The sequence below is a fragment of the Aeromonas sp. sif0611 genome (assembly GCF_019218845.1).
In the GTDB taxonomy this organism is placed as follows: Bacteria; Pseudomonadota; Gammaproteobacteria; order Enterobacterales; family Aeromonadaceae; genus Aeromonas; species Aeromonas media.
In genome coordinates this window covers 172281-228070 of the sequence record NZ_JAHUWU010000003.1, presented here as the reverse complement: position 1 = coordinate 228070, position 55790 = coordinate 172281, and the positions used below count along the sequence as shown (strand labels likewise).

At 62.2% G+C, this 55790-nt stretch carries 58 protein-coding genes, 2 tRNA genes and 1 other annotated feature (1 of these 61 only partly in view); of the genes, 19 read left to right on the top strand and 41 right to left on the bottom strand.

Translation table 11 applies throughout. From position 1 onward, the window contains the following. The 9 genes from KW824_RS10265 to KW824_RS10225 all read right to left on the bottom strand — a co-directional run. On the bottom strand, nucleotides 1–25 hold the 5' end (the start) of the coding sequence (locus tag KW824_RS10265; protein WP_218409724.1) for a glutathione synthase. The gene continues 1412 nt to the left of window position 1, outside the view; 25 of the gene's 1437 nt are visible here — the first part of the coding sequence; it begins with the start codon at nucleotides 23–25; its stop codon lies off the left edge, out of view. A gap of 113 nt (nucleotides 26–138) precedes the next feature. Further along, complete coding sequence (locus KW824_RS10260; RefSeq protein WP_200877891.1) at nucleotides 139–687, bottom strand: sigma-70 family RNA polymerase sigma factor; 549 nt, start codon at nucleotides 685–687, stop codon at nucleotides 139–141. Next, a complete protein-coding gene (arsC, locus tag KW824_RS10255) occupies nucleotides 684–1115 on the bottom strand; it encodes a glutaredoxin-dependent arsenate reductase (protein WP_218409723.1) in 432 nt (143 codons plus the stop codon). Before arsC ends, KW824_RS10260 begins: the two co-directional genes overlap by 4 nt. Next, on the bottom strand, nucleotides 1112–2188 hold the full coding sequence (gene arsB / locus KW824_RS10250; protein ID WP_218409722.1) for an ACR3 family arsenite efflux transporter: 1077 nt from the start codon (nucleotides 2186–2188) through the stop codon (nucleotides 1112–1114). Before arsB ends, arsC begins: the two co-directional genes overlap by 4 nt. Next, complete coding sequence (gene arsJ / locus KW824_RS10245) at nucleotides 2188–3429, bottom strand: organoarsenical effux MFS transporter ArsJ (protein ID WP_218409721.1); 1242 nt, start codon at nucleotides 3427–3429, stop codon at nucleotides 2188–2190. The genes arsB and arsJ overlap by 1 nt, the downstream gene beginning before the upstream one ends. A 7-nt stretch (nucleotides 3430–3436) precedes the next feature. Further along, nucleotides 3437–4453, bottom strand: a complete 1017-nt coding sequence (locus KW824_RS10240; RefSeq protein WP_218409720.1) for an ArsJ-associated glyceraldehyde-3-phosphate dehydrogenase — start codon at nucleotides 4451–4453, stop codon at nucleotides 3437–3439. Nucleotides 4454–4463: 10 nt separating this feature from the next. After that, the gene (locus tag KW824_RS10235) at nucleotides 4464–4961 is read right to left on the bottom strand and encodes a tyrosine-protein phosphatase (protein WP_256351341.1); all 498 of its coding nucleotides are present in this window, start codon (nucleotides 4959–4961) and stop codon (nucleotides 4464–4466) included. Nucleotides 4962–5036: 75 nt separating this feature from the next. After that, nucleotides 5037–5405 (bottom strand): helix-turn-helix transcriptional regulator, encoded by a 369-nt coding sequence (locus KW824_RS10230; RefSeq protein WP_005332532.1) that lies wholly within the window; start codon nucleotides 5403–5405, stop codon nucleotides 5037–5039. 348 nt (nucleotides 5406–5753) lie between these two features. Then, nucleotides 5754–5841, bottom strand: a tRNA-Ser gene (locus KW824_RS10225). Nucleotides 5842–6039: 198 nt separating this feature from the next. Between KW824_RS10225 and KW824_RS10220 the strand changes: the two genes are divergently transcribed. Continuing rightward, nucleotides 6040–6789, top strand: a complete 750-nt coding sequence (locus tag KW824_RS10220; protein ID WP_218409718.1) for a DsbA family protein — start codon at nucleotides 6040–6042, stop codon at nucleotides 6787–6789. Nucleotides 6790–6861: 72 nt separating this feature from the next. Here KW824_RS10220 and galE read toward each other — a convergent pair whose 3' ends face one another. From galE to KW824_RS10120, 20 genes are all read right to left on the bottom strand, one after another. Then, nucleotides 6862–7875: a UDP-glucose 4-epimerase GalE gene (gene galE / locus KW824_RS10215; RefSeq protein ID WP_218409717.1), complete on the bottom strand. Its 1014-nt coding sequence runs from the start codon at nucleotides 7873–7875 to the stop codon at nucleotides 6862–6864. A gap of 85 nt (nucleotides 7876–7960) precedes the next feature. Next, nucleotides 7961–8968 carry a hybrid-cluster NAD(P)-dependent oxidoreductase gene (locus KW824_RS10210; RefSeq protein WP_218409716.1) on the bottom strand — a complete coding sequence of 336 codons (1008 nt, stop codon included), beginning with the start codon at nucleotides 8966–8968 and terminating at the stop codon, nucleotides 7961–7963. A gap of 92 nt (nucleotides 8969–9060) precedes the next feature. Further along, complete coding sequence (gene hcp, locus KW824_RS10205; RefSeq protein ID WP_041206287.1) at nucleotides 9061–10710, bottom strand: hydroxylamine reductase; 1650 nt, start codon at nucleotides 10708–10710, stop codon at nucleotides 9061–9063. 246 nt (nucleotides 10711–10956) lie between these two features. Further along, nucleotides 10957–11424 (bottom strand): Dps family protein, encoded by a 468-nt coding sequence (locus KW824_RS10200; protein ID WP_011705037.1) that lies wholly within the window; start codon nucleotides 11422–11424, stop codon nucleotides 10957–10959. Nucleotides 11425–11554: 130 nt separating this feature from the next. After that, a complete protein-coding gene (locus KW824_RS10195; protein WP_042650333.1) occupies nucleotides 11555–12097 on the bottom strand; it encodes a DUF3833 domain-containing protein in 543 nt (180 codons plus the stop codon). Nucleotides 12098–12111: 14 nt separating this feature from the next. Further along, on the bottom strand, nucleotides 12112–12654 hold the full coding sequence (locus KW824_RS10190) for a chalcone isomerase family protein (RefSeq protein WP_043130875.1): 543 nt from the start codon (nucleotides 12652–12654) through the stop codon (nucleotides 12112–12114). Beyond that, nucleotides 12611–12829 carry a TIGR02450 family Trp-rich protein gene (locus KW824_RS10185; protein ID WP_005332522.1) on the bottom strand — a complete coding sequence of 73 codons (219 nt, stop codon included), beginning with the start codon at nucleotides 12827–12829 and terminating at the stop codon, nucleotides 12611–12613. The genes KW824_RS10190 and KW824_RS10185 overlap by 44 nt, the downstream gene beginning before the upstream one ends. Then, nucleotides 12826–13305, bottom strand: coding sequence for a DUF2878 domain-containing protein (locus tag KW824_RS10180; protein WP_043130873.1), 480 nt, complete (start codon nucleotides 13303–13305; stop codon nucleotides 12826–12828). Before KW824_RS10180 ends, KW824_RS10185 begins: the two co-directional genes overlap by 4 nt. 2 nt (nucleotides 13306–13307) lie before the next feature. Then, nucleotides 13308–14564: a cyclopropane-fatty-acyl-phospholipid synthase family protein gene (locus tag KW824_RS10175; RefSeq protein ID WP_218409715.1), complete on the bottom strand. Its 1257-nt coding sequence runs from the start codon at nucleotides 14562–14564 to the stop codon at nucleotides 13308–13310. Between the two features lie 109 nt (nucleotides 14565–14673). Continuing rightward, nucleotides 14674–15420, bottom strand: coding sequence for a DUF1365 domain-containing protein (locus KW824_RS10170; protein WP_218409714.1), 747 nt, complete (start codon nucleotides 15418–15420; stop codon nucleotides 14674–14676). Beyond that, the gene (locus KW824_RS10165) at nucleotides 15417–16676 is read right to left on the bottom strand and encodes an NAD(P)/FAD-dependent oxidoreductase (protein WP_218409713.1); all 1260 of its coding nucleotides are present in this window, start codon (nucleotides 16674–16676) and stop codon (nucleotides 15417–15419) included. Before KW824_RS10165 ends, KW824_RS10170 begins: the two co-directional genes overlap by 4 nt. Further along, a complete protein-coding gene (locus KW824_RS10160; RefSeq protein WP_218409712.1) occupies nucleotides 16673–17407 on the bottom strand; it encodes an SDR family NAD(P)-dependent oxidoreductase in 735 nt (244 codons plus the stop codon). The genes KW824_RS10165 and KW824_RS10160 overlap by 4 nt, the downstream gene beginning before the upstream one ends. Next, nucleotides 17404–17832: a nuclear transport factor 2 family protein gene (locus KW824_RS10155; protein ID WP_042650340.1), complete on the bottom strand. Its 429-nt coding sequence runs from the start codon at nucleotides 17830–17832 to the stop codon at nucleotides 17404–17406. Before KW824_RS10155 ends, KW824_RS10160 begins: the two co-directional genes overlap by 4 nt. A gap of 1 nt (nucleotide 17833) precedes the next feature. Next, the gene (gene phrB / locus KW824_RS10150) at nucleotides 17834–19258 is read right to left on the bottom strand and encodes a deoxyribodipyrimidine photo-lyase (RefSeq protein ID WP_218409711.1); all 1425 of its coding nucleotides are present in this window, start codon (nucleotides 19256–19258) and stop codon (nucleotides 17834–17836) included. After that, on the bottom strand, nucleotides 19255–20142 hold the full coding sequence (locus KW824_RS10145) for a MerR family transcriptional regulator (protein ID WP_218409710.1): 888 nt from the start codon (nucleotides 20140–20142) through the stop codon (nucleotides 19255–19257). The genes phrB and KW824_RS10145 overlap by 4 nt, the downstream gene beginning before the upstream one ends. A gap of 198 nt (nucleotides 20143–20340) precedes the next feature. Continuing rightward, nucleotides 20341–21285: a DUF523 and DUF1722 domain-containing protein gene (locus tag KW824_RS10140; protein WP_218409709.1), complete on the bottom strand. Its 945-nt coding sequence runs from the start codon at nucleotides 21283–21285 to the stop codon at nucleotides 20341–20343. A gap of 173 nt (nucleotides 21286–21458) precedes the next feature. Further along, nucleotides 21459–22088, bottom strand: coding sequence for an outer membrane beta-barrel protein (locus KW824_RS10135; protein WP_005332506.1), 630 nt, complete (start codon nucleotides 22086–22088; stop codon nucleotides 21459–21461). 182 nt (nucleotides 22089–22270) lie between these two features. Next, nucleotides 22271–22825 (bottom strand): DUF3157 family protein, encoded by a 555-nt coding sequence (locus KW824_RS10130; protein WP_041206294.1) that lies wholly within the window; start codon nucleotides 22823–22825, stop codon nucleotides 22271–22273. Nucleotides 22826–22920: 95 nt separating this feature from the next. After that, nucleotides 22921–23751, bottom strand: coding sequence for a hypothetical protein (locus KW824_RS10125; protein ID WP_042650346.1), 831 nt, complete (start codon nucleotides 23749–23751; stop codon nucleotides 22921–22923). Nucleotides 23752–23899: 148 nt separating this feature from the next. Beyond that, nucleotides 23900–24499, bottom strand: coding sequence for an HAD family phosphatase (locus KW824_RS10120; protein ID WP_043130833.1), 600 nt, complete (start codon nucleotides 24497–24499; stop codon nucleotides 23900–23902). Between the two features lie 164 nt (nucleotides 24500–24663). Beyond that, nucleotides 24664–24786, top strand: a sequence feature (Phe leader region). Nucleotides 24787–24824: 38 nt separating this feature from the next. Here KW824_RS10120 and pheA point away from each other — a divergent pair. Further along, complete coding sequence (pheA, locus tag KW824_RS10115) at nucleotides 24825–25997, top strand: prephenate dehydratase (protein WP_025328009.1); 1173 nt, start codon at nucleotides 24825–24827, stop codon at nucleotides 25995–25997. A 155-nt stretch (nucleotides 25998–26152) separates the two neighbouring features. On the opposite strand, the gene KW824_RS10110 is transcribed toward pheA, so the two are convergent. Together KW824_RS10110 and KW824_RS10105 are read right to left on the bottom strand one after the other, a co-directional pair. Further along, complete coding sequence (locus KW824_RS10110; RefSeq protein WP_042650348.1) at nucleotides 26153–26578, bottom strand: LPP20 family lipoprotein; 426 nt, start codon at nucleotides 26576–26578, stop codon at nucleotides 26153–26155. 20 nt (nucleotides 26579–26598) lie between these two features. Next, the gene (locus KW824_RS10105; RefSeq protein ID WP_218409708.1) at nucleotides 26599–27219 is read right to left on the bottom strand and encodes a FlgO family outer membrane protein; all 621 of its coding nucleotides are present in this window, start codon (nucleotides 27217–27219) and stop codon (nucleotides 26599–26601) included. Between the two features lie 285 nt (nucleotides 27220–27504). Here KW824_RS10105 and KW824_RS10100 point away from each other — a divergent pair, with 285 nt between their 5' ends. Beyond that, on the top strand, nucleotides 27505–28659 hold the full coding sequence (locus tag KW824_RS10100; protein WP_005332493.1) for a flagellar assembly protein FlgT: 1155 nt from the start codon (nucleotides 27505–27507) through the stop codon (nucleotides 28657–28659). Between the two features lie 50 nt (nucleotides 28660–28709). After that, nucleotides 28710–28786: transfer RNA gene (locus tag KW824_RS10095), tRNA-Arg, on the top strand. A gap of 126 nt (nucleotides 28787–28912) precedes the next feature. Here KW824_RS10095 and KW824_RS10090 read toward each other — a convergent pair. The 7 genes from KW824_RS10090 to KW824_RS10060 all read right to left on the bottom strand — a co-directional run bounded on the left by KW824_RS10090 (nucleotide 28913) and on the right by KW824_RS10060 (nucleotide 37038). After that, entirely contained in the window at nucleotides 28913–30196 is a 1284-nt protein-coding gene (locus tag KW824_RS10090; protein WP_218409707.1) for a carbohydrate porin, read from the bottom strand. Nucleotides 30197–30603: 407 nt separating this feature from the next. Next, nucleotides 30604–31566 carry a family 43 glycosylhydrolase gene (locus tag KW824_RS10085; protein ID WP_218409706.1) on the bottom strand — a complete coding sequence of 321 codons (963 nt, stop codon included), beginning with the start codon at nucleotides 31564–31566 and terminating at the stop codon, nucleotides 30604–30606. A gap of 86 nt (nucleotides 31567–31652) precedes the next feature. Continuing rightward, on the bottom strand, nucleotides 31653–32753 hold the full coding sequence (locus tag KW824_RS10080; RefSeq protein ID WP_218409705.1) for an ABC transporter ATP-binding protein: 1101 nt from the start codon (nucleotides 32751–32753) through the stop codon (nucleotides 31653–31655). A gap of 72 nt (nucleotides 32754–32825) precedes the next feature. Beyond that, nucleotides 32826–33653 carry a carbohydrate ABC transporter permease gene (locus tag KW824_RS10075; RefSeq protein ID WP_041206300.1) on the bottom strand — a complete coding sequence of 276 codons (828 nt, stop codon included), beginning with the start codon at nucleotides 33651–33653 and terminating at the stop codon, nucleotides 32826–32828. Between the two features lies 1 nt (nucleotide 33654). Then, entirely contained in the window at nucleotides 33655–34545 is an 891-nt protein-coding gene (locus tag KW824_RS10070; protein ID WP_050504416.1) for a carbohydrate ABC transporter permease, read from the bottom strand. Between the two features lie 66 nt (nucleotides 34546–34611). Continuing rightward, nucleotides 34612–35895: an extracellular solute-binding protein gene (locus KW824_RS10065; protein WP_218409704.1), complete on the bottom strand. Its 1284-nt coding sequence runs from the start codon at nucleotides 35893–35895 to the stop codon at nucleotides 34612–34614. Between the two features lie 66 nt (nucleotides 35896–35961). Further along, nucleotides 35962–37038 carry a cellulase family glycosylhydrolase gene (locus KW824_RS10060; protein WP_218409703.1) on the bottom strand — a complete coding sequence of 359 codons (1077 nt, stop codon included), beginning with the start codon at nucleotides 37036–37038 and terminating at the stop codon, nucleotides 35962–35964. A 302-nt stretch (nucleotides 37039–37340) separates the two neighbouring features. On the opposite strand from KW824_RS10060, the gene KW824_RS21235 reads away from it, so the two are divergent. From KW824_RS21235 to ppk2, 3 genes are read left to right on the top strand one after another with little or no spacing between them, the layout of a single operon-like run. After that, complete coding sequence (locus KW824_RS21235; protein ID WP_081805763.1) at nucleotides 37341–37508, top strand: LacI family DNA-binding transcriptional regulator; 168 nt, start codon at nucleotides 37341–37343, stop codon at nucleotides 37506–37508. 12 nt (nucleotides 37509–37520) lie between these two features. Further along, nucleotides 37521–37883, top strand: a complete 363-nt coding sequence (locus KW824_RS21230) for a substrate-binding domain-containing protein (protein WP_182788973.1) — start codon at nucleotides 37521–37523, stop codon at nucleotides 37881–37883. Between the two features lie 42 nt (nucleotides 37884–37925). Then, on the top strand, nucleotides 37926–38750 hold the full coding sequence (gene ppk2, locus KW824_RS10045) for a polyphosphate kinase 2 (RefSeq protein ID WP_005328671.1): 825 nt from the start codon (nucleotides 37926–37928) through the stop codon (nucleotides 38748–38750). 341 nt (nucleotides 38751–39091) lie between these two features. Here the strand turns inward: ppk2 and KW824_RS10040 are convergent, their stop codons facing one another. Next, nucleotides 39092–40732, bottom strand: a complete 1641-nt coding sequence (locus tag KW824_RS10040) for a SulP family inorganic anion transporter (protein WP_081934583.1) — start codon at nucleotides 40730–40732, stop codon at nucleotides 39092–39094. Between the two features lie 249 nt (nucleotides 40733–40981). Between KW824_RS10040 and KW824_RS10035 the strand changes: the two genes are divergently transcribed. Continuing rightward, nucleotides 40982–42043 carry a PQQ-dependent sugar dehydrogenase gene (locus tag KW824_RS10035; protein ID WP_182786161.1) on the top strand — a complete coding sequence of 354 codons (1062 nt, stop codon included), beginning with the start codon at nucleotides 40982–40984 and terminating at the stop codon, nucleotides 42041–42043. Between the two features lie 16 nt (nucleotides 42044–42059). Further along, nucleotides 42060–42215, top strand: a complete 156-nt coding sequence (locus KW824_RS10030; RefSeq protein WP_139750889.1) for an entericidin A/B family lipoprotein — start codon at nucleotides 42060–42062, stop codon at nucleotides 42213–42215. 19 nt (nucleotides 42216–42234) lie between these two features. Here KW824_RS10030 and KW824_RS10025 read toward each other — a convergent pair whose 3' ends face one another. Then, nucleotides 42235–43023 carry a DeoR/GlpR family DNA-binding transcription regulator gene (locus tag KW824_RS10025; protein ID WP_218409702.1) on the bottom strand — a complete coding sequence of 263 codons (789 nt, stop codon included), beginning with the start codon at nucleotides 43021–43023 and terminating at the stop codon, nucleotides 42235–42237. A 255-nt stretch (nucleotides 43024–43278) separates the two neighbouring features. Here KW824_RS10025 and ltnD point away from each other — a divergent pair, with 255 nt between their 5' ends. The 10 genes from ltnD (at nucleotide 43279) to KW824_RS09975 (ending at nucleotide 55318) form a co-directional block, all read left to right on the top strand. Then, complete coding sequence (gene ltnD, locus KW824_RS10020; RefSeq protein WP_218409701.1) at nucleotides 43279–44187, top strand: L-threonate dehydrogenase; 909 nt, start codon at nucleotides 43279–43281, stop codon at nucleotides 44185–44187. Next, on the top strand, nucleotides 44184–45437 hold the full coding sequence (gene otnK / locus KW824_RS10015; protein WP_218409700.1) for a 3-oxo-tetronate kinase: 1254 nt from the start codon (nucleotides 44184–44186) through the stop codon (nucleotides 45435–45437). The genes ltnD and otnK overlap by 4 nt, the downstream gene beginning before the upstream one ends. Beyond that, entirely contained in the window at nucleotides 45430–46062 is a 633-nt protein-coding gene (locus tag KW824_RS10010) for an aldolase (protein ID WP_005328654.1), read from the top strand. Before otnK ends, KW824_RS10010 begins: the two co-directional genes overlap by 8 nt. Nucleotides 46063–46123: 61 nt before the next feature. Beyond that, nucleotides 46124–46897 (top strand): 2-oxo-tetronate isomerase, encoded by a 774-nt coding sequence (gene otnI / locus KW824_RS10005; RefSeq protein WP_218409699.1) that lies wholly within the window; start codon nucleotides 46124–46126, stop codon nucleotides 46895–46897. A gap of 40 nt (nucleotides 46898–46937) precedes the next feature. Beyond that, the gene (gene denD, locus KW824_RS10000) at nucleotides 46938–47888 is read left to right on the top strand and encodes a D-erythronate dehydrogenase (RefSeq protein WP_218409698.1); all 951 of its coding nucleotides are present in this window, start codon (nucleotides 46938–46940) and stop codon (nucleotides 47886–47888) included. Further along, a complete protein-coding gene (locus tag KW824_RS09995; protein WP_005328642.1) occupies nucleotides 47885–49390 on the top strand; it encodes a GntP family permease in 1506 nt (501 codons plus the stop codon). The genes denD and KW824_RS09995 overlap by 4 nt, the downstream gene beginning before the upstream one ends. 86 nt (nucleotides 49391–49476) lie before the next feature. Beyond that, nucleotides 49477–50367, top strand: coding sequence for a DMT family transporter (locus KW824_RS09990; protein WP_218409697.1), 891 nt, complete (start codon nucleotides 49477–49479; stop codon nucleotides 50365–50367). Nucleotides 50368–50426: 59 nt separating this feature from the next. After that, on the top strand, nucleotides 50427–52358 hold the full coding sequence (locus KW824_RS09985) for a methyl-accepting chemotaxis protein (RefSeq protein ID WP_218409696.1): 1932 nt from the start codon (nucleotides 50427–50429) through the stop codon (nucleotides 52356–52358). Nucleotides 52359–52971: 613 nt separating this feature from the next. Beyond that, nucleotides 52972–54372: an OprD family outer membrane porin gene (locus tag KW824_RS09980; protein ID WP_218409695.1), complete on the top strand. Its 1401-nt coding sequence runs from the start codon at nucleotides 52972–52974 to the stop codon at nucleotides 54370–54372. Nucleotides 54373–54487: 115 nt separating this feature from the next. Next, nucleotides 54488–55318 carry an SDR family oxidoreductase gene (locus KW824_RS09975; RefSeq protein ID WP_043132046.1) on the top strand — a complete coding sequence of 277 codons (831 nt, stop codon included), beginning with the start codon at nucleotides 54488–54490 and terminating at the stop codon, nucleotides 55316–55318. A gap of 116 nt (nucleotides 55319–55434) precedes the next feature. Here KW824_RS09975 and KW824_RS09970 read toward each other — a convergent pair whose 3' ends face one another. Then, on the bottom strand, nucleotides 55435–55767 hold the full coding sequence (locus KW824_RS09970) for a DUF1904 family protein (protein ID WP_218409694.1): 333 nt from the start codon (nucleotides 55765–55767) through the stop codon (nucleotides 55435–55437). Between the last annotated feature and the right edge of the window lie 23 nt (nucleotides 55768–55790).

The following is a 55790-nucleotide window of genomic DNA, read 5'->3' as shown; positions in this document are numbered from 1 at the left end:
CTTTCTGGATATCAAGAGAACTCATCATATGTTCCTGATTGTTGACTCACTACCCTCAAAACCGGGTTGCAGCACGCATATCCCATGGCGATCGGTCTATCTCCATCAGCAACAGCGTGTCTGGAGGTTCTGGGGGATTCACTTCACCACCGGGGTGAAGCAACAGACTCGACCGGTCTCATCCAGCCTGACCTGACAGTCCAGAGAGAGCTGCTGACGCAAGCGTTCCCTGGCCCGCAGCAAACGGGACTTGGTGGCAGCCTGGGTCAAACCATGCCTGACAGCAAAGTCCGCCTGCTTCATCCCCTCCAGATCACAGTGTCTCAGGATCTCCCTGTCACTCTGCGCCATTCTCTCCAGCACCCTCGGCAGACAGGAAGCAAGCGAATCCACCGCATCGAGCTCACCTTGCGCCATCGCCAAATCGTCGTGCAGTGGCAACCAGGTGCGCTGCCTGCGGCTGTTATCGATCACCAGATGTCTGGCGACTTCAAACAGCCAGGCCCTGGCATTCTCGATGGCGCAGAACTTGCTCTGCTGGCGGATTGCCCGCAAGAAGGTCTCTTGCAGCAGATCATCGGCATCCATCGGGCTGCCAGATTGCTTGAGCAGCCACCCATAGAGCTCATGTTCATGCTGTTGCCATGCCGTCATCAGACAAGGTGGCGCACCGGTTGGTTGGGTCACTTGATGCGTTTTCCTTGTGCATCCACCACCGGCTCCCCATCCTCCTTGCTGAAGGCCCCTTGCTGAAGGCTCGGCAGGATGTCCAGCACCACTTCTGATGGGCGGCAAAGCTTGGTGCCAAGCGGCGTCACCACGATGGGCCGGTTGATCAGGATGGGATGCGCCAGCATGGCGTCGATCACCTCATCATCGCTGAACCTCTCTTCGGCCAGTCCTAACTCTTCAAAAGGCGGCACATTCTTGCGCAGCAGGTCCCGCACCGGCATGCCCATGGCGGCAATCAGGGCAACCAGGGTCTCGCGGCTCGGAGGTGTCTCCAGATAGTGGATAATGGCCGGCTCAACGCCCGAGTTGCGGATCAGCGCCAGCGTGTTGCGAGAGGTGCCACACGCCGGGTTGTGGTAGATGGTGATAGAGGTGTCACTCATGCCTGCGCCTCCGCTTTGCCATAGTGGCGCTTCATGCGCAGGGCCACGTTGACCAGAGCGATCAGCACGGGCACTTCAACCAGTGGGCCGATGACGCCGGCGAAGGCCTGATCCGAACTCAGCCCGAACACGGCGATGGAGACCGCGATGGCCAGCTCGAAGTTGTTGCCGGTGGCGGTAAAGGCGATGGAGGCGTTCTTGTCATAGGGAATACCCAGCTTCTTGCCCACCAGGAAGCTGGTGAAGAACATCAGCACGAAATAGACCACCAGGGGCACAGCGACCCGCAACACATCCATGGGCAGCTCGACAATCATCTCCCCCTTGAGGCTGAACATCAGCACTATGGTGGCCAGCAGGGCGATCAGCGTGATGGGAGAAATAGCCGGAATGAAGCGCTCGGTGTACCACTTCTCCCCTTTTGCCTTGACCAGATAGTGACGGCTCAAGAAGCCTGCCAGGAAGGGAATGCCGAGATAAATCAACACGCTCTGCGCGATATCCAGCATGGTGATGTCCACTGCGAAGCCCTGCAGGCCGAACAGCGGCGGCAGCACGGTAATGAACAGCCAGGCCAGGAAGCTGTAGGTGAGGATCTGAAACGCGCTGTTGAGGGCCACCAGGCCCGCACCGTACTCCTTGCTGCCACCGCCGAGATCGTTCCACACCAGCACCATGGCGATGCAGCGCGCCAGGCCGATCAGGATGAGACCCACCATGTAACCCGGTTGATCATGCAAAAACACCAGGGCAATCACGAACATCAATATGGGGCCAACCAACCAGTTCATCACCAGGGAGAGGGTGATGGCTCGGCGGTCGCGAGTCATGGTGCCCATGGTGGCGTAATTCACCTTGGCGAGCGGCGGATACATCATCAGGATGAGGCCGATGGCGAGCGGCACGTTGGTGGTGCCAACCGACATCGCCTCATTCCACTGGGCCACCTGGGGGAACAGATAGCCAATCCCCACCCCGATGCCCATGGCGACGAAGATCCAGAGGGTGAGGTTGCGATCGAGAAAACTCATTTTTTTGCTGACGGGCAGGTCAGAGCAGGCGGTTGTACTCATCAAGAGACTCCGTGAGAGTGGGATGAAACGGGCGGCTGATGGCGGGGCAAACCGAGGGAGATCAGCGCCGCCAGCAGAATGAAGAGGGTGGAGAGCCAGAGGCAGGCCTCGAGACCATGGAGCTGGAACACCAGCCCGGAGAGCAGGGTGCCGAGCAGGCGGCCCAGGGCATTGGCCATGTAGTAGAAGCCCACATCAAGCGATACTCCATCGGCTCCTGCATAGCTGACGATGAGGTAGCTGTGCAGGGAGGAGTTGATGGCAAACAGGGCGCCAAACACCATCAAGCCGCCCACCAGGCTGATGGCCGGATGCAGATCGACATGCAGCGCCAGGGCAATCAGGGCCGGGATCAGTGCCAATACCAGCGCCCAGCCCATGGCCACCTTGCCATCGGGCACCCGCCCCTCGCGTTTGCCGGTAAAGCGGGGGGCCTGGGTCTGCACCACGCCGTAGGCGATGATCCAAAGCGCAAGGAAGCTCCCCACATAGCCATTATCCCAGCCAAGGTTGGAGGCGAGGTAGACAGGCAGCGCCACCACAAACCAGACATCGCGAGCACAGAACAGGAACAGACGGGCGGCGGAGAGGTAATTGATGGCCCGGCTCTTGGAGAAGATCTCCCTGAACTTGGGCTTGTTCCTGGCCTTGCCCAGATCCCGTTTCAGGGTCAGCATGCTGATGCACCAGACCAGTGCCAACGCCAGTGCCATGACCAACACGGCCCCCTGAAACCCGATCAGGGTCAGCAGGGCGCCACCGAGGAAGAAGCCCATCCCTTTCAGGGCATTCTTCGAACCGGTCAGCAGTGCTACCCACTGGTAGAGCTGACCCTGCGCCTCCCCCGGCACCAGCAACTTGATGGAGCTCTTGGCGCTCATCTTGTTGAGATCCTTGGCAATCCCGGAGAGCGCCTGGGCCCCCATCACCCAGGGCACCGTCAGCCAGAGCGACGGTGCCAGCAACATGCCGAGCGCCAGCACCTGGAGGGCCAAGCCTATGTTCATGGTGCGGTTGAGCCCGAGACGAGCCCCGAGCCAACCCCCCACCAGATTGGTCACCACCCCGAAGATCTCGTAGAAGAGGAACAGGGAGGCGATGGCCAAGGGGCTGTAACCCAGCCCGTGGAAGTAGAGCACCACCAGCATGCGCAGGGCGCCATCGGTCAGGGTAAAGGCCCAGTAGTTGCCGGTCACCAGCAGATACTGGCGGATCTCTGGGGAGAGGCGGGTCAGTGCCATGGCCGGGTTATCCTTGCGCCTTGTCCATTTGACCGACCATGCGCATCAGCTCGGCGGTGCGGTTGGCATAGCCCCACTCGTTGTCATACCAGGCGTAGATCTTCACCTGGGTGCCGCCCACCACCATGGTGGAGAGTGCATCTATGGTGCAGGAGCGCGGATCTGTCTTGTAATCCACCGACACCAGGGGGCGCTCCTCATATCCCATGATCCCCTTGAGCTCATTCTCGGCCGCGGCCTTGAGCAAGCCATTGACCTCGGCTTCGGTAGTGGGGCGGTTTACCTCGAACACGCAGTCGGTGAGGGAGGCGTTGGCGAGCGGCACCCGCACCGCATGACCATTCAGCTTGCCCTTGAGCTCGGGGAAGATGTGGGTGATGGCGGTGGCAGAGCCCGTGGTGGTGGGGATCAGGCTCAGGCCGCAGGCGCGGGCACGGCGCAGATCAGCATGGGGCGCATCCAGAATGGTCTGGGTGTTGGTGATGTCGTGAATGGTGGTCATGGAGCCGTGCTTGATGCCGAGCTGCTCGTGGATCACCTTCACCACGGGCACCAGGCAGTTGGTGGTACAGGAGGCCGCCGTCACTATGGGGTGCTGCGCCTTGTCATAAAGATGGTGGTTGATCCCCATCACCACATTGAGCACCCCCTCCTCCTTGACCGGTGCGGTGACCACGACCCGCTTCACCCCTTGCGCCAGATAGGCACCCAGCAGCGCCTTGGTTTTCATCTTGCCGGAGGCCTCGATCACCACGTCACAACCAGACCAGTCAGTCTGACCGATCTCCTTGTTGCGAGTACAGGGGATGCGATGATTGCCGATCACCATCTGGTCCCCATCGCTGCTGGCTTCATGATGCCAGCGGCCATGGACGGAATCGAAGGTGATGAGGTGTGCCAGCGAAGCGGCATCGCCGGCCGGGTCATTGATGCGCACAAACTCCACATCCGCCCAGTCAAAGGCGGCGCGAAATGAGAGACGGCCCATACGGCCAAACCCGTTGATACCCACTTTGATAGTCATGCTGTTTTCCTTAACCGACGAATGCATGGTGGCTGTTGAGGTAGTTGAGGTGCGCTGCCAATGTCAGCGCCTTGGGGCGCAGCCCTTGCACCATCGACTTGACCTGAGTGGGGGCGTAGCCTGCCTCCAGCAGCAGGATGGCCGCCATCAGCCCGGTACGTCCCGAGCCGCCACGGCAATGAATGGCCAGGGTCTGACCTGCCGCCAGACGCGCCAGCAGCTCCGCCTTGTGGTTGGCAAAGGCGGTGGCAAAGGGTGTTTCGGGGGCGCAATCGTCCTCAACCGGCAGCTGGAACCAGGCCAGCCCCAAGGCCTCACACTCGGCGGGCAAGGCATCGGCCTTGAACCGCGCCAGCTCGGCCCCCGGCATCAGGGTGATCACGGCATCCGCTCCGGCGGCTTGCAGGGTCTTGAGGGAGTCCAGCAAGGAAGCCTCCTTGGTGCCAGGACAGGGGGTGAAGATAAGGCGGGCGCCATTATCCAGGTTCAGGATGTCAAAGGGGTGCATGATAAACAGCAGCTCCATGTCTCGTCAGGATGAGGGTGAAAGCGGGACTCGCCTCTCGGCGATGCCGGGCAGGCGTCAGTAGGTCTCGTCGCAGCAGGACGAGCGAGGCTGACCACTGACGGTCTGGGGACGACCATCCACCAGACCGCAAGCCTCCGGATGACCTGCACAGCACTCCTCGGTGAGGTAGCCGATAAGGCTCAGCATCAGGGGAATGTTGGCACGATAGCGCAAAAAGCGTCCCTCCTGCTCCACCGAGAGCAAGCCCGCATGCAGCATGGCCTTGAGGTGAAACGAGAGAGTGTTCGGGGCAATGTCGAGCTCGCTGGCCAGCTGGCCGGCCACCTGCCCTTCCAGTCCGGCCTTGACCAGCAGACGCCATACATCGAGACGAATGCCTGATGCGAGGGACTCGAATACCTTAGTGGCGATCTCTTTGTTCATGGAACTTCCCCTTAATGCATTTCATGATTTCAACTATACAAGAAACATTGAAATGATCAACATGGCTACAGCTCGCAGCCAATCCCTTCAATCCCTCTTGTCATTCACGCAGCACTCTTCGCGGAAAAACGCGATGCTCTCATCCAGCCCCTCGTATTGAGAGAGGCACAGGAGTGCGCGGCTTTTAAGGCTCTGTTTGAAACTCTTCTATATGGTAGCTAGGGGTCAATACGGAATGGCGTGGGGGATGGGATGGGATGGGATGGGATGGGATGGGATGGGATGGGATGAATTAAAATCCACAGATACAAAAAAGCCCACCTCAATCAATGAGATGGGCCGTATAGATGGCGGAGGAGGTGGGATTTGAACCCACGGATGGTCGCCCATCGCCGGTTTTCAAGACCGGTGCATTCAGCCGCTCTGCCACCCCTCCGCAGCAGTGCGACGCATATTACCCATGACGATCCCCCTTGTAAATCCCCACCCTGTTCGTTTGCCGATTTATTGGGCTAAATGGCCAACAAACCCCGCAAACGCCACCCCAACCGTGCTTTTTCCACCGGATGGCTTGACTTGAAAACAGACTCACCCACTATAGTGACCACTACGGTATTCCCAGCAAGATGGACTTATGAAAATCACACATGCCCTGTTCGCCGCCCTGACCGGCGCGACCCTGCTTGCGGCGCCTGTGCAGGCGAGCGAGCTGACCAAGAGCGATGTCGAGCAGATCGTGCGCGACTATCTGGTCAAGAATCCGGAAATATTGGTCGATATGTCCAATGCCCTGCGTGCCAAACAGGAGAGCCAGCAGGCCGAGAATGACAAGACGCTGATCGAGGCCCATGCCAAGCAGCTCTTCGCCAACAAGGATCCCGAGAGTGGTAACCCCAAGGGCAGCCTGACCGTGGTCGAGTTCTTCGACTACAACTGCGGCTACTGCAAGCGTGCTCATCCCCTCGTCCAACAGTTGCTCGATGAAGACAAGGACATCCGCTACATCTACAAGCAGTTCCCCATCCTGAGCGAGACTTCCTACTACGCCGCCCGCGCGGCGTTGGCGGTGCAGCTCGGCCAGCCCGACAAGTTCCAGGCCTTCCACGACAAGCTGTACGCCCATCAAGGGTCGCTGGCCGACGAGGCCCAGGTGCAAGCCATCGCCAAGTCCGCCGGGGTGGACTGGAGCAAAGTCGAGGCCAAGATCAAGGATGGCAGCATCGATCAGAACCTTGGTACCAACCGTGCCCTGGCCGAGGCCATGAGCATCTCGGGGACCCCGGGGTTCATCATCGGCGACCAGATCCTGCGCGGTGCGCCACGGGATCTGGCGAGCCTGAAGGCCATCGTCAAGGATGTGCGGGCTGGCAAGAGCATTCAGTAACCCGCTCTTCGCCCACAAAAAAACGCCCCGGCATGCGATGCCGGGGCGTTTTGCTATTCAGGCTTCACACCCTCAGGCCTGATAGCCGTTCGGGTTGTGGCTTTGCCAGCGCCAGGTGTCGACCATCATCTGCTCCAGACCCCGCTCGGCCTGCCAGCCCAGCTCGTCCCGGGCCAGGGTGGGTTCGGCCCAGCATTCGGCGATGTCGCCGGGGCGACGGGGCTTGATCTGGTAGGGAATGGGGCGGCCGCTGGCGGTTTCGAATGCCTTGACCATCTCCAGTACCGAGTAGCCCTGACCGGTGCCCAGGTTGTAGGTGAAGACCCCGGTGTCGCCCTCGATGCGTGCCAGCGCCTTGAGGTGACCGATGGCGAGATCCACCACGTGGATGTAGTCGCGCACGCCGGTGCCGTCCGGCGTCGGGTAGTCGTTGCCAAACACCCCCAGCTCCTTGAGCTTGCCAACACCGACCTGGCTGATGTAGGGCAGCAGATTGTTGGGAATGCCGTTGGGATCTTCGCCAATGAGGCCACTCTCGTGGGCACCGACCGGGTTGAAGTAGCGCAGCAACACGATGGCCCAGCGGGGATCGGACTTGGCAAGATCCCGCAGAATCTCTTCCACCATCAGCTTGGAGCGACCATAGGGGTTGGTGGCGCCGGTGGGGAAATCTTCCCGCAAGGGCACCGAAGCAGGATCGCCATAGACGGTCGCCGAGGAGCTGAACACCAGGCGGAACACGCCAGCTTTTGCCATCTCCTCGCACAGCACCAGGGTACCGGTCACGTTGTTCTGGTAGTAGGTGAGCGGGATCTCGGCGGACTCCCCGACCGCCTTGAGGCCGGCGAAGTGGATCACGGATTCGATCCTGTACTCGGCAAACAGCCGCTGCAGGCATGCCCTGTCCAGAATGTCCCCCTTGACGAAGGTGACCGGCTTGCCGGTGATCCGTTCGACCCGCTTGAGAGATTCGGGGGAAGAGTTGGAGAGGTTGTCCAGTACTACCACCTGCTGCCCGGTACCCAGCAGCTCAACCAAGGTGTGGGAGCCGATATAGCCGGCACCGCCCGTGACCAGAATTGTCATTTTTTATCCCGTGCTTTGCTGAAACTGGGTCAGAGTCTACCCGCACGACCCGCTCGGGAAAAGCTCGGGATACCAATGACGCCCCTCAGTAATCGACGCTGACATCCCCTCTGATGGTGCAGGAGCAGGCCAGCGCGACGCCGCTCTCCAGATCCTGCGCACTCAGCGTCATCACGCTCTGACGCTCGATCTCCCCTTCCGTGGTGCAGCGGCAGGCCCCGCACACACCGGCGCGGCAGGCGGCCACCATGGTTTCTCCCGCCCCCTCCAGCGCAGCCAGCAGGGTCTGGCCCGGCAGTATCTTCACCTTCTTGCCGCTCTTTTTGAGGGTCAGCCAGAAGTGGTCGCTGCCGACCGCAACTGGCGCCGTGCTCGATGTTCCAGCAGGCAGGCCGAACGACTCCTGATGCAATTGCTCCGCCGGCAGCCCCAGCTCCGCCAGCATGGTGCAGACCGCCGCCATGTAGGGGGCCGGGCCGCACAGATAGACGTGGCGAGCAAGCAGGTCTGGCGCCAACTCACTCAGCATGGCGGGCGTGAGGCGTCCCACCCAGGGATAAACCGCCGGCGCCTGTTCCAATACCAGCGCATGGCGCACGCCCGCATGGGCCTCGGCCAGTGCGGCCAGGTCGCTTGCGAAGATCACATCCTCCGGCGAGCGGGCGCTGTGGATGAAGCGGATATCTGCGTTCGGCCGTTTGGCCAGCTCGTCTCGCAGCATGGCCCACATAGGGGTGATGCCGGAGCCGGCGCTGAGCAGCAGCGGCCGCTCGCAGGGGAGCACCGCCAGATTGAAGTCGCCGAAGGGGCCGTCAACCCGGATCTCGTCCCCCAGTTGCAAGGTTTGGTGCAGATGATGGGAGACCAGCCCCACGTCCTTGATGGTGACTTGCCAGAAAGGATCCTGCGGGCTGGAAGAGAGGGTATAGGCGCGGCACTGGGGCTTGCCGTCAATCTCGGTGTGCAGGGTCACACACTGGCCGGCCAGCACGGCAGGCAGAGTGCCCTCGGTGGCAACAAACTGCCAACTTGTCACGTCGTGAGTGTCCGCACGACGGCCAATGCAGCGCAAGGTAAGAGAGGTGGAGATCATCGCAAGGCTCCTCTTTTTGAAAGACATCTTTGTGAAAAAAAGGCGAGCCGGGGGCTCGCCAAAGGCTTACAACATCTTGGGTTGAACCCGGATCAGGCCGCCAGGATCTCGGCGAGATCCGCCTCTGCGGTCGTGGTTCCCTTGAGACCGAACTGCTCCTCCAGCACCTTGAGCAGGGCCGGAGTGAGGAAGGCCGGAGCGGTCGGGCCGGTGCGAATGTCCTTCACGCCGAGTGCCAGCAGGGTGAGCAGGATGACGATGGCTTTTTGCTCGAACCAGGAGAGCACCAGGGTCAGCGGCAGATCGTTGACACCGCACTCGAACGCTTCGGAAAGCGCCAATGCCAGTTGAATGGCGGAGTAGGCGTCGTTGCACTGGCCCACGTCCAGCAGACGCGGGATGCCGCCGATATCGCCAAAGTCGAGCTTGTTGAACTTGTATTTGCCGCAGCCCAGGGTGAGCAGCAGGCTATCCTGCGGGATCGCCTTGGCGAACTCGGTGTAGTAGGCGCGCTCGGCACGGTCGCCGTCACAGCCCCCCACCAGGAAGAAGTGGCTGATCTCGCCAGCCTTGACCTTGTCGATCACCGCAGGGGCCGCCTGCATCAGGGCGTTGCGAGCAAAGCCGATGGTGATGAAATGCTCGAGCTCAACGTGCTTGAAGCCTTCCAGCGCCTGGGCCTTGGCGATAACGGCAGAGAAGTCCTCTCCTTCCAGATGGGTCACCCCAGGCCAGCCGACGATGGAGCGAGTGAAGATGCGATCCGAGTAGTTGCCCACGTTCGGGTCGATGATGCAGTTGGAGGTCATCACCACGGCGCCCGGGAAGTTCGCAAATTCCTTCTGCTGGTTCTGCCACGCGGAACCGTAGTTGCCCACCAGGTGCGGATACTGCTTGAAGAAGGGATAGGCCAGGGCCGGCAGCATCTCACCGTGGGTGTAGACGTTGATGCCGGTGCCTGCGGTCTGTTCCAGGATCAGCTTGAGATCCACCATGTCGTGGCCGGAGACCAGGATGCACTTGCCCGGCACCGGGGTGACGCGCACCTGAGTCGGTTCCGGGTGGCCGAAGGCCGTGGTTTCACCGAGATCCAGCATCTCCATGATCTTGAAGTTGAGCAGGCCGATGTCCATGGCGCACTTGAACAGGGGATCCAGATCGCTCGGATCCGTGCCGAGCCAGCTCATGATGCGGTGGAATTCGGCGGCCACGGCGCTGTCTTGCTGGTCCAGTACCCGGGCGTGCTCCATGTAGGCGGCTGCCCCCTTGAGCCCGTAGAGGCAGAGCAGGCGCAGCCCCATGATGTCTTCATTGACTTCGCTCTTGCCGCGGTTGACCGCGGTCTGGGGCGCATGGGCCAGCTGTTCCAGCAGCTCGACACCCGGCTCGAAGCGTGCGGCGGCAGGCAGCTCGGCAAGCTGCACCGCCAGCGCGGCCAGACGATCGGCCAGTTGCTGCCGATAGGCCAGCGCCTGGTTGACATAGTCGACGATGCGCGCGGAGTCAAAGTTGACGTTGGTGAGGGTGGCGAAGAAGGCCTTGGGCACGAAGGCATCGATCTCGTCATCGACGATGTCGTGCTCACGGGCCGCCAGCGCCCAGGCACTGAGGCCTTGCAGCGTATAAATCAGCACATCCTGCAGATCCGAGGTCTCGGCCGTCTTGCCGCACATACCTTGTGCATACGCGCAGCCATTGCCTGCGGGGGTACGAATTGTCTGTTCACATTGCACACAAAACATCATGCCTCTCCTAATTGGACATTTCAGTTGCTTGTTTTGTGGCGATTCTATTCCCCCGACTCAAAACTTAATAGGCATTCAATTTACCAATTAAGGTTTCATTGATGCAGATCAAAAACAAAAAAGCCGCCCAAACAGGGCGGCAAGCGGGTGGATAACATCAAAGACAACTCAGGTTTGCAACAACAAGGGACAACGGAACGGTCGGACCGGCGCCTGGTCAGGGGCATCCGGCCCTGCACTCTATCAGGCCAGGTAGGCGCGCAGCATCCAGACCAGTTTTTCCTGCTGCTGCACATAGTCGGAGAGGATGGAAGCGGTACCCTCGTCACCGGCGTCGGCGGCTTGTCCCAGGATACGGCGCTGAGCCACCAGCAGCTCGCGGAAACTCTCCAGCAGGGACTCGACACAGGCGCGACCGTCGTGCAGCCCCTTCTGCTCGGGGATGGCGGAGACCTTGAGGTAGTCGCTGAAGCTGTGCAGGGGCACCCCATCCAGGGTGAGGATGCGCTCGGCAAGGGCATCGACTTTCAACAGCAGATCGTTGTAGATCTCCTCGAATTTCAGGTGAAGTTCGAAGAACTGGTTGCCGCGGATGTTCCAGTGGAAGCCACGGACGTTCATGTAGAGGATCTGGTAGCTGGCCAGCAACTTGTTCAACTCGGCGGCCAGGGCTTGTGATTGAACGGTATCAAGACCAATGGGGCTCTTCATCATTCACCTCCAGGTGGTAAACATTATCGGGAACGGAGTCAGCATATCCCCGCATAGACTCAAAGGACAATTGCTTCTGCCTTGTCCATTGATAGCGGATGGCTATCGTCAGCAGGAAAAACACTCGCTCTCATCGCTCAAGCCGCTCGATATAGAGGATCACCTCGCCGAGGTGAATGCCGAACTTGCTGATCGCGGCGCGATTGATCAGGCGATCTTCATCCAGCAGATACATCCAGTCATCGAAGCTCACCCGTACCACCTCCCCATCCGGCAGGGCCAGATCGAGTTGATAGCGCCAGTTCAGGGCAAAGCCTGCCGTCTTGCCTACCGCCTCCCCCACCACGTCCGAGGCGGTGCCGCGCCAGTGGCCATCCGCTCCCTTGCTCAAAAACCAGGTGCGGGTCTGCTGGCGGCCGTCATCGAAATAGAACTGCTCGAACAACTCCCCCTTGCCCTCTCGCCAGCGCCCCTGCATCTCGACCCGAAAGCGACTGGTCACTTCGCCGCTACGGTCCGTCACCAGGCCATGAGCCACCAGCTTGCCATTGAAGAAACGGGCGAGATCCCAGTTCGGGCCCTGCCCTCTATAGTCATCGAGGCTGGCGCCACAACCAGTCAGCAACAGCAGTGGCCACAGCAGCAGAAGGCGCCATGTGCGATGGAAGGTCATGAGGAACTCCAGTATCAGGGTTGGCCGCGCAGGCGGCGGGTAAGGGCGGGATCGCGACTGTTGTCGGCGAGCCAGATGGCCAGAAAGGCGGCTGAAAACTGCGGATCGGCGAGGGAGCCGAGGGGCTTGTCCTGCCACCAGAAGTGGCCGGCTCCTGCACTGTCCACATAGAAGGTGAGTCTGTCCCCAGCCCCGACATCGGGCCAGAGGACGGCGAGCCGGCCGAGCCAGCGCTGGCGATCTCCCTCGCTGCCAAGGCCAAGGCGCTGCCACTCGGCGGCGGTGGCACTGAGCAAATCCTCTTTCTCTATGGCTCTGGCATAGGTCAGGGTGAGGGCCTGCGGATAGCGACCGGGCTCGTAGCGACCGCTCGCACTGTAGAGGGTGGCGTCATAGAGCTTGAACCAGAGCCAGCTCATCTCCCCCTGCCCGACCGGGCGCAGTTGTTGCCAGGGGGCAGAAGAGGCCTGTACCGCAATGGCAAACAGCAGCGTCAGCGCCACAAGCAAGGTGCTAATTCCACCCCATGTGCCAATGGGCGGGGTCTTCCAGTTCATGCCAGTCCATCTCCTGTTCCTGCAGGGTATTGATATCCTGCATCACCACGCTCGCCAGTTGACCCTGGGCATCGCGTTGGCATGCAACCACCAGATAGAAACGCTCTGCCAGCTCGCACTGGCCATCCCTGGTCCACTTGGAAAACAACAAGGCGTCGGTCGAAAAGGTGTTCATCTCGGCTCACCCTCCAGCGTCACCGTTACCCACAGCAGTACGGGTAACCACCCCATCCAGATCACCGCCAGCAGCGCCGTGCTGATCCAGATGCCCCAGGGTAAGTGTACGGCCCCCATGGCAGCACCCGCCACATAGGAGCTCGCCCCCCCCACCATGCCAAACAGCGCCTGCTGCCAGCGGGGCAAGGGCCGAAGCCAGCGCAGACCGTGGGAGAGGGTCAGGGCAAAACCGCACCAGAGCAGCAACAGCCAGAGCGGGAAACCGGCCGGAAACTGGAACAGGCCGAGCCGCCAGAGCAGGATGTCGAGCAGACAGCCTGCGAGCGCAACGGGAATGAGCCGCCAGTCTTGCCGGCGACGAGGAGAGAAGAGGAAATGAAGCAACAGCATCAGCAGCAGCGGGCCCGGTTGCTGCCATTTCACCGCCAGCAACCAATAGAGGTTGAACCCCAGCAGGTGGGCCCACTGCCACACGGTCAGTGACCGCTTACTGGCCGATCACCGGACCAGCCGAGCGGGCCCGGCTTGGCTGCCTCCAGCTGCACCAGGCTGATGGCCCGCTCCCAGAAGCCCCCCTCGCAATAGGCAAAATAGAAGTGCCACAGCCGGATGAAGTCCTGGCTGTAGCCGAGCCTTGGCAGCTCGGGGGCCAGCGCCAGGAAGCGTTCGCACCAGTGGGCCAGGGTGCGGGCATAGTGGTGGCCGTGGTCGTGCAGCCGCACCAGTTGCATGTCGGTCTCCCGGGCGAGCAGTCCCGCCATCTGGGAGACGCTCGGCAGACAGCCGCCGGGGAAGATGTAGCGCTGGATGAAGTCGACACCGCGCACATACTGGGCATGGCGCTGATCGGCGATGGTGATGGCCTGAATGAGCAGACGGCCGCCGGGTCTGAGCAAGCGTGACAGCTGGCGGAAGTAGTCCGGCAGGAAGGCGTGCCCCACTGCCTCTATCATCTCGATGGAGACCAGCTTGTCGAAGCTCCCTTCCAGCTTGCGGTAATCCTCCAGCAGCAATGTGATGCGATCCTCCAGCCCCTCCCGCGCAATCCACGCCTTCGCATAGTCGTGCTGGGCCTGGGAGATGGTGGTGGTGGTCACCCGGCAGCCGTAGTGGCGGGCGGCATAGACAGCCAGGCCGCCCCAGCCGGTGCCTATCTCCAGCAGGTGATCCTCCGGTCCCAGCTCGAGCCGCTCGCAGATGGTGCGCAGCTTGGCCTGCTGCCCCTGCTCCAGGCTGGCCTCGGCGCTCGGGTAGATGGCGCTCGAGTACTGCATGTGGCTGTCGAGAAAGCCCTGATAGAGGGTATTGCCGAGATCATAGTGAGCGGCGATATTGGATCTCGACCCGGTCAGGGTATTGCGATTGAGCCAATGACGCACCTTGTTGAAGGGGAAGCTGAGCCAGCCAAGGCGCCGCTCCAGGGTGTCGAGCAGCGGCAGGTTGCGGGCCAGCAGCCGCACCAAAGCAACCGGATCAGGGCTGGTCCAGAGTCCCTCCACCCAGGTCTCACCGGCGGCGATGCTGCCCCCCAGCAGCAGACGACGATAGAAGGCAGGATCCTGCACTATCACCTCGGCATGGAGATCGGTGCCCGCCACCCCGAAGCTGTGACGCTCGTTGCCGTCCCGCAGCAGCAGTTGACCCTGTTCGAGACGTCCCAGCAGAGTGAGCAGCAGTTGCCTGGCCCCCTTGTCGATGAAAGAGGCAGAGAGGGTTGATTGAGCAAGTTCCATTAGCGGCTCTCCGGATGGATGAAGATAAAAGAGGTTCGTTTGATACAAACCCGCATCATGGGTTGCGGACAACGACTGGAAGCTGAAATACGCGAGAATGTCGGCTTCATCAGCGGCTCTCCGGGTGGCTGAAGATGGGGGTGCGTTTGATAAAAAGACGCAAGGCCTGCCAGTAGATACCGAGCAGCACCTTGAGGGTCATCCAGGGCCAGCGGGCAAGCAGGGCCACCAGCCCCTGGCGCGACAGCGGTTCGCGACGCAGCGCCAGGGTGGCATCGAACAGCTTGGCCTCGCCTGACCTGGGATGACTCTCGATATGGATCACCGTCTCCTCTTCGGGCGGGCGAATGCGCCAGTGGTAACGCATGGCCAACCCCATGAAGGGGGAGACGTGAAAGTCCTTGTCGTGGGGCGCCAGGGCCGCCAGATCCAGCAGGTAGTAGTGACGCTCGTTCCAGGGGGTGTTTGACACCTCCGCCAGCAGGTAACGCGCCTCCTCCTCCCGGTAGCAGAAGTAGAAGTTGACCGGGCTGAAGTAGAACCCCAGGCAGCGCACATTGCCTAGCAGCAGCACCCGACCGTCCGGCTCGGCGTCGCCGCCAAGGGCGGTCACCTTGTCCCACACCGCCAGCTTGAGGCTCCCTTCGCTGCCTTTGAGATAGTCATTGCGATGAAAGGAGAGCAACCCGGCCCGCTCCACGCCGAACCAGCGCCCCTGGCTGAGGCTCGGCAGCTCGTCCAGATCCAGCCCCAGCATGAAGAGGCCGTACGAGAAGGCGTGGTTGCGCGGCGCAAAACGGCGGTGGCGCACCGAGCCCTGCCAGATGGCGCTGATGGTGTCGCCGGCGGCCTTCATAGGTTGGCTCCGAAGCGACTGGCCACATCCAGGGCGCTGCGCACCCCGTCCTCGTGAAAGCCGTTGTACCAGTAAGCGCCGCAGAAATGGGTGTGCTGCCGGCCGCAGATCTCGGCTCGCCGCTGCTGGGCGGCGATGGAGGCCTGATTGAAGACAGGATGGTGGTAGACGAAGCGGCGCAGCACCTTGCTTTCGTCCACCCGGCCCTGGGGGTTGAGGCTGACGCAGAAGGGTTGCGGCGAGCTAATCCCCTGCAGGATGTTCATGTTGTAGCTCACCAGGGGGCGCGCCTCGTCGTCATCCCCGAGCTGATAGTTCCAGCTGGCCCAGGCTTTTGGCCGGACCGGCAGGCAGTTCACATCGGTGTGCAACCAGACATCGTTGGCCTGATAGGCCATGGCGCCGAGAATGGCCTGCTCCCGCTCGCTTGCATCCGCCAGCAGGGCCAGCGCCTGATCGCTGTGACAGGCGAGGATCACCTCGTCAAAGCGCTCCTCCCCATAGCCGCTCTGGACAAGCACCCCCTCGGCCGAGCGCCGGATCGCCAGCACCGGACAGGCCAGCCGGATCCGCGACATCCAGCCCGACGTGAGGGGACCCAGGTATTCCCGCGAGCCGCCCGGAATGACGTACCACTGAGGGCGGTTGGCCACATCGAGCAGGCCGTGGTTGGCAAAGAAACGCAGGAAGAAACCCAGCGGAAAGGCGCGCATGTCAGCCAGGGTGGAAGACCAGATGGCCGCCCCCATGGGCAGGATGTAGTGGCGGGCGAAGTAATCGCTGAACTCCCCCAGCAGCAGAAAATCCCCCAGGGTAGGTTCACTGCCATCCCCGCGGCGCCCGCGGTCCGCCAGCCAGGCGCGGGCCTCCCGGTTGAAACGCAGGATCTCGGCCACGAAACGGTAGAAGCGCGGGCTCAGCAGGTTGCTGCGTTGGGCAAACAGGGTGTCCAGGTTGTGGCCGTTGTACTCCAGCCCCTGGGGGCTCTTGACCGAGAAGCTCATCTCGGTGGGCTGGCGCACCACCCCGATCCGCTCCAGCAATTTCAGGAAATTCGGGTAGGTACGGTCGTTGAACACGATAAAACCGGTGTCGATGGCATAGCTGCGACCGGCCAGGCTGACATCCACTGTGGCGGTATGTCCGCCGAGCAGGGGGGCCGCCTCGAACAGGGTGATGTCGTGCAACTTGTGGAGCAGAAAACCGGCGCTGAGTCCCGAGATCCCGGAACCTATGATGGCGATCTTTTTCTTCATGAAGGGGATCCTTTCGAGATGAGGGTACGACCGAGGCGCAGCCAGAGCCCCGTCGGCAGTGCGCCAAGCAGACGCAGCAACCAGATGAAGCGACGGGGGAAGTGGATCTGATGGCGACCGGCGGCCAGCCCGCTCATGATGGCGCGAGACGCCTCCTCCACCGTCACCAGACAAGGCATGGGAAAATCATTTTTCGCGGTGAGCGGCGTCTGCACGAAACCCGGACGGATCAGGGTCACCCCTATGCCCCGGGTCGCGAGATCGAGGCGCAGGGTGGCGGCCAGATAGTCGAGGGCCGCCTTGGAGGCGCCATAGGCCTCGGCCCTTGGCAGCGGCAACCAGCTCACCGAGGAGCCGACGATGGCGAGCCGCGACCCGGACACCAGCCGCGGCAGGAAGGCGGCCAGGACGTGGCCGGTGGCGATGAGGTTGGTTTCGATGACCCGGGCAAAGAGGGCACCATCAAATCCCTCGGCCAGATCCATGTATTCGCAGTTGCCGGCGTTGAGGATCAGCAGATCCAGCGCGGGCAGATCGGCGGCAATCACGGCCATGGCGGCGCTGTCCCGTCCATCGAACTGCAGGGGAATGATCCCCTCATCGGCCAAGGCCTGCAGCCGTTCACCATCGCGGCCACAACCCCACACCTGCCAGCCAGAGCGCCGGTAATCAAGGGCCAGCTGGCGACCTATGCCGGAGGTGGCCCCGGTGATCAGTACCCGCCCGCTCATGTGCCCAGCCTCCCCTTGATGGCGCGCACCACGGGGCCCAGCAGCGGCAATTGTTCGTAGAGCATGGCGCCGAGATCGAAGTAATCCCGGTGCAGGCAGACCTTGCCCCAGGCATCGAATTGCAGCCGGGTGGCCCCCTCCACCCGCACCGGCCGCCCACCGGCAATCCGGGGATGGACGAAGGTCATGACCCAGCCAAGCCAAGCCTCATTACCCTGCAACTGCTGGCTGGTGATCTCGAACCTGCACTCCTTGAGCCGCTCATAGAGAGAGGAAAAATAGCGGGTGAGCGCGGCCAGCCCCTCGATGCGGTGGGCCGGATCGATAAACACCACCTGATCGGCATAGATCTCAGGCAGACGGTGCAACTGATGCTTGTCCAGTTGCAGATAAAGCACGATGAAATGGGCCAGCGCGTCGTTCATGTCATGTCTTCTCCTGGTCACGGAACATCTCGATGGCCCTCACCCGTGCAACGGCATGATCCACCATGGGCGCCGGGTAATCCTGCCGTCCCTTGAGCCGCAGCCAGTCGTGGGGCTGGTGCACATAGGCGGCAGGCACATCGGCAAGCTCAGTTACCCAGGTACGGATAAACTCCCCTTGTGGATCAAATCGTTGTCCCTGGGTAGTGGGGTTGAACACCCGAAAGTAGGGGGCCGCATCGGCGCCCGTTCCCGCGGCCCATTGCCAGCCACCGTTGTTGGCCGCCAGATCCCCGTCGATGAGCTGGCTCATGAAGTAATCCTCCCCGAGCCGCCAGTGGATGTGCAGATCCTTGGTCAGGAAGCTCGCCACTATCATTCGCAGCCGGTTGTGCATCCAGCCGGTGGCGTTGAGGCAGCGCATGGCGGCGTCGACGATGGGGTAGCCGGTACGCCCCTCGCACCAGGCGGCAAAGGCATCCGGGTCCCAGCTCCAGGGCAGGGCCACCGTCTCTGGCTTGAAAGGGCGATTCATCGAGAGGGTCGGGATCAGTACCAGCAGGTGGCGATAGAACTCGCGCCAGATGAGCTCGTTAAGCCAGACGAAACCGGGCTGCGCCTTGGACTGGGGCCGGCCGCCGAGTCGCTGCTGCAAGGCCGCCACGCACTGACGGGGGCTGACGATGCCCGCCGCCAGATAGGGGGAGAGGATGGACGTGCCCGCCAACGCCGGAAAATCCCGGGTCTCGCCATAGTCCAGCACCGCCTGCTCCAGGAAGGTATGCAACCGCCGCAGGGCCTCGACCTCCCCCACCGGCCAGCGGGGATCCGGGGTCAGCTCCCCGAACCCCTCATCGACAAAAGCCCGCTCGGCCAGCGGCTGCCACGGCAATGGCTCACCCCGTGGCGCCGGGGCTCTGTGAATGACGAAACCATCCTCATCCAGCGCCTTGAGCCAGGCGCGGCTGAAGGGGGTGAAGACCTTGAACATCTCCCGACCGCCGGTCAGTACCCGCCCAGGGGGCAGCACGCAACAGCCGTTGAGCCAGTGGCAGCTCACCTCCTGCTCTGCCAGCGCGGCGGTGACGCCATGGTCCCGGCGCTGCTCGTCAAGTTCGATGGCCTGGTTGGCGTAGAGGTGCGTGACGCCGAGCTCGCGGCAGAGGTCAGCCAGCGCCGCAGGCACCTCGGCAAAGGTCTCGACCCGCAGCAGATGAAGCGGGATGCCGAGGGCCGCCAGCTCGCGGCCCAGCACATCGACCTGGGCCAGGATGAAGCGCTGACGGATGGGTGCCATCTTGTGCTGTCGCCACTGGGTGGGGGAGATGATGAAGAGTGCGGCGACCGGCTCATCGCTGGCGCAGCCATGACGCAGCGCCGGGTTGTCGGAAAGGCGCAAGTCATTGCGAAACCAGACCAGCCTCATGATTTCTTGCTCCCGCGCCCACGGGCGCCGCGCGCGGCAGGCTTGTCCGCCATCACCTCGGCCAGGGTCGCCCGCCAGCCGTGAGCGGCCAGCCAGTCAGCGTCATAGAGTCGCCCCAGCTCGCCAAAGAGCCGGGTACCGGCAGGCCAGTCGGCGGCCAGCGCCGGCTTGCCAAGGCCGGCCCCCAGCAGCACCAGCCAGGGGGTGGCGGCCCGCCCCTCCAGCAGGGCGGCATGGCGCGGCTCCACCGCCCCCAGCAGCTGTACCTCATAACCCTGACCGATGAGCTCATACGCGGCCCAGACCAGATCGAGAGGGCCCACCTGACCCCAGCTCGCCAGGGTGACCGGCAGCCCCTTCTCCTGCTCGATGAGGTGGCGGGCGAAACGGGTGTGGAGCCAGCCCAGCCACACTTGTTGCAGCAGCTCGCCATCCGGCCGCTCGCGCCACAGGCCGAGCAGCTGCTCCACCAACGGTTGCAGCACCCGACTGCGCACCAGCTCGAACGGGTAGCTCGCCAGCAGATCATTGAGCTCGGCCTCCGCCTTGCGCTGGTTGAAGGCGAGCAGCGCCTGACTGAACTGCTCCAGGGTCTGCTGCCAGTGATCGCTCACCGGCTGGGACTGAGGTTCGCTCAACAGCCCCTTCACCTGCCCTATGCTCACCCCCCGTTCCAGCCAGCTCAGGATCTCGCCTATCTGGCGGATATCCTGCTCGCTGTAGAGGCGATGCCCCTTCTCGGTACGGGCGGGCTGCACCAGCCCGTAGCGGCGCTGCCAGGCGCGCAGGGTGACGGCGTTGACCCCGGTGAGTCGGGAGACCTCGCGGATGGGATAGATCCCCTCGTCCGGCTTGGCGGCATCATCTTGTGGTACATCTGACATGGTGACTTCCATTCAACAGGGTATGGGCGCCCCGAGCCCAGAGGCTGCGTCGGGGCACAAACGAATTCAGAGCCCGTAGCGCAGCTTGAGCGTATCGGGGTGGGGCTTTGGATAGAGCTGATCTCGCCATTCTCAAAGCCCGTAACGCAACTTGAGCATATCGGGGTGCGGCTCTGGATAAAGCTGATCTCGCTATTCTCAAAGCCCGTAACGCAACTTGAGCGTATCGGGATGAGGATTGAGATAGACCTGATCCGCGAGATAGGGGTTCGGGTATTCCCGCAGGTAGTGGCGGATCAGGGTGAGTGGTACCAGCAGCGGGAAGACGCCGGTGCGGTACTTGTCGATGGTATCGCAGAGCTCCTGCTTCTGGGCCGGGGTCAGCACCCGCTTGAAATAACCCTGCAGGTGCATCAGCACATTGGTGTGGCTGCGACGGTTGGCACGCAGAGTCAGGGCCGCCATCAGGCCCTTGATGTAGCTGTCCGCCACCTCCTGCAGGCTGGCCTTGCCGAGGTTGCCGAGCAGCTTGCCGAGGGTGCGGTAGTGGGTAGTGGCGTGGGAGAGCACCAGATACTTGTAACGCGAATGGAACCGGATGAGGGCGGCGGCGGTGATACCGCGAGCACAGAGCTGCTGCCAGTCGTGATAGGCGAAGACCCGCAGCACGAAGTTCTCCCGCAGTATGGGATCGCACAGGCGGCCGTCTTCCTCCACCGGCAGCAGGGGGTTGGCCTCCATCAAGGCTTTGGCAAAGAGACCAATCCCCTCCTTGGCACTCCCCTCGTTGTTGGCACCATAGATGCGTACCCGCTCCATGCCGCAACTGGGAGACTTGGCGCAGAGGATGTAGCCGGAGATGAAGTCGAGCTGGCGAGCCTTCTGCTCGCTGAAGGCGATGAGCCGCTCGGTGACATCGAAGCTGCCGTTGCTCGCCTCGGCGCGCACCTCTCCGTGGCGCTTGACCAGCCGGATGGCGGCACGGGGGGCACCGAGGCCGATGGCCATCTCGGGGCAGACCGGGTGATACTCGAAGTGAGCGCCAAGATCCCGCTCGCAGAAGCTGGAACGCTTGTGGCCCCCGTCGAACCGCACTTCCTGGCCCAGCAGACAGGCACTGATACCGACCTTAATCTTGTACATGATTGCACCCCTTGTATAAGCATTGACTCAGTTATAGCAGTTATACAAAAAAATGAAAGTTGTATAACTATTACCGACCGATACGACACAAGAGCAAAAACAGGATCACCGGAAAATGAAAAAGCCCATGACCGGGGTCATGGGCAAAATGGACGTTGCGACAGACAGGGAAATCAGAAGCTGTATTTCACACCCAGGCTGCTGATGGATCCTTTCTGCAGATCCCAGTTGCGATAGGTGTAGTCGGCGGTGAGGGCCAGGTTCTGGCTCACCTTGTAGGCGGCACCCGCCTTGAAGTCGTGCATGTCGTCGGTCATGTTGGCGTAACGGTAGCCGGTGGAGAGCTCGACGGCGCCGATGTCGTAGCGCAGGCCCACTTCACCGTACAGGCTGCCGCTCTGCTTGCGGGTGATGTTGTCCCAGCCGCTGTCGTTCACGTTGGAGGCGAGCTCACGCTCCATGCTGTAGCCCATCAGACCCGCTTCACCGTACAGGTTCAGGCCGGTGCTGAGGGGAGTGAACACCCCCATCCCCAGATTGGAGATGGCCATGCTGTCGTTGCCACTGTTGCGGGAGGTGTATTCGCTGCCGAGTCGGCCGTAGACGTTGGAGCCGAAGCTCTTGGAGAGATCCAGGCTCAGACCACCGAAATCGCGGTTGTTGCTGTCCTTGCCACCAACGTAGTCGGACTTGGTGTGTGCCCAGGTGGCGGATCCCTTGGCATAGCTGAACGCATCTTGCGCCAGCACGGAAGTGGAAGAGAGACCGGCCAGAACCAGAACAGACAGTGCGAGCTTTTGCATTTTGTTGACTCCGATTGTTGCGTTAGGCGGAACCTAACGGGAATGGAGCCATTGTGACGGGCAAAGAGGGAGGTGCCGAGCGGCAAGCTGTTGCCAAACCATGGCAGATGTAAGCAGATGTTGCAGACGGTTACCGGAGCAACACTCCACGGGGGACGGGCCTGCCCGTCCCCGTCGCGTTCCTAGCGGAATTCCACCTCGTCTATCTGCACCCGCACCAGCGGCTTGCCGGTCAGATTGGCCGGACGGGCCAGTTCGATGGCCCGGGACGGACGCTGCTCGCCCTTGCGCAGATAGGATTCCGGCAGGCGGTTCTCTCCGACCCAGAAACGCACCGGCTGGGTCGAGAGCTGCACGCCCTCGGCACTGAACAGGGTCAGGCTGCCGTTGACCCGCACCACATTGCGGCTGCCGGTGTTGCTCACCACGAACTGCAGACGCAGCGGATCCTCGCCCTCCACCTGGTTCAGGGTCACCGTGATCCCGTCCCGGGTCGCCTGGGCAAGCAGGTCGGGATTGGCCAGGGCCTGCTCGGTCAGCACCGGCGCCGCCACGCTCGCCGTCACCATCTTGCCGGCCACCGTCTCGGCGGGCTTGACCAGCAGGTATTCCCAGGTGAAGTCGTCGTTGAGCTGCACCTGACGGCCATCGGCCAGGGTGACCTGGGTCAGGGGCGCGGCCTGGGCCAACAGGGGGGAGAGGCAGAGGGCAAGCAGCAGTCTGGACAAGGGTTTCATGGGCACATGACTCGATAGGGATGCAGAGGGAGCAGTATAAAGAGTCGGGCTGCCCTTGCCTATGACCCGACTCACGTTACGGGCCGGGCCCGGGATCAGATGACCAGCAGTTGAGGATCTTCGCCCGAGACCAGATCCAGGGTCACCAGATCGAACTGGGCGCTCTGGAGCGCCTTCTGGATGTTCGGCTGCATGTCGAAGACCAGGGCCCGCATGCGCTGGGGCACCCTGATCCTGGCCAGGGTAGTGACCCTGTCAGCCAGGGTATGGAAGAAGACCTGGGCTCCATCCAGCCCCATGTCGAACAACATCTGCTCGGCCATGTCGACCATGCGCAGGTGGCGCCGGTCCAGTGACTCAATATCGGAGAAGCGCTGACTCAGGCAAGCCTCTCCCCCCGCCCCCCACAAGGCCAACTGGCGCTTGTGGAAGCCATAGCGAAAGTCACGGTTGGTCATGCCCTGCTCGGCAAAGAGCCACAGCGTATTGGCCGGCACGCTGTCGAAACGCCGCAGATACTCCTGCATCTCCTCCACCGAGGCCGACATCAGAAGCGGGGGGCCATCGCCGTGCTCGAGCTGCTGGCAGAGGTAGCGTACCGGATCCATCACCTCGGCGAGGTGACCGAGATGCACGCTGAAGATCATCTCGTCGGTCTTGATCACCTGATGCGCTATGCCGTAGTGCTGGCAGTAGCGCTTCGCCCGGGCCACCGCCTTGCGGCTGAGGGTCGGGTTGTCCAGGGTGATGGCCCGAAAGCGGACCCCGCTGGCCCGGCACAGGTCCATGCTGTAGCAGGACTCCAACCGGCCGGAGAAGGAGACAAGCAGTTCGCCATATCCTGCCAGGGTGCTGATGAGCCTCTGTTCCCTGGCCTGAAAGTTCTGATCGTATCCCCGATTCAGCGCGACTACATTGGCATCCATAACAACGCTCCGGATGGTGAATAGGATGTTATTTTGCGGCGTGCAAGCTGAATAGACACTTAAACAGCAGGGACAAAGCAGTACTTTATTCGCTCTGAATGCACATCAGATCCCTTTTCTTCGGGCACAACGCAGGGCCCGTCCCCTTTCAGGCGGGCAACCATCCCTGCTCAACCAGCTGCCGGCGGCACGCAGCAGCATCGGTGAACACCATGCCCTGCAGGCCGAGTGCCTGGGCCGCCGCCACGTTGGCCGGGCTGTCGTCGATAAAGAGGCACTCCCCAGCCTTGAGGTCGAACGACACCAGCAGATAACGGTAGATGTCGGGCTCGGGCTTGATCATCCGCACCCGGGCCGACACCACCTTGCCGCTGAAGAAGCGCCAGAACTCCTGATGCTGTTCCAGCCAGTCGATGCTGGCATGGCCCATGTTGGAGAGGGCGTAGAGCCGGTGACCGGCACTGTGCAGCGCCTCGATAAGCGTCACCATGGCGGGGTCCGGCAGCAAGGAGGCGGGCACCGCCTGCAGGATGGCGAGGTTCTCGGCCATGGACAAGCCGGTGCGCGCCTCGGCCTGACTCGCCATGGCGTGCAGGGAGAGGGTGCCCCTGTCCACCTCCAGCCAGTCGGGGTGGTTGAACAGCTGCTCCGCCAGGGCTTCGGCGCCATCCGGTCCTCGTACCGAGCGCACTATGCCGACCGGATCCCAGCTCACCACCACCCGTCCCAGATCGAAGATAATCGCCATCCTCTCGTCTCCCTCTCATTGACCAGAAAAAACAGGACCGTTTTGGCACTCATTCAGCCATGAATCCCGACCACCTACCCTGCCCCGTCCAACGCCCCCGGGCAAGTTTTACTTGCATCGGCGTGCCAAATCCCTTAATGGTTATGACGTTACATTCAGGACAACATCATGCACACACCATTCTTCTTTGCTTTCTCGTTTATCCGGCCCTCATAAGGGAAGGCCCTGTCGTCGCATCAACAGAAAGCAAAGACGAATCGAGCCTCCCCCAGCGGAGGCTTTTTTTTGCAGCAACCACCACAGAAGATTTGGATAGGGAACCACCATGGCAACGCTCGACGAGATCAGACAAGACATCACCCAGTTGGATCAGGAGCTGCTCGCCCTGCTGGCCAAACGCAAGACCCTCAGCATCGAGGTTGCCCGCGCCAAGCAGGCCAATCCCCGTCCCATCCGCGACACCCAGCGGGAGCAGGATCTGCTGGTTGCCCTGATCCAGAAAGGGCGCGCGCTCGGGCTGGACGCCCAGTACATCACCCGCATCTACCACACCATCATCGAAGACTCCGTGCTCTCCCAGCAGGCCTATCTGCAGAGCCTGCTCAACCCCCAGCAGCAGGAGCCCATGACCAGCGTCGCCTACCTGGGCCCGCGCGGCTCTTACTCCAGCCTGGCCGCCCGCAAGTACCTGGCGCGCTACAAGGATCAAGTGATAGAGGTGAACTGCCAGAACTTCCGCGAGGTGCTGGACACGGTAGAATCGGGTCGCGCCGCCTTCGGGGTGCTGCCCATAGAGAACACCAGCTCGGGCTCCATCAACGAGGTGTACGATGTGATGCAGCACACCACCCTCTCCATCGTGGGTGAGCTGACCTACCCCATCGAGCACTGCATCCTCACCGCCGTGCCCACCGAGCTGTCCCGCATCAAGACCTTCTATGCCCATCCCCAGGTGTTCCAGCAGTGCTCCCATTACCTCAGCAAGCTGGAAGGGGCGCGCCACGAGATCTGCGACTCCTCTTCCAGCGCCATGATGAAGGTCAAGGAGCTGGCGAGCCCGGATGCGGCCGCCATCGGCAGCGCCGCCGGCGGCGAGCTGTATGGCCTCGACGTGCTGGCCGAGCAGCTCGCGAACCAGAAGGAGAACTACAGCCGCTTCATCGTGGTGGCGCGCAAGCCCATCGACGTGGCGCCCCAGATCCCGGCCAAGACCACCCTCATCATGTCCACCTCCCAGAAGCCGGGTTCCCTGGTGGAGGCGCTGCTGGTGCTGCGCAGCCACGAGATCAACATGACCAAGCTGGAATCCCGTCCGGTGCAGGGTAACCCCTGGGAAGAGATGTTCTATCTGGATGTCTCCGCCAACCTGCAGACCCCTGAGATGCAGGCCGCCCTGCTGGAGCTCACCAAGATCACCCGCTACGTCAAGGTGCTGGGCTGCTACCCGAGCGAAGACGTCAAGCCGACCGCGGTACCGCCGGTGCTGATGGGCAGCTAAGCCCCCCGAACGGCAAGAGGCGAGCATCAGGCTCGCCTCTCTCTTTTCTGCCCCCTGCCCCGCCCCAGGACAACAAAAAGGCGAGCTCATTGCTCGCCTAGTTGGTACCCCGCCGACAGGCTCGGGTGACAGAGGATGGAGTCTCGCTCCTGGCGCTAGAACTGACCCGCCATCAGCTGGTTCAGGTGGTAGAGGTTGCGGGTATCGAGCTCCAGCTCGGTGGCATAGGTGTTGCCACGGGGATAGGTCGCCACCACACGGGCACCGCGCACCATGCCGGCCACCGACACATCCAGCGAGTTGGAGGTCTGGGTCAGGTCCTTGTAGCTGCTCTGGCCACGCACCTGCTGGCCGTTGAGCTGCTCCGCCAGCTCCCGGTAGGCATCCATCTTGGACGCCCGGATCGCCTGCAGCATCTTCTCCGACTGGGAGGGGCCGGGCTGGATGTCGATCACCGCGTAGCCCACCGCCTTGAGCACGGGGAAGTCATCTGGCTTCTCCCCCTGGTCGTAGTTTACGACCCGGTTCCCGCTGCACGCCGTCAGCAAGAGGGCCATCATCAGGCCAAGCACGATTCTCATGGCTGTCTACTCCTCAGAAATCAGGGGGTCAGGTTGACCAGATGGCCGGACGCGCTCTGGCCGCCCCGCATCAGGTAACCCCGATTGACCGATGCCCGGCCAAACGAGTTGCTGGCGCCGGATAGATATTGTTGCGGGATCAGGCTCTGGGCCGTGGTCTCCACCATCTTGGTACGCAGATCGATGATCCGGGCATTGACCAGGATCCCCTGCGAATTGCGGCTGAAGGTGCCGGTCAGGATCCGGGAGATGGGCAGACGGGCGGAGAGATCCTTGTAGTTGCGGCTCATCACGAAGTCGCCACTGGGGGTCACTTGAATGCTGCCCGTGGTCTTGAAGTCCACCACTACCTCACCGCGCCGGTTCAGCTCGTAGATGAAGCTCTCCTCGATCTGCAACCCCATCCAGTTGGTGTCCTTCAGGGTGTCGAGATCGACGAAGGAGGCGACCGCGATGGGCTCGCTCAGGGTGGTGAGCGACTTGCGCTCCATCAGCTGATCCGTCATGCGGGCCACCAGCCAGTTGAGCTCCATCCCCTTGGCCGCCTGCCGGGGATCCCCTTGCTCCCGGTTGATGGGGTCGGCCGACCCGCAGCCGGCCAGCGCCAGCGCAACCACCAGCGCCGTGATAATTCTGTTCATGGATACCTGTTCCTGTATCTACACCTGACTTGTTATCGGTCGCAGCGGCCAACACTTGAGACGGGAATGCGCCAAGGATCATCCGATGATCCGCCAGAGGGCCTTGGGCGGCGCCAATACAGAGGCCGGGGCCGGGAAATCCGGCGGGCCGCGCACTCTTTCACCGGAACAAGGCATGGATCTTGCTTTTATTTGCGCACCTGGTGCAAACCAGGCCAGTGTCCATGCAGCCGCTCACCCGCCCCCTGGGGCGCAAGAGGGGTTCGTCTATTCAAGGTGTACGTTATGAAAGTTGTGCTGCTGTCAACCCTGTTGCTGGCCAGTCTGTCGGCCCGCGCCGAGCTCATAGAGGCGCAAGGCAGTGCCGCCATCCTGGGGGGCGACGAGGTCTATGCCCGCGAGCAGGCGACCCGGGATGCGCTGCGTCAGGCCCTGCTGGCCAGCGGCGCCTCCGTCTCCAGCATCCAGCGCCTGGAGAACGGCAGCCTGCGTTCGGAGCAGATCCAGATCCGCTCCGGCGGCGACATCCGCCAGTACCGCCTCAAGCGCGAGGAGGTGCGCAACGGCCGCATGTACATCACGCTAGTGGCCGACATCCAGGCCGAGCGGCAGATCTGCCAGACCCAACACTACGCCAAGGATTTGACGCTGGTGCGCCTGCGCATGCGCTACCCGGATCAGGCGAGCACCGGCGCCCTCGACGACATGCCGGCGGATCTCTCCCGCCGCCTGTTCGAGACCCTGGCGGCGGCGCCTCAGGGAGTGGTCGCACGTCAGTGGCTGGACGAGAACCTGCGCATCGATCCCCTCCACCTGCAGCAGGGAGATCGCAGCGCCCTCGAGGAGATCAAGGCCCTGAGCCTGCGAACCGACAGCCAGTATCTGGTGCTCGGCAGCATCGACGATCTCTCCCTCGAACCCCAGGGCAACCAGCTGACCAGCTGGTATGAAGACCCGATCCGCAACTTCCGCATGCAGCTCTACCTGTTCGACGGCATCAACGGCAGCCTGCTCGGGCGCAAGGAGTATCAGGGGCGGGCCAACTGGACCTTCTCCAAGCGGGAGCAGGTGGGCAGCCACAATGGCCGGTTCTGGCAGTCCAGCTACGGCCAGGAGGTGAGCTACCAGTTGAAGGAGGCGGCCCAGGACATCGTCGCCGAGCTCGCCTGCGCCCCCGTCACCGCCCGTATCGTGGCCCAGCACGAACGCGGCCCCCACATCAACCTGGGCCGTCGCAACGGCGTCAAGCTTGGGGATCAGTTCCGCGTCCAGCACAGCGCCGACTTCATCGATCCCTACGGCAAGTCACGGGTGATGCGCAACCCCGCCGACGGCCTGTTCGAGGTAGTGCAGGTGTTCGAGGACGGTGCCATCATCAGCAGCCAGAACAAATATTCGCCGTTTAATGTCCAAATTGGCGATCTAGCCGTATTGGAATAGGAATCAAGGGTTTAAAAGCACAATGCTTCTTGTATAATGCCCGCCACAAGGTTCCCGTAGCTCAGCAGGATAGAGCGGTCCCCTCCTAAGGGACAGGCCACTGGTTCGACTCCAGTCGGGAACGCCATATAAAACAAGGGGCTGGCATCATCTGATGCCAGCCCCTTGTTTTTGATTGCGTTTTATCTTGCCTGGTCACTGTCGATATGCCCCAGGCAAGCGCCATATCTAGCCTTCAGGTGAGGCTACGTCATTACCACCAGACGTTGGCCTGCACTCCAACCACCCAGGTGTCATCACTGTCATCGCCTTCAAAAGCGTGGCTGCTGTCACTCCAGTTGTCGTTGTCGCTGTCGAAATAGCTCGCGTAGAGACGCAGTTCCGGCTGGTTGCGACCCAGAGACCAGGCCTGGGCGACGGTGTACTTGGAACCACTGCGATCATAATCCGCACCATTCTCGGTCTTCTCATCGGCGAAATAACCCACCTCTGCGTAGGTGCGAGTGATTTCAGACCAGTGATACGCCAATTTGGCTGAGGCACCAAACATGGTGGCATCGAGCTGATCGTTGTCCCAGGTCTCAATGCTGTCGGCCGCTGCATAGTTGATGGCATGGCTCAGATCCCAACGGTCACCCAACGGAATGCTGCCGTAGTTGCGGATCGCGTAACCGCTACCACTCTTGACGTTGCCATTGAGGGTATCTGCCGCCCCCATGAGCACCCCTTGTGCCGCTGAACCATCCACATAATATTGCAGCACCGTCTTGTTAAACCCTGTGCCAGCCACGGCCTGGTTCAATTCCACCATGAAGGCATGACCATCGCTGTAATCATGCTCACCGCTACCTGGCTCATCCACCTGATCAGCCGACGGATCGGCATTCAAAAACTTGTATCCGAGTGCCAGGCTACCGCCTTCCCACAGAGGCAGGGAGTCATAGGTCAATTCCAGATTATTGGCATTGATCTGATGCTTGCTATGCTGGGTATCCGTGCCGATCTCATTTTCAAAATCACGATGTAATACCGCTACTGAGAATTTACCTGCACCGAGGTTCATGCGCTCTATACCGGCACCCACATTGGTCTGGTTCCAGTAAAAGTAATCGTTCATATCAATATAATAGCCTTTATTATATTGACGAATACCCGCCCAGGAGGTCTCCCCCATCCCCATGAAGTTCCGCAATTGCAGGTTCATGTTTTCCCAACCGAATGGGGAGTCATTACTGACACTATCGGCATCACCATCCCACATATTGAACATGGTCTGGATATAAACAGATTTTTCGCCGTCGTTATTAAGCTCCTTCCCCAAGCCAATCTCGGCATAATTATCAAACTCGTTCCCGAGACGGCCAATCTTGTTCTTCTGGAAATCTGAACCACCGATGCTATTTGAAGCTGAGCCATCGGCGCCGGTCCCCACACCGGCACGGAAATAACCCCAAAAATCAAATCCCTCAGTAGCAATGGCATTGGTGGCTGCGATAGACAAAGACGCGGCGACAATGTAGCGAATTGAGTTTTTCAAAATACATCCTCGATAGTTATTATATTAAATTGACGTGCATGCTCAACCTGCATAAAAAGAGGTGGTTTTTTATGGCATGGTCATATGTATGTTTTAATCATCCACCATGGGTGGCAGGAATATGGTAATGCTAAAAAAATAATAATCTGGTGATAGCGATCACATTAATGTAATCGTTTACAGTTCTTGTTTTAAACAAATTTTTGCAAGCACCAATGTCTGTTTTCTATTTACGTATTTAGGCCTGGTTCAGCTTTCTATTAAATTCAGCTCTCATTAAGAATTAAATAATTAAAAGCGGAGTCTGATGACTCCGCAGAAAGCAATATTGACAATACGACGCCTTTATTTCTAGTCAGAGGGCTGCATGTTTATATTCAGTCACCTCAACACCTGGGTCGTAGCCCTCAGCGCGGTGCCATCTGTTGTCGGCTGGTACCGACAGGGAGTCCGAAAGAGGGCAGGCCACGCGCATCCCAGTCAAAGGGTTGCAGATGAATTTCCCTGTTCCAGCCTGCCCCTTTGAATTTGGCGGCATGATGGATCAGCCAGGGTCGGCCTCCATCGTCGATAAAGAAGCCGTTATGCCCAGGACTATAGACTCCCAGCGCCTCGTCCTTTCTAAAGACGGGCTGAGGCCGCTTGCGCCAGTGTGCCGGATTCATAGGATCCTCCCCCTCCAGCGCCAGCAGACCAAGACAGTAATCGTCCGTCCAGCTGCCGCTGGCGGAATAGGTGAGGAAGAGTCGCCCCCCAGGGCTTAACAGCACCTGGGGAGCCTCGTTGACCTGGGGCGTGCCGATACGCTCCCACGCCAGTTCAGGTCTGGAGATCTCAACGCGCGGCCCAGCCAGCTGCCAGGGCGAGGCCATTCTGGCGATATAGAGGCGCTGCTGATCATTAACCTCCCCCTCCCAGCCTGACCAGATGAAATAACGTTCCCCCCGGTAATCGAGGACGGTGCCGTCGATGGCCCATTTGTCACTGGCATCAGCCATCTTGCCCTCCTGGGTACCCGCAGGGAAGGCGTACTCGCCAAAAGGATCCACCCCTTTTGACTGCAACACATACATGCGCTGCCGAGCCATGTCGCCATCCGATGCGGCGAAATAGATGTACCAGCGACCGTCCAGCAGGTGCAGCTCGGGGGCCCAGAGATGGGTGCCGTTGACGGCGCCCTGAGCCGGCATCCACACCACCTTGCGCTCGGCATTCTCAAGGTCGGTGATGTCTTTGGTACGCCATAGCGTGATGTCGCTGCCGGTGGTCTGGGTGTAGTAGTAAAAGCCGTCACCATGACGCACAACCCAGGGATCGGCGCCATCACCCAAGATCGGATTGGTAAAAGTCGAACTGGCCTGCGCTGGCATGATGGTTCCCAATAGAATGAACAGAGAAAGAAGGATTCGGTACATGACTGGTGCTCCACGAGGGACAGGATCCGCCGCCCCTCAGCTCAACGGCGCAGGCTCTGTCCCTGCTCACCGAAGAGATGGATATATTCGAGAGCGACGGTGAGGGAGACCGCCTCGTCGCATGAAGGCACCCGTCGATCCGTGTTGACCTTGGCCAGCAGCAGCCGCTCTATGCCCTCGCACTTGATGTGCAAGATCGCCGCATCACCGAGGTTTTCGACCAGAGAGACCCGGCCATGAAGATGGGCCTCCGGGGCGCCTTCAACCCCCACCAACAGATGCTCGGGGCGGATCCCTATCTTGATGTTGCTCTGGCCTGTGCAGTCAAACCATGACTCAGACGCCGTCACCTCGATCCCTTTACCCGGCGTTAGCTGCCAGAGATCGCCATCTTTTCCCTTCAGCTTGCAGGTCAACATGTTCATCTTCGGCATGCCGAGGAAGGTAGCCACAAACTCGGTGGCGGGGCGCTGATAGAGATCCAGGGGAGAGCCCACCTGCTCGATGTGGCCCTTGTTGAAGACCACTATCCGGTCCCCCAGCGTCATCGCTTCCACCTGATCGTGGGTCACATAGATCATGGTGGTCCCCAGCTTCTGATGCAGGCGCGCCAGCTCGGTACGCATCTGCCCACGCAGGGCGGCATCCAGGTTGGAGAGCGGCTCATCAAACAGGAACACCTCGGGTTCACGCACGATGGCTCGTCCGATGGCAACCCGCTGGCGCTGGCCTCCGGAGAGCTCGGCCGGTTTGCGCTCCAGCAGGTGGGCCAGTTGCAGGGTCTCAGCCACCCGGTTTACCTTGGTCTCTATCTCGGCCTTCGGTGTGTTGTTGAACAGCAGGGAGAAGCCCATGTTCTCGGCCACCGTCAGGTGGGGGTAGAGTGCATAGGACTGGAATACCATGGCCACCCCCCGTTTGGCGGCGTCGAGCTCATTGGCCCGCAGGTTGCCGATGTGGAGATCGCCTGCGGAAATATCCTCCAGCCCGGCAATCATGCGCAGCAGCGTCGACTTGCCGCAGCCGGAGGGGCCGACGAAGACGACGAACTCCCCCTGTTTGATTTCCAGATCCACGCCGTGAATGACGGCATTGCCATTGGGGTAGGTCTTCTTGATGTGCTTAAGCGATACGCTGGACATATGGTGCTCTCTCACGACGGCCTCATCGCGGCCGTAAAAACAGGGGGCCCGCCTTGGCAGGCCCGTGAATCGTTAACCCTTGAGGCCGGTGGCGGCGAGGAAGCCCGACGCGACACGCTTCTGGAACATGACATAGAGGATGGCGACCGGCAGGCCACCGATCAGGGCAGAGGCCATGTTCTGGGCATACCTCACCCCATAGGTGTCGTTAAGCTGAGTCAGACCGATGGGAATGGTCATGTTCTCGGTGGAGCTGACCACCAGGAATGGCCAGAGGAAATTGTTCCAGGCCCCCATGAAGGTGATGATCGCCATGGCATAAATGATGTTCCGGGAGAGAGGCAGATAGACGCGGAGCAATACCTGCCACTCCCGGGCGCCATCGAGGATGGCCGCCTCGCGAAAATCCTTGGGGATCTGATCGAAGAAGCGCTTGAGAACGAAGAGCACCATGGGTGACACCACCTGAGGCAATATGATCCCCCCCAGAGAGTCGGCCAACCCCATGTGGTAGACCTGGCGAAAGAGCGGGATCACCAAGGCTTCGAAGGGGAAGATGATGCCAAACATGCAGCACCAGAACAGCAGGTTCGCCCCCTTGAAACGCAGTTGAGAGAAGCTGTAGGCCGCCAGCACAGTGATCAGCAGCGTCACCAGGGTAACCGCCAGCGAGGTGACCACGCTGTTCATGAAGAAGACGGGCAGATCCCCCATGGTCAGCACCTTGATGAAGGCATCGAAGATGACGGGATCGGGCAGCCACTGCAGACCGGCGACTGTCTGAGCCTCCGGGCGCAGCGCCGTGCTGATCGCCCACAGCAGAGGGGCGCCCCACAGCAGGCAGAGCAGCACAGTCAACGTGATGGCGAGCAAGGCGGTAAATGTCAGTTTGCTATTCATCTTAGCCTCGACGATTGATGAAGCGATTAGCCAGGGATTGCAGCACCAGAATGAGCAGCACTATCAGCACGAAGACCACGGCGATGGCCGAGGCATAGCCGGCGTTCTGGTTGACGAACCCGGTCTCGTACATGTAGTGCAAAACCACTTTGGTGCTGTCGAAGGGGCCCCCTCCGGTCAACAGATAGGTCTGGCCGAAGATTTTGAGGGATGCGACCAGTTGCAGGCCGAAGACCATCACGGTGACAGGGCGCAGTTGGCGCCATGTGATGTAGCGAAAGATCCCCCACTCCGAGGCGCCATCGAGCCTGGCCGCTTCGTAGAGGTCCTGCGGTATGTTCTTGAGGGCCGCCATGAACAGCAGCACATTGAAGCCAACGGTCCACCAGATGGTGGCGATGGCAACCATAGGCATGGCAAAGTCCGGATCGTTGAACCAGGCGATCTCGGTGCCGGCGACCAGGTTCACCACGCCGAAGGTCGGGTGCAGCATCCAGCCACCGATCATGGCCATGACTGCGATGGGCAAGATGTTGGGGATGAAAAAGATAGCCTGGACCAGACCGGCGAAGCGGGTGAGACGGCAGATCAGCATCGCCATGACCAACCCCAGGGCAGTCAGCGGGATCACGGTCAACAGGGCAAAGTAGGCGGTCTGCAGCAAAGAATCCCAGAAGCTGGGGTCCTGCAGCAGCTCCACATAGTTGGCAAAACCAACATAGCCGTGAGTCTCGGTCAGCCCGCTGTCGGTGAAACTCAACTGCAACGTTTGCAATGCAGGAATGACAAAGAAGAGCAAAAAGGCGAGCAAGAAGGGCGCCAACATGAGCCAAGGCGTCATCAGGGCACCAAAGCGACCGGCGGTGGTTCTGGCAGTGTCTTTATTATCCATATCTGAACTCGGGCCTGGAATGGAGGAAACCGGGAGGCAGAGGATTGGCCCTCTGCCCCAGGGTCATTAACGTGCCGGACGACTCATGAACTTGCCCGCATCGCGCTCGAACATCTGCAGCGCCTTCTCGATGGGCAACTGACCGGTCAGCGCCGCCGGGAAGTACTTGGAGGCGGTGGCCTGCAGGGGACCCGCCGCCCCGCTGTACCAGCCATCCGGGTCATAGACGATGTTGCTGGCCGTCTCGCTGACATAGTCGGCGAGCAGTGGCATCTCCTTGAACGCCTGGGTGGCGACCGTCGGCTCGTAGGCCGGAATGTGGCCCCCTTCGGCCCAGGTGAGGGCGTTCTGGTTGATATAGTTGGCAAATTTGACAATCCCCAGCACTTTTTCGTCGGAGATGGGTTTGTCTTTATTGCGCGGAATGGCCAATGCGTGGGAGTCAGCCCAGGCGGCCCTGCTACCGTTGAAGAAGGAGGGGAGAGATGCGATGCCCACTTCGAATCCGAGCTTGCCGCTCTTCATGCCGTCGGTAACGGAGGGGAGCTCCCAGACGCCATTGAGCATGAAGGCCGAGCGGCCGGTCATGAACTCCGTGGTGGAGGAAGCGTAATCCAGCCCCTTGGTGGCGTAGCCGTCGGCGTACCACCTGGCCATCGCCGCCATCGCCTGCTTACCCGCCTCGCCATAGACAAACTCGTTGTTCTCTATGGTCTTGCCGCCCTGCTGGCTGATCATGGAGAGCCAGAGACGGTAAGGCATGTAGGACATGGGCGAAGTCTCCATGCTCAGACCCATCGCCCCTTGCTCTTTCACGCTTTTGAGCGCCGCATCAAACTGCGCCAGCGAGGCGATGGGCTTCAGTCTGCCCTGCTCATCCAGCAAACCGGCCTTGGCCGCGATGCGCTTGTTGTAATAGAGCACCATGGCATGGGTATCGATGGGCAGAGCATAGGTCTTGTCATCGACGTTCGATTGCTTCCAGAGCAGCGGGAAAAGCTGGTTTCGATCGTAGCCAGCCTGCTTCAGAACCTCGGGATTGATGGGCTCAAGGCCCTGGGTCTGGGTCAGGCCGGAGATCTTGGAGAGATGGATGGTCGCCATGTCCGGACCGCTGCCCATGGCAGAGGCGGTCTTGAGTTTGGTATAGAAGGGTTCACCCCAGTTCAAGGTGGTAGTCTCTATTTTGTAGTCACCCTGGCTGGCATTGAAACCGTCGACCAGTTGCTTCATGCGCGCGCCATCGCCGCCATTGAGCAGGGTCCAATATTGCAGTGTGGTCTGTGCCAGGGTAATGGGAGAAAGCGTTGCCCCCGCGACCAGCAATGCCAGCAGCTTTATCTTCTTCATGATATGACCTCTATGTGTAGGGTGAGGCGATGCCGATGGGTTGGTATCGCCTCGGAGGAGTCTTTCTTATTCGGTGGTCAGGGACTGGATCAGGGCGACCTCACGCTCGTCATAGGGGGAGCCATCCGCCTCGAGCAGGTCGTGGATCCAGGTGTCCGCGTACTCCGGAACGGCTCGCTGGATATTGGGCCAGGGCAGATGCGTCTGGGTTCTCCCTTTGACCAGTCCCCATTGGTAACAGGCGATCTTGCGCTCCTTGAAGATGGGCAGTTGCTCATGCATGAACGACTTGGCATGGCGAGCGAGCCACTCGGTGCAGAGCAGGGGGCGATCGTAGGTCGCGACGATTTCCAGACTTTTTTCCAGCAGTTCGAGTGACTGATAGGCATGGAAGCTGATCACATCCGACAGCGCCATTGCCCGGAGGTCGGTGGGATGGGTGAAGATGGGATCGTCCGGGCTAAAGTGGTTGGCAGCATGCCAGGCACAGACAGTCAGCGGCTGGCAGGGATTGGCCTCGCGCGCCCAGCTGAAGGCCAGCTCCATCAGATGATGGCTGTAGGGCTCCATGGCAGGATCGAACTCTTCATGCTGGTTGGGGCCACGGAAAATGCCGCGATTGGTCGGCTCGTTGTAGAGATCCCACACCAGAATACGTTCATCCTGGGCGAACATGCCGACGACATCCTTGATGTAACGCTCCAGTTCACACCATTGGGTGACATCCATGACGACGTTGCGTCCAGGGCTCGCCGCTGCCTGACTGTTGTGCAGGTTTTTGACAGGCTCTTTTTGCGGGCCCAGATAGGGGTGATCGCCGGAGAAGCCGCAATCATCCATGGGGGTCAGCATGACGCTGATCCCCTCTGCGGCCGCCACCACCAGGAAGTCGTCGATGCGGGCGATCAGGCCATCTCTGTCCACCTGCCAGACGATGAAGGGCAGGTTGGTGCGCAGGGTGTTGTAGCCCACCTCTCTGGCCCACGCCAACTCCTGCCTGATGGTCGGGAGATCGAAGGTCTCCCGTTGCCACATCTCCGTCCAGTTGACGGCGGTTCTGGGCAAGTAGTTGAACCCTCTCAGCCAGGGCTGCTTGCTCCACCACTGCCAGGCCTGTTCTGTGGACCACTGTTGTACCGCCATCGCCCCCCCTTTTGCTAATGTTTAATATTTATGAGCTAATTTTTATTTGCTAATCATATTAATAGCAAAGGGTGTTAGATGGAATTTGGTGGTCAGTCACAAAATGAGCCAGACCAAGGCTCATTGCAACGTCTGGTTAACATACCGTTTTTAAGCGCGTTGACAGCCAGGATTGGGTGTTTATCGATCGAATTGATCCGCGCTGATGGCGACAACATGGCTGGTTCCCCCAATCTGGTGGGGTATGATTGACGAGAAAAAAACTAATAATATTAGCTTAATGACAGGGGCTGGTCATATCGATGAACAAGCAACGCATCACCATGAGTGCCATCGCCGCCGCAGCCGGCGTCTCCCAATCTACTGTATCTCTGGTGCTCAACGGTTCGAGCGCGGTGAAGCTCTCATTCAGGGGGAACCCTGGAGGGAGGCCAACAACCTACGGCTGGAGGGATATCGCCAGGCCCTGATCAAATGACCGGATCCCGGCTCCACAATGGGTACGCGTCGCTAACTGGCCGCTGCGCGAGGCCTATGAGCAGACCCGGCAGCTGCTGGCACACCCCAACACACCAGACGCGGTCTTCTGCTGCAGTGACTACATGACCCTGGGCTGCTATCAGGCCATTGCGGAGGCAGGGTTACGCATTCCGGAAGATCTCTTGGTTGCGGGACACGATAACCAGATGCTGGCCAACGAGATGGTGCCCCTCTGTTTGTTGGACGCCCCAAACGAGATCCATAAGGCCACCCACGACTTTCACTTGATCCCTGTCCCACCGCGGCACTTCGCATCTGTACCCAGCTCTGCGCTCGATTACACTCTGGATGTGGGCCGTCGATGACGACGACCATTCTTCATTGGCTCGCATCAAGAGAAGGGAATCATGGCCAGCAAAAAAAAATCTACGACTGAACAGCCTGCTCCGGCAGCAGAGTCCAAGCCGCTTGGCAACAAGGCATACGAGAAGGAACTGCGTCGCCTGCATGTGGAGCTGGTGAAACTGCAGCAGTGGGTGGTGCACAAGGGACTCAAGGTCTGCATAGTGTTCGAAGGGCGCGACGGCGCTGGCAAGGGGGGGACCATCAAGGCGATCACCGAGCGGGTCAGTCCCCGGGTGTTCAGGGTCATCGCGCTGCCGGCCCCCACCGAACGGGAGAAGAGCCAGCTCTATTTCCAGCGCTACATCCCGCACCTGCCGGCGGCGGGCGAGATCGTCATTTTCGATCGCAGCTGGTACAACAGGGCCGGGGTGGAGCGTGTCATGGGCTTTTGCAGCCAGGAGGCGAGCGACAAATTCCTGGCGGGGGTTCCCATGGTGGAACAAGCCATGGTCGACTCGGGCATCATATTGCTGAAGTATTGGCTGGAGGTGACCCCACAGGAGCAGGAGCGGCGGCTGCGAGATCGCATCGACGATGGTCGCAAGATCTGGAAGCTCTCCCCCATGGACATCAAGTCCTTCGATCGCTGGGATGACTACACCCGGGCGCGGGATGCCATGTTCACCGCCACCGACACCGCCTGGGCTCCCTGGTTCGTGGCCCGCTCCGAGGACAAGAAGCGGGTGCGGCTCAACATCATCTCCCATCTGCTGGCCCACGTTCCCTACGAGGAACTGCCGGCCGAACCGGTCAAGCTGCCCAAACGCAAGATTGGCAAGGTCAAGGCCTCGGAGCACCCGTTCCGGGTGATCCCGGAACTGTTCTGATCACCGTCAAGGGGGAGCCTCTGGCTCACCCCTTGCTCCCTCACGCCCTGCCCTGCTGATACTAACCTGAGGATGGCCGCCCTGGCATTGGGGAACCTCTGGCCCCCCTCCTGCACACTCACGCCCTGCCCTGTTGATACTAACCTGAGGATGGCCGCCCTGGCTTTGGGGAACCTCTGGCCCCCCCTGCCCACTCACGCTCTGCCCTGCTGATACTAACCTGGGATGGCCGCCCTGGCATTGGGGAACGTCTGGCCCCCCCCAGCCCACTCACGCTCTGCCCTGCTGATACTGGCGGATGGCCGCCCTGGCATTGGGGAACGTCTGGCCCCCCTGCCCACTCACTCTCTGCCCTGCTGATACTGGCGGATGGCCGCCCTGGCATTGAACAGCATGCGGCTCTCCCCGAGCTGACTGGCCAACCCGCTGCGACGCACGTTCTCGAGCACCCCGGGATTGAGCCCGGCCAGCCAGAGGGTGACCCCCCTGGCGCGCGCCTGCTGCTCCCCCTCCATCAACATCATCAGGGCCGAGTACTCCACGTCCTGCACCCGGCTCATGTCCAGCACCACCACCTCGGGCTGGTGAGTCTCGATAAGCTCGCGGATCTGGGCGGCCACATGCTGCACATTGATGAAGAAGAGGCGCCCCTCCGGGCGCAGGATCAACAGGCCGGGGACCGTCTCGTCATCGGGATGACGCGCGGCCAGCGGTCGCAGCACATCTTCCCCGGGTTTTCGGCCAATCACATAGACGGGTGGCTGCGCCGTCTGGCTGGCCAGCCCCAGCAAGGAGGCCAGGATGGCGACCACTATCCCCTCCAGGGTGCCGAACAGCAGCACCCCCAGACAGGCGATGGCGGCCCAGCGAAACTCCATCATGCGAATCTGCCCTATCTTGCGAAACTCCCCCGGCTGGATGAGCCCCACCGAATAGACGATGACCACCACCGCCAGGGTGGCGCTCGGCAGCCAGGAGAGCAGCGGGGCGAGGAAGATCATGGTGGCCAGCGCCATGGCGGCGGTGACCGCAGAGGCCCACTGGCTGACGCCCCCGACGGAGCGCACCACCGCTGTCTGGGAGGTCCCCCCCCCTGCCGGCATGCTGCCGCAGAAGGCTCCCCCCAGGTTGGCCAGCCCGGTGGCCACCAGCTCGCGGTTCGGATTGATCTCCGGCTCTTCCTTCCCCACAAAGGCCCGGCCTGCGGCTATGGTCTCGGTGAAGCTCATCAGCGCGATGCCCGCCGCCCCCGGCAGCAGTTGCAACACCAGGGTCAGATCCGGCATCGTCAGGCCGGGCAAGCCGGTGGGAATGCTCCCGACGATGGCGACCCCCGCCTCGTTCAGGCCAAAGCCCCACACCAGCGCGATGCCGATGCCCACCCCCAGCAAGGGGGCGGGAGAATGGGGAAAGCGCCACTCCATGAACACCAGCACCACCAGGGTGACGAGAGCGACTCCCAGGGTCAGCCAGGAGGTCTGGGGCAGCGCCAGCCCCAGGTGATAGAGATCCAGAAAGAAGTTCTCCTTCTGGATGTGCACACCGAACAGCTTGGGCAGCTGATCGAGGATGATCACCAGCCCGATGCCGCTCTTGAACCCCACCAGCACCGGCAGGGAGATGAAGTTCGCCACGAAGCCGAGGCGCAGCACCGCCGCCAGCATCAGCATGGCCCCCACCAGCAGGGTCAGGGTGGCCGTCACCGTGATCAGCCGACCGGGGTCCCCATCCGGCACCACCAGTCCGAGCTGGGTCGCAGTCAGGATCGCCAGGGTACTGGTGGAGCTGACACTGAGCACTCGGGAGGAGCCCAACAGGGCGTAAAGCACCATGGGCACAAACGCGGTATAGAGGCCGATAGCCACCGGCAGACCGGCCACGCTGGCGTAAGCCATGGCCTTGGGCAACACGACCGCCGCCGCGGTGACGCCGGCCAGCAGATCGGACAGGGAGCGCCTTGGCGCCAACGCGGGTGATGACATCTTGTCCTCCATGATCACGGGTCTGGCCGGGCGCCGGTGGGCATGACTCTCAAACGAGTTCATGCTCGGCAGTTCGGTGCGACATCCTCCGCCCCTTGCACCCTCAGGATGCAGGCACGGTTACAGAGAGAAGTGTATGCGCCAGCCCGACGCAGAGGCTTGTTGTTTCTCACGTTTTGCCATCTCGCTCCCCTATACTTCAGCGACGTTGCGCCGCTGGCCAGCCCCCTTTCCAAGAGGAGATCCTCCTTGTTGCGACTGCTTGCACTGCTGCTTGTCTGCCTGGTGGCCCAGGTCCGGGCGCTGACACTGACTCCCCTGGTGGAGGGTCTCAATCATCCCTGGGGGCTGGTCTTGCTGTCGGATGGCGGCTATCTGATTGGCGAGCGCCCTGGCCGCTTGCTGCACATCGACGCCGCGGGCAAACGTCACCTCATCTCGGGCCTGCCGCCCCTCGCCGCCACGGGCCAGGGAGGCCTGCTCGATCTCGCCCTGGACGGCGATGGTTGGCTCTATCTCAGTTACAGCGAGCCGGGGGACGGCGGGGCCGGCACCGCCGTGGCCCGGGCCCGGCTGCAAAAGGAGACCCTCATCGACTGGCAACTGCTGTTTCGCCAAGAGCCCAAGGTGGCCGGCGGCGCCCATTTCGGGTCGCGTCTGGTACTGACCGAGGACGGCTATCTCTTCATCACCCTCGGCGATCGTTACAGCGAGCGGGAGCGGGCCCAGACGCTCGACAACCACCTCGGCAAGACGGTGCGCCTGCACAAGGATGGCCGGGTGCCCGCCGACAACCCCTTCGTCAAGACGGCGGGTGCCCTGCCGGAGATCTGGAGCCTGGGCCATCGCAACATGCAGGGGGCCGCCCTGCGTCCCGGCAGCCAGCAGTTCTGGGCCCACGAGCACGGCCCCCAGGGCGGGGACGAGGTCAACCTCATCCTGCCTGGCCACAACTACGGTTGGCCCAAAGTGACCTTCGGCGAGGAGTACGGTGGCGGCAAGATTGGCCTGGGCCAGAGCGCGCCCGGCATAACGCCGCCGCGCTGGATCTGGGTGCCCTCCATCGCCCCCTCGGGCATGACCTTCTATCAGGGGGAACTGTTCAAGGAGTGGCGGGGGGATCTGCTGGTCGGCGCCCTGCGCGGCCAGGCCCTGTTGCGCCTGCACCTCGACGGAGACAAGATAATGTCGGCAGAGCGGCTGCTGACCGACCTCGGGGAGCGGATCCGTACCGTCAAGGAGGGCCCCGATGGTGCCCTCTACCTGTTGACGGATTCAGGCCAGGGGCGCCTGCTCAAACTGACCCCATAAGATGCAAGGAGGAAGCATGAACAAGTATCGAACCCTGCTGGTGCTCTGTGCCAGCCTCTGGTTGCTGGGCTGCAACACCATCCACGGGGTGGGGCGGGATATAGAGAAGGCGGGCGAGGTGATCCAGGGCTCTGCCAACCTGACGAGCGAGCCTCAGGCCGGCAAAGAGTGACAACCTAAGGCTCACACAGTCACTCGACACCGGAGGCCAGGCTGGCGAGCTGCGCCATGGTCACCCTGACCCCGTGCTGCGCCAGCGCCTCGCGGGCGCTCTGGGGCAGCTGCTCGTCGGTGATCACCTGATCGATCGCATCCCAGCCCACCACGTTGAAGGTGCCGACCTTGCCGTATTTGGACGAGTCGCAGATGAGGATGCGGCTCGCCGCCGACTCCACCACGGCCCGCTTCACCGGTACCTTCTGCTCGCTCGGGGTGGAGATCCCCTGTCCATCCCAGGAGGAGGCGGACAGGAAGGCTACGTCCAGATGGAGGTTGCGCAGGAAGTGGGCGGTGGCCTCCCCGGCGCAGGACTGGTTCTCGCGAATGACCTGGCCCCCGGTGTGATAGAGACGGCAGCGGCCGTGCTCGATAAGGTAGGCACAGACCATGAAGTCGTTGGTCACTATCATCAAGTCTTCCCGCAGCGCCAGCTCCCGGGCCAGCTCCAGGGAGGTGGTGCCGGCGTCCAGATAGACGGTACTGCCCTCTGCCACCTGGGCGGCGGCGAGCCGGGCGATGGCCAGCTTGGCCCCCTGCATCAGGCTGCGCTTGGTGGCGTGGGAGGGCTCGCTCTTGATCCGCTGGGAGAGACTGACTCCGCCGGATACCGAGAGCACCCGCCCCTGCTCCTCCAGTTTCTGGATGTCGCGTCTGATGGTCATGTGGGAGACCTGCAACCAGTCGGTCAGCTCCACTATGCTGACCACGCCGCGCTCTGCCAGCAGTTGCAGGATACGTTGCTGTCGCTCTACGGGAATCATCTTGGCTCACCCCTCAGGGAAAAGAGGCGCCATTCTACCCCAGCGACCTGGGAAAAAATGATAAATAACCTCGAAGGGGCTCACAAATCACATTTATTCACACAAAAAACGCCAAAAATTGACTCGAAAGAATCTCAAGCCTCATAAATAACAAAAATTAACACTTAATAAGTTATTTTTTGTGACACCTGCCTGATATTTCACCGTCACAAGCCTCTACTATCTGCTCATCAGTCGTTATCGAGGAATCACGAGATGAGCACTTCCTATCATGTTGCTGTCATCGGCCTGGGGGCCATGGGCATGGGTGCCGCCCGCTCCTGCCTGCGGGCCGGGCTCACCACCTACGGCATCGATCTCAGCGAGCAGGCCCGCAGCCAGTTGCAGCAGGCCGGAGCCGCCGCCGTCATGGCCGATGCCAGGCCTCTGGCCGAGACGCTCGATGCTGTGTTGTTGCTGGTGGTCAACGCCACCCAGGTGCGCCGCATCCTGCTCGGCGAAGAGGGGCTGGCCCGCCACCTCAAACCGGGCACCGCCATCATGGTCTCTTCCACCATAGCGGCCGAGGAGGCGAGCACCCTGGCCGCCGAGCTGGCACAGCTGGGGCTGCCGATGCTGGATGCGCCTGTCTCCGGTGGCGCCATCAAGGCCGACGCGGGCGAGATGACGGTGATGGCCGCAGGATCAGACGCCGCCTTCGACAAGCTGGCCCCTGTGCTGGATGCGGTGGCAGGCAAGCTCTACCGGGTCGGCAGCGAACCGGGCCAGGGCAGCACCGTCAAGATCATCCACCAGCTGCTGGCCGGGGTGCACATCGCCGTTGCCGCCGAAGCCATGGCGCTGGCCAGTCGGGCCGGCGTGTCGCTGGATCTCATGTATGACGTGGTCACCCATGCCGCCGGCAACTCCTGGATGTTTGAAAACCGCATGCCCCGGGTGCTGACCGGCGACTACCAGGCCCGCTCCGCGGTGGACATCTTCGTCAAGGATCTCACCCTGGTGGCGGACACCGCCAAGGCGCTGCGCTTCCCGTTGCCGCTCGCGAGCACGGCGCTGAACATGTTCCTCGGCGCCAGCAATGCAGGGCACGGCCAGGAAGATGACAGCGCCGTCATCAAGATCTTCTCCGGCATCCAGCTGCCGGGTCAGGAGGATCAAGCATGAAACTCGGTGTCATCGCAGACGACTTCACCGGCGCCACCGACATCGCCGGCTTCCTGGTGGAGAACGGCCTCTCCACCCTGCAACTCGCCGGCGTGCCGGAGCATGACGGGGATCTGCCCCAGGTCGATGCCGTGGTGATCAGCCTCAAGAGCCGCTCCTGCTCCGCCGATGAGGCGGTGCGCGACTCCCTGGCGGCCCTGGCCTGGCTCAAGGCCCGCGGCTGCCCGCGCATCTACCAGAAATACTGCTCCACCTTCGACAGCACGGCGGCGGGCAACATAGGCCCGGTCACCGACGCTCTGCTGGCGGCGCTTGGCCACGACTTCACCCTGATCTGCCCGGCCCTGCCGGTCAACGGTCGCACCGTCTATCAGGGCAACCTCTTCGTCGGCGCCCAGCCGCTGGCCGAGTCCGGCATGCGCCATCACCCCATCACCCCCATGACCGACAGCAACCTGCTGCGGCTGATGGAGGGGCAGGCCCAGGGCCGCGCCGGTCTGGTGCCGTTCAATACCATCGCACAGGGTCCCGGCGCCATTGCCGACGCCTTCGAGCAGCTAACACAAGCTGGTGTGCGCTACGCCGTGGTCGACACCCTGACCGAGCAGCACCTGCTGGACATCGCCACCGCCGCCCTCGACATGCCCCTGGTGACAGGTGGCTCCGGCCTCGCCATCGGCCTGGCCCGCCAGCTTGGCAGCGGCGATCTGCAAGGTGCCCGCGAGGCTGGCTGGCCCAGAGGCACCCGCGCCGTGGTGCTGTCGGGCTCCTGCTCCGAGATGACCAACCGCCAGGTGGCCCGCTATCGCCAGTACGCCCCCGCGCTGGCGCTGGACGTGGTGCGCTGCCTCGAGGATGCCGACTACCCGGCCGAACTGGCGCGCTGGGTACTGGCCCAGTCCCTCACTCCGGCACCGCTGGTCTACGCCACCACCAGCCCGGTGGAGCTGGCCCGCATTCAGGAGACCCACGGCCAGCAGGCAGCCAGCGACGCGGTGGAGCACTGCTTTGCCCGCCTCGCCCAACTGCTGCAAGACGCAGGCGTGGACCGTTTCATCATCGCCGGTGGCGAGACCTCGAGCCGGGTCACCCAGGCCCTCGGCGTCAAGGCGTTCCACATAGGCCCGCAAATCGCCCCCGGTGTGCCCTGGGTACGGGCCATCGACGCCCCGCTGTCGCTGGCCCTCAAGTCCGGCAATTTCGGGAGCGACGACTTCTTCGACAAGGCTCAGGAGTACTTCCATGACTGAACAGGCACTGCGCGACACCATGGTGATGCTGGGGGCCTCCCTCTTCCAGCGCGGCTATGCCACCGGGGGCGCTGGCAACCTCTCCGCCCTGCTGCCGGACGGCACCCTGATCGCCACCCCGACCGGCTCCTGCCTGGGACGTCTGAGCGCCGACAGGCTCTCTCACGTCAACCTGCAGGGGGAACACCTGGGGGGTGACCGCCCCTCCAAGGAGGTGGCCTTCCACCTCGCCATCTATCACAACAATCCGGACTGCCGGGCCGTGGTGCACCTGCACTGCACTTACCTGACCGCCCTCTCCTGCCTGGAGGGGCTGGATCCGGCCAACGTCATCCGCCCCTTCACTCCCTACTACGTGATGCGGGTCGGCCAGTTGCCGCTCATCCCCTACTACAAGCCGGGGGATGCCCGCATCGCCGAAGAGCTGGGGCGCCGCGCCCCCGAGGGCAACGCCTTCCTGCTCGCCAACCACGGTCCCGTGGTGACGGGCAAGGATCTGGTGGATGCGGTCAACAACATGGAGGAGCTGGAGGAGACGGCCCGCCTGGCACTGATGCTCCATGGCCAGTCCATCCGCTACCTGAGTGAACCCGAGATCACCGAATTGAGGAGCCTGAAGCCATGAGCCAATCCTGGTCCGCCTCTCTGACCCGATACGAACACAACGCATTGAGGAGCATCACGCCATGAGCAAGTTTGCCGCCAATCTCACCATGCTGTTTACCGAGGTGCCGTTCCTGGAGCGCTTCGCCGCCGCCCGCGAGGCAGGCTTCGAGGCGGTGGAGTTCCTGTTCCCCTACGAGTGGCCGGCCGCCGAGCTGGGCCGCCTGCTGCGCGAACACGGCCTCTCCCAGGCTCTGTTCAACATGCCGCCGGGCAACTGGGGGGCGGGGGAGCGCGGCATGGCCGCCATCCCGGGGCGGGAGGCGGAGTTTCGCGCCCACCTGCCAAGCGTGCGTGACTACGCCCTGGCGCTGGGCTGCACCAAGGTGCACGCCATGAGCGGCATAGTCGACCCGGCACACAGCCTGGCGGCCCACCGCCAGACCCTGATCGAAAACATCCGCTTCGCTGCCGACTTCCTGGCCGCAGACGGCATCAAGGTGCTGCTTGAGCCTCTCAACGATCGGGACGTGCCCGGCTACTTCCTGGCTCACCAGCTCGACGCCCTGGCCCTGGTGCAGGAGATAGACAGACCCAACGTGGGGGTGCAGCTCGACCTCTACCACGCCCAGATCATGGACGGGGATCTCACCCGTCTCATCGGCAAGCTGGGTTCGGCCATCGGCCACGTCCAGATAGCCTCGGTACCGGATCGCCACGAGCCGGACGAGGGGGAGATCGCCTACCCCCACCTGTTCAAGGTGCTGGCGCAGGCGGGCTACCACGACTGGATTGGCTGCGAATACAACCCCAGAGCCGGCACCCGGGAAGGGCTGGGCTGGCTGACACAACAATAAGAAACACAACCTACACATGAACGAGTCTGAGGATAACGAGATGCAAATCATCATCACCGGCGGCGGTGGCTTCCTGGGCCAGAAACTGGCCCGGGCCCTGCTGCAAGGCCCCCACCCCTTCACCGAGCTGCTGCTGGTGGACATCCAGCAGCCGCAATCCCCCCTGCCGGATCCCAGGGTGCGCTGCCTGAAGGCCGACCTCACCGAAACCGGTGTCGCCGAGTCCCTGATCAGCGAACGGACCACAGTTGTCTACCACCTGGCAGCCATCGTCAGCAGCCACGCAGAGCAGGACTTCGATCTGGGCTGGAAGGTCAATCTGGACACCACCCGCACCCTGCTGGAGGCGTGCCGCCACACCCGCCCCGGTATCCGCTTCGTCTTCACCAGTTCGCTCGCCGTCTATGGCGGCCCGCTGCCGGAGCTGGTGAACGATGGCACCGCGCTCACCCCGACCTCCTCCTATGGCGCCCAGAAGGCCATGGGGGAGCTCTTGGTCAACGACTACAGCCGCAAGGGCTATGTGGATGGCCTGGTGCTGCGCCTGCCCACCATCTGCGTGCGGCCGGGCAAGCCAAACCGTGCCGCCTCGTCGTTCGTCAGCAGCATCATCCGCGAGCCGCTGCAGGGTGAGAACGCCCTCTGCCCGGTGAGCCCGGAACTGCGTCTCTGGCTCTCGAGCCCCGCCACCGTAGTCGCGAACTTCCTGCTGGCGGCCAGGCTCCCCGCCACCGGTGACGCCCGCAGCATCAACCTGCCCGGCATCAGCGTCACCGTCGGCGAGATGCTGGAGGCCCTCGCCCGGGCCGGTGGTCAGGCGGCCCGGGATCGGGTGCAGTTTGCCGCCGAACCCGCCATAGAGCGCATAGTCGCGAGCTGGCCGGGACGCATCGACAACCAGCGGGCCAGCGCCCTCGGCTTCGCGGCAGACAGGACGTTTGCCGACATCATCGACAGTTTCATCACCCATGACATGCAGGAGGCATCATGAGCGACATCCCTACCCCCATCATCGGCCTGGTCATCGCCGTCTTCGTACTGGTATTCCTGGTGGTCCGCACCCGGGTGCACGCCCTGATCGCCATGCTGGCGGCGGCCTGCATCGCCGGCATCACCGGCGGCATGAGCATCGACAAGACCCTCACCGTCATCACGCAAGGCTTTGGCTCCACCCTCGGCAGCATCGGCATCGTCATCGGCCTCGGGGTCATGATGGGTCGCCTGCTTGAGGTCTCCGGCGCCGCCGAACAGATCGCCTACAGCTTCATCAAGTGGCTCGGCAAGCGCCGCGAGGAGTGGGCACTGGCCATCACGGGCTACATCGTCAGCATCCCCATCTTCGTGGATTCCGCCTTCGTCATCCTCTATCCGGTGGCCAAGGCGCTGGCGAAAAGCGGCAAGCGCTCCCTGCTGACCCTGGGGGTCGCGCTGGCGGGGGGCCTGGTGGTCACCCACCATACGGTGCCGCCGACCCCGGGGCCGCTCGGTGTTGCCGGTCTGTTTGGCGTGGACATAGGCGCCATGCTGCTGATGGGCATGGCCCTGGCCATCCCCTGCGTGCTCGGCATCGTCTTCTACGCCCAGTGGCTCGACAAGAAGTACCCCGAGTTCGGCGCGAACGCTGCCCAGACCCCGGACGAGCTGCAAGCTACCTATGAGCAGTACCTCAAGGAGAAGGAGGGCAAGACCCTGCCGAGCCTGACCCTGTCGCTGCTGCCGATCCTGGTACCCATAGTGCTTATCTTCGTCAAGGCCATCTTCACCACCCTCGCCACCCTGGAGGGGATGGACGGCCTGATGGCGAACCCCCTGGTGCAGGGCATCAACTTCATCGGCACCCCCATCATAGCGCTCGCCATCAGCGTGCTGCTGGCGGTCTATACGCTGGTGCCACACATGGACAGACACGCCACCGCCGCTCGCCTCGAAGAGGGGCTGCAATCGGCCGGCATCATACTGCTGGTGACCGGTGCCGGCGGCGCCCTGGGTGCCGTGCTGCGCGACAGCGGTGCGGGCCAGCAGCTCGCCGAGCAGATAGCCCAGTTGCCCATCTCCCCCATCCTGATCCCCTTCATAGTCGCGACCCTGGTGCGCCTCATCCAGGGCTCAGGCACTGTGGCCATGGTGACGGCGGCCTCCATCTCCGCGCCCATACTGGCGCAGATCCCCGGGGTCAACATGCTGCTGGCGGCTCAGGCTGCCACCATGGGGTCGCTCTTCTTCGGCTACTTCAACGACAGCCTGTTCTGGGTGGTCAACCGCATGATGGGGATCTCGGACGTCAAGCAGCAGATGATCGTCTGGTCCATCCCGACCACCATCGCCTGGGCCATCGGCGGCACCGGCGTCGCCCTGCTGAACCTGGTATTCGGCTCCGGCGGCACCTGGTTCGACCCCGTGCTGCCGCTGCTGGTGCTGGCGCTCATCGTCTGGTACGTCAGGGGCCAGTCCCTGGCGCCGGCGGCCAGTGCAGTGCCGAGCCGGGAGTCATAACCCGCAGCGTCATGGCAACGCTGTGTGACGAGGGCCAGTCTGCTAGACTGGCCCTATTTTTTATTCATCTTGCAAAGGAGTGTTGGATGTCTGCTTCTTCCTGGTGGGACAAGTCCACCGGTTTTGCGCTGCTCACCATCTTGCTGTGGGCCTCGCTCGCTGCCCTCACCTCCCGAATCACCAGCGTCTCACCGCTGGTGCTGGTGGGACTGGTGCTCTTCTTCTGTGGCGCAGGCGCCCTGCCGTTCTGGCGCCAGTGGCGCGCCAGCTCCCTCACCTGGCTGGTGACCATCACGGCGCTGTTGCTCTATCACCTGCTGCTGTTCATGAGCTTTCGCCACGCCCCCGTGCTGGAGGCGAACCTCATCAACTACCTCTGGCCCCTGTGCATCATCCTGTTCACCCCATTGCTGCTGCCGGGTCATCCCCTGAGCCTGCATCATCTGCTGGCCGGGGCCCTCGGCCTCGTCGGCTCGGTGCTGGTGATGGTGGACGGCAGCCTGCAACTGCAGCAGGCCCACCTGCCCGGCTACCTGCTGGCGCTCGGCGCCGCCATCGTCTGGGGCGCCTATTCCGTGCTCTCCCGCCGCCTGCCCCCCGCCCCCGCCGTGGTCACGGCGGCCGCCTGCCTGCCCGCCGGGCTGCTGGCGCTGCTGCTTGCCTGGGGGCTGGAGGGGCCGCTGCCCTTCGACCAGATCCCCCAGGCAGACTGGCTGCTCATCGCCGGGCTGGCCCTCGGCCCCATGGGGGCGGCCTTCGTCACCTGGTATCTGGCGCTGCGGGACGGGGATCCGCGCCGCATCGGGGCGCTCGCCTACCTCACCCCCTTGCTGAGCACCCTGCTGCTGGTCTGGCTCAACGGTGAGCAGCTCACCCCGCGCCACCTGCTGGCGGGGGCTCTCATCATGGGCGGAGCCCTGCTCGGTTTGCTGGTGAAAACACCCAAGACTCGGCCAGTGGCAGAGCCACTGTCATAAAAACGCCATCAGGCCTGCTTAAGCTCACGCCCATTGCGTGGTTCAAGCAGGACTCTGATGTGAAAATTGCTCATTATGCCTCCCTCTCCTCCCTCGTACTGCTGCTGGTGGCCGGCGTTCAGGCCACCGCCCTGTTTCACGGCTGGCAGCAGTTCAATCGGGCCGAACAGGCCCAGCGCCAGCAGGAACGCCTGCAACAACAACTGAGCGGCCCCCTGCAGGGGGCGCTTCGCGACTACCTCGGCAGCGGCGATCCCCTGCGCCTGGCCGAAGCCCAGGGAGTGCGCCAGCAGGCGCTCTCGCTGCTGGCGCAGCAAGACGGGTCGCAAACCAGTCCGCTGCGTGCCCTTCTCGAACAGATGGGGGCACGCATCGAGGGGGACTACCTGGCGGCGGGCAAGCTCTCCGGCAACAGCCAGTGGCTGCTGCAAAACGCCGAGAACGAGCTGAGCACCCAGGTCCGGGCGCTATTGCGTTACGGCCAGCAGGGGGCAGATCTGGATCCGGCCAGCGCCGAGGCCTATCGCCAGGGGGCCGCCGACATACTGGCGACCCTGCCCGCCCTCGCCCACCAGCGCCAGAACTACATGGAGCAGGCGAGCGCCAAGCGCCTCGAAGGATTGCAGTTCGAACTCGCTGCCCTGCAAAAGCAGGCGGACGCGCTGACGGCCCTGCCGAGTCTGAACCTCTTCGAGGAGACCGCCGCCGATGAGTTCACCCTGGGAGAGCCGATGCGCAAGGAGCTCGGGGAGCTGCCCAAAGCCGAACTGGCCTCCCTGCTAAAACGCTATCCCATGGAGCTCGAGAACAGCCGCAAGACGCTGCAACAGCAGCAGGCCGCGCGCCAGATGGTGCAGCAGGACATCGCGCAGCTGCTGCAGGCCGGCGAGCAACTGGGGGAACGGCTAACCGCCGCTCGTCAGGCCATGAACCGGGAGCTCGCCACCGTGCTCGGCTCCCTGGCGCTCTGCCTGGTGGTGGTCGCCCTGCTGTTTGCCCTGGTGCAGCGCCGCTGGCTGGTCAGGCCCCTGCTGCGACTGCGGGCGGCCTTCCTGCAGCTCGATGCCACGGGTCAGGCGCAGTTGCTGGCAACGGGGCGCGAGCGCAACGAGCTGGCCGACATAGTCGCGAGCTACAACCGCCTGATCCAGCGCCTGCAACAGGATCAACAGCAGAAGGCGGGGCAGCTCTCGAGCGTCTCTTCCAGCCTGCAGGAGATGGTGGAGCAGGTGCAGGAGATCCACCACAGCACCCGCACCACCGAGCAGGCGGTGGATGAGAGCGACACCATGATGCAGGAGCTCAATCAACTTGCCGGCGAGGTACACCAGGTCGCCGCCGAGATAGCGGAGCACGCCCAGCACAACGAGCACTCCATGAGCCAGAGCGAGCTGCTGGTGGGGGGCATGCTGGCGGCCACCGCCCAGACGGGGCTCGCCATCGACGAGAGCAGCGGCGCCCTGGCCCAGCTGACCCGCTCGGTGGAAGATGTGACCGCCATCGTCGACGTCATTGGCCATATCTCCCAGCAGACCAACCTGCTGGCGCTCAACGCCGCCATAGAAGCGGCCCGTGCCGGTGAGCAGGGACGCGGCTTCGCGGTGGTCGCCGACGAGGTGCGCCACCTCTCCGCCGACACCCAGCGCTCCCTCGGCCAGATCACCGAGATCCTGGCGAGCCTCACCCAGGCGGGGGATCAGCTCGCCACCGTGCTGGCCCGCATCACCGCAGAGGCCGCCGCTCAGCGCCAGCAGGCCGAGCAGTTGCGCCAGACCACCCAGACGGTGCGGGAGATGGCGCGCAGCACCGCCGTCATCGCCCTGCAGGGGGCCGACAACGCCAGGAGCCAGGAGCACAGGCTCGCCAGCTTCGCCGCCCTCATCGGCCGCATCAGCCAGCACGCCCGCCAAGGCAGCCGCCTCTCGGTGCAGGTATCGGAGCACATCCACCACCAGGCTCAGCAGATCCCCCGGATCCTGAGTCAGGCCTGAGTCGCCCTCCCCCTATCGGGCCGGGCCCCCCTTGAGGCGCCCGGCCTGTTCCCTGATATGCCCGCACCCGGTTAACCCCCTCCGTCCCTCGCGCCCATGACCCCTCGGGGGAGCCTGCTCCACGCGCCGAGCAGGAGACACAACCCCGACAAGGATGAATATCTTTTTTTGTGACACAAAATTATATGTTGCCGCCAGGTTAACAAAGAAAGTTCTGCATCCGCGCCCAGATCCCTTCCGGTTAACGGAAAAAACCACCTGAAAACGCTCTCATTACCGACACGAGCGGGCTGGGAGTGCCCACACCAAGAATCATGATTATTTGCACTCGGTCATATTTTTGAAACTTGGCGGGAACTTCATGTTGATATTTCGCACCGCGAACGTACTCTTGGTGGTGTCAGATCGCCAAGGATCGAGACCTAAAAAATAATGACTGTAAAGATGCAGATTGCCCTTCGTTGATGCGCCAAGGCATCCGGGCATATGGGCACAACACAGAACAATTTCTTTTGCCCTACGGGGTGTTGATTGCAATGCCAATACCGAGTGGCGGGCGCCTGCCCGACTGCCGGAAAAAAAGCTAAGTCCATAAAATCAGGAGCAATAACAAATGGAAAAAGTGATCTTCAAGCGCGCCTCTTTGAGTGCCGCCGTGGTTGCGGCGCTGCTCGCCCCCGGCATGGCATCCGCGGCTCAAGACATGATGAGCCCGGACTACGGCAAGTCCTACAGCGCCTTCATCGACGAAGGCAAGCTGACAGGCGGCCTGTTCTACTTCCAGCGCGAGCGTGATCGCGTCCAGGCCGGTCCGGGTCAGGACGGCAAATACCACTCCAACCTGAGCCATGCCACCACTCAGGCAGCCCTGAACTACAACTCCGGTTATGCCTGGGGCATGGTCGGACTGGATGTCGGCGGCTTTGGCGCCTACGACCTGGCCGTTGACGAGAGCAACGGGGTCAACGAAGAGAACGAGTTCTCCTTCTGGGGCGACCAGTGGGGTTCAGGTGGTGACGGTGTTCCCGAGAATGGCTTCAGCCTCTCCACCGCCGCCCTGAAATTCAAGTTCGGTGACGCTGTCACCGCCAAGGGTGGTTACACCCAGCTCTATGTACCCGGCATCCTCGGCGTCAACTGGTCCTATCAACCCGGTACCTACCGCGGTGGCCAGATCGAAGGCACCTTCGGTGGCCTCTACCTGACCTACGCCATCGCCGACGAGTACAAGGCGCCCTGGTTCAAGAACACCGCCGGCTTCTCCAAGAGCAGCCCCTATGCCAGCGATCCCTTCACCGATGCGAACAAGATCGACTACATCCACGGTCTGGCAGCCCGTTACACCTTCGAGAACGGCACCGCCATCACAGGTGGCTTCGGTCAGTCCGAAGGCTACATGGACAGCTACCACTTCAAGCTGGCTCACAAGTTTGACGTGCTGGGTGGCCTGAACACCAGCTACCAGTTCTACGGTTCCGACACCGAGAACGAAGACTATGACGGTCTGGCATGGCAACAGGCCCTGACCGCCAGCTGGGCAGCCGGTCCCTATGCCTTCCGCCTGGAAGGCCTCTACACCAAGGCTGAAGGGGATCTGGGCAACTACCTGCCCCGTCTGACCCGTGGCTACGGCAACTCCCAGGGTGCGAACGAGATCTGGTGGGATTCCCGCTCAGACTGGAACCACAACGAAGAGAAGGCCGTCTTCTTCGGTACCACACGTACCCTGGATGACCTGGTCGGTGCTCCGGGTTGGGCCGCCGGTGTCTCCGGTGCCTACGGTTGGGATGCCAACAATGGCGACGGCACCCTGGAGCCGGGCAAAGAGTGGGCCGTCAACTTCGACGTCATGTACACGGTGCAGGACGGCAAGCTGAAGGGCACCCTGTTCAAACTGCACTACACCGATTACAACAACGAGCAGGACGACAAGGGCAGCTGGTACTACCCGAACATGTTCAGCTCCGAGCATGACGTCAAGTTCCACATCATCATGCCGTTCACCATCATGTAATCAGGCATCTGTTCTGATCGAAAACCGGGCCACGTGGCCCGGTTTTGTTTTTGGTGGCACTCGGGCTACCATGCCCACTTCGGCCCAGTGCTGGCCGCCAATCAGGATGATCTTCATGCCCCACCCCTTCGTGCTTATCACCGGCTGCTCCAGCGGCATAGGCCTCGCCGCCGCCAATGCGCTCGGCGCCCACGGCTTCACCGTGATCGCCTCCGCCCGCAAGGCCGAGGATGTCGCCCAGTTGCAGCAGCAGGGTCTGCTGGCGGTGCAGCTGGATCTGGCGGACACCGCCAGCATAGAGCGGGGGGCGGCAGAGGCGCTGGCCCTGGCCGGGGGGCGCCTGTTCGGGCTGTTCAACAACGGTGCCTACGGCCAGCCCGGCGCACTGGAAGACTTGCCCACGGAGGCGCTCAAAGCGCAGTTCAACACCAATCTGTTTGGCTGGCACCATCTCATTCGTCAGGTGCTGCCGGCCATGCTGGCCGCAGGCGAGGGGCGGATAGTGCAGAACAGCTCGGTGCTTGGCCTGGTGGCCATGAAGTATCGCGGCGCCTACAACGCCAGCAAGTTCGCGCTGGAAGGCTACACCGACACCCTGCGCCTCGAGCTCGAGGGCAGTGGCGTGCACATCAGCCTGATCGAGCCCGGCCCCATCGACACCCGGTTTCGCGCCAATGCCCGCGACGCCTTCGTACGCCACATCGATCCGGCCCAGAGCCGCCATCAGGGCGCCTATCGCCAGACCCTGACCCGGCTGGAGAAAGAGGGCTCTACCAGCGGCTTCACGCTGCCGAGCGAGGCCTGCATACCGCCGCTGCTGCACGCGCTCCAGAGCAAGCGCCCCAGGCATCGATACCCGGTCACCCTGCCCACCAGGTTGTTCAGCATATTGCGTCGCCTGTTGCCGAGCCGCTGGCTTGACCGGATCCTCGGCAAGTCGGCCTGATCCCCGGCGGGACTGATCCCCGCCCGAACACGTGCATCTGCTCAGTAGTGCTGGCCATTGCTGTCGTACCGGGACTTGACCGTCTGGACAGCATCGCTATCCAACGTGACATGCGTTCAATAGTGCTGGCCGTTGCTGTAGTAGGCGCTCTTGACGATGGGCAACACCTGCACCACCACATAGCTCTGCTCACCCAACACCGCCTTGAGGTGACGGGTGATGAGGGCGGCTGCGGCATCCTGCACCTCCTGCGGGCGCTCGAACCAGACCAGCTCCACGAAGGGAAAACCGGCGTCGATCGCACCGTCCCTCACCTGAGTGCTGGCAACGCACTCCAGGGTGACGAACTCCGGCTTGCCGCCAGTCAGGGCGCAGAGATCCGCCATCAGGGACGTGCTTATCTGCTGCAGGGTGTCGACAGAAACTGCCCGAAAACGAAGGTGGGGCATGGGAAACCTCTTGGCTGTGACAA

Bases quoted from the DNA above. Each gene is read 5' to 3' on its own strand.
- arsC (WP_218409723.1), bottom strand. From the start codon at position 1,115: ATGAGTGACACCTCTATCACCATCTACCACAACCCGGCGTGTGGCACC.
- arsB (WP_218409722.1), bottom strand. From the start codon at position 2,188: ATGAGTACAACCGCCTGCTCTGACCTGCCCGTCAGCAAAAAAATGAGT.
- arsJ (WP_218409721.1), bottom strand. From the start codon at position 3,429: ATGGCACTGACCCGCCTCTCCCCAGAGATCCGCCAGTATCTGCTGGTG.
- KW824_RS10240 (WP_218409720.1), bottom strand. From the start codon at position 4,453: ATGACTATCAAAGTGGGTATCAACGGGTTTGGCCGTATGGGCCGTCTC.
- KW824_RS10235 (WP_256351341.1), bottom strand. From the start codon at position 4,961: ATGCACCCCTTTGACATCCTGAACCTGGATAATGGCGCCCGCCTTATC.
- KW824_RS10230 (WP_005332532.1), bottom strand. From the start codon at position 5,405: ATGAACAAAGAGATCGCCACTAAGGTATTCGAGTCCCTCGCATCAGGC.
- KW824_RS10220 (WP_218409718.1), top strand. From the start codon at position 6,040: ATGAAAATCACACATGCCCTGTTCGCCGCCCTGACCGGCGCGACCCTG.
- galE (WP_218409717.1), bottom strand. From the start codon at position 7,875: ATGACAATTCTGGTCACGGGCGGTGCCGGCTATATCGGCTCCCACACC.
- KW824_RS10210 (WP_218409716.1), bottom strand. From the start codon at position 8,968: ATGATCTCCACCTCTCTTACCTTGCGCTGCATTGGCCGTCGTGCGGAC.
- hcp (WP_041206287.1), bottom strand. From the start codon at position 10,710: ATGTTTTGTGTGCAATGTGAACAGACAATTCGTACCCCCGCAGGCAAT.
- KW824_RS10200 (WP_011705037.1), bottom strand. From the start codon at position 11,424: ATGAAGAGCCCCATTGGTCTTGATACCGTTCAATCACAAGCCCTGGCC.
- KW824_RS10195 (WP_042650333.1), bottom strand. From the start codon at position 12,097: ATGACCTTCCATCGCACATGGCGCCTTCTGCTGCTGTGGCCACTGCTG.
- KW824_RS10190 (WP_043130875.1), bottom strand. From the start codon at position 12,654: ATGAACTGGAAGACCCCGCCCATTGGCACATGGGGTGGAATTAGCACC.
- KW824_RS10185 (WP_005332522.1), bottom strand. From the start codon at position 12,829: ATGAACACCTTTTCGACCGACGCCTTGTTGTTTTCCAAGTGGACCAGG.
- KW824_RS10175 (WP_218409715.1), bottom strand. From the start codon at position 14,564: ATGGAACTTGCTCAATCAACCCTCTCTGCCTCTTTCATCGACAAGGGG.
- KW824_RS10170 (WP_218409714.1), bottom strand. From the start codon at position 15,420: ATGAAGGCCGCCGGCGACACCATCAGCGCCATCTGGCAGGGCTCGGTG.
- KW824_RS10165 (WP_218409713.1), bottom strand. From the start codon at position 16,676: ATGAAGAAAAAGATCGCCATCATAGGTTCCGGGATCTCGGGACTCAGC.
- KW824_RS10160 (WP_218409712.1), bottom strand. From the start codon at position 17,407: ATGAGCGGGCGGGTACTGATCACCGGGGCCACCTCCGGCATAGGTCGC.
- KW824_RS10155 (WP_042650340.1), bottom strand. From the start codon at position 17,832: ATGAACGACGCGCTGGCCCATTTCATCGTGCTTTATCTGCAACTGGAC.
- phrB (WP_218409711.1), bottom strand. From the start codon at position 19,258: ATGAGGCTGGTCTGGTTTCGCAATGACTTGCGCCTTTCCGACAACCCG.
- KW824_RS10145 (WP_218409710.1), bottom strand. From the start codon at position 20,142: ATGTCAGATGTACCACAAGATGATGCCGCCAAGCCGGACGAGGGGATC.
- KW824_RS10140 (WP_218409709.1), bottom strand. From the start codon at position 21,285: ATGTACAAGATTAAGGTCGGTATCAGTGCCTGTCTGCTGGGCCAGGAA.
- KW824_RS10135 (WP_005332506.1), bottom strand. From the start codon at position 22,088: ATGCAAAAGCTCGCACTGTCTGTTCTGGTTCTGGCCGGTCTCTCTTCC.
- KW824_RS10130 (WP_041206294.1), bottom strand. From the start codon at position 22,825: ATGAAACCCTTGTCCAGACTGCTGCTTGCCCTCTGCCTCTCCCCCCTG.
- KW824_RS10125 (WP_042650346.1), bottom strand. From the start codon at position 23,751: ATGGATGCCAATGTAGTCGCGCTGAATCGGGGATACGATCAGAACTTT.
- KW824_RS10120 (WP_043130833.1), bottom strand. From the start codon at position 24,499: ATGGCGATTATCTTCGATCTGGGACGGGTGGTGGTGAGCTGGGATCCG.
- pheA (WP_025328009.1), top strand. From the start codon at position 24,825: ATGGCAACGCTCGACGAGATCAGACAAGACATCACCCAGTTGGATCAG.
- KW824_RS10110 (WP_042650348.1), bottom strand. From the start codon at position 26,578: ATGAGAATCGTGCTTGGCCTGATGATGGCCCTCTTGCTGACGGCGTGC.
- KW824_RS10105 (WP_218409708.1), bottom strand. From the start codon at position 27,219: ATGAACAGAATTATCACGGCGCTGGTGGTTGCGCTGGCGCTGGCCGGC.
- KW824_RS10100 (WP_005332493.1), top strand. From the start codon at position 27,505: ATGAAAGTTGTGCTGCTGTCAACCCTGTTGCTGGCCAGTCTGTCGGCC.
- KW824_RS10085 (WP_218409706.1), bottom strand. From the start codon at position 31,566: ATGCCAGCGCAGGCCAGTTCGACTTTTACCAATCCGATCTTGGGTGAT.
- KW824_RS10080 (WP_218409705.1), bottom strand. From the start codon at position 32,753: ATGTCCAGCGTATCGCTTAAGCACATCAAGAAGACCTACCCCAATGGC.
- KW824_RS10075 (WP_041206300.1), bottom strand. From the start codon at position 33,653: ATGAATAGCAAACTGACATTTACCGCCTTGCTCGCCATCACGTTGACT.
- KW824_RS10070 (WP_050504416.1), bottom strand. From the start codon at position 34,545: ATGGATAATAAAGACACTGCCAGAACCACCGCCGGTCGCTTTGGTGCC.
- KW824_RS10065 (WP_218409704.1), bottom strand. From the start codon at position 35,895: ATGAAGAAGATAAAGCTGCTGGCATTGCTGGTCGCGGGGGCAACGCTT.
- KW824_RS10060 (WP_218409703.1), bottom strand. From the start codon at position 37,038: ATGGCGGTACAACAGTGGTCCACAGAACAGGCCTGGCAGTGGTGGAGC.
- KW824_RS21235 (WP_081805763.1), top strand. From the start codon at position 37,341: ATGAACAAGCAACGCATCACCATGAGTGCCATCGCCGCCGCAGCCGGC.
- ppk2 (WP_005328671.1), top strand. From the start codon at position 37,926: ATGGCCAGCAAAAAAAAATCTACGACTGAACAGCCTGCTCCGGCAGCA.
- KW824_RS10040 (WP_081934583.1), bottom strand. From the start codon at position 40,732: ATGTCATCACCCGCGTTGGCGCCAAGGCGCTCCCTGTCCGATCTGCTG.
- KW824_RS10030 (WP_139750889.1), top strand. From the start codon at position 42,060: ATGAACAAGTATCGAACCCTGCTGGTGCTCTGTGCCAGCCTCTGGTTG.
- KW824_RS10025 (WP_218409702.1), bottom strand. From the start codon at position 43,023: ATGATTCCCGTAGAGCGACAGCAACGTATCCTGCAACTGCTGGCAGAG.
- ltnD (WP_218409701.1), top strand. From the start codon at position 43,279: ATGAGCACTTCCTATCATGTTGCTGTCATCGGCCTGGGGGCCATGGGC.
- otnK (WP_218409700.1), top strand. From the start codon at position 44,184: ATGAAACTCGGTGTCATCGCAGACGACTTCACCGGCGCCACCGACATC.
- KW824_RS10010 (WP_005328654.1), top strand. From the start codon at position 45,430: ATGACTGAACAGGCACTGCGCGACACCATGGTGATGCTGGGGGCCTCC.
- otnI (WP_218409699.1), top strand. From the start codon at position 46,124: ATGAGCAAGTTTGCCGCCAATCTCACCATGCTGTTTACCGAGGTGCCG.
- denD (WP_218409698.1), top strand. From the start codon at position 46,938: ATGCAAATCATCATCACCGGCGGCGGTGGCTTCCTGGGCCAGAAACTG.
- KW824_RS09995 (WP_005328642.1), top strand. From the start codon at position 47,885: ATGAGCGACATCCCTACCCCCATCATCGGCCTGGTCATCGCCGTCTTC.
- KW824_RS09990 (WP_218409697.1), top strand. From the start codon at position 49,477: ATGTCTGCTTCTTCCTGGTGGGACAAGTCCACCGGTTTTGCGCTGCTC.
- KW824_RS09980 (WP_218409695.1), top strand. From the start codon at position 52,972: ATGGAAAAAGTGATCTTCAAGCGCGCCTCTTTGAGTGCCGCCGTGGTT.
- KW824_RS09975 (WP_043132046.1), top strand. From the start codon at position 54,488: ATGCCCCACCCCTTCGTGCTTATCACCGGCTGCTCCAGCGGCATAGGC.
- KW824_RS09970 (WP_218409694.1), bottom strand. From the start codon at position 55,767: ATGCCCCACCTTCGTTTTCGGGCAGTTTCTGTCGACACCCTGCAGCAG.